50 protein-coding genes, 5 tRNA genes and 3 pseudogenes (1 of these 58 running past the window's edge) are annotated in these 57347 nt (G+C 48.6%); 35 read left to right on the top strand and 23 right to left on the bottom strand.

Annotated elements, in window-relative coordinates; genetic code table 11:
• From ACO6VE_RS05565 to ACO6VE_RS05530, 8 genes are all read left to right on the top strand, one after another.
• A protein-coding gene (locus tag ACO6VE_RS05565; RefSeq protein ID WP_422460147.1) for a glycosyltransferase family 4 protein crosses the window boundary here: on the top strand, positions 1 to 185 show its 3' portion. 1000 nt of this gene lie to the left of the window's left edge; the window shows 185 of its 1185 coding nt (coding positions 1001–1185); the start codon falls outside the window, past its left edge; its stop codon occupies positions 183 to 185.
• Complete coding sequence (locus ACO6VE_RS05560; protein ID WP_422460145.1) at positions 172 to 1206, top strand: polysaccharide biosynthesis protein; 1035 nt, start codon at positions 172 to 174, stop codon at positions 1204 to 1206. The genes ACO6VE_RS05565 and ACO6VE_RS05560 overlap by 14 nt, the downstream gene beginning before the upstream one ends.
• A 1-nt stretch (position 1207) precedes the next feature.
• The gene (wbjC, locus tag ACO6VE_RS05555) at positions 1208 to 2311 is read left to right on the top strand and encodes a UDP-2-acetamido-2,6-beta-L-arabino-hexul-4-ose reductase (RefSeq protein ID WP_422460143.1); all 1104 of its coding nucleotides are present in this window, start codon (positions 1208 to 1210) and stop codon (positions 2309 to 2311) included.
• The gene (wecB, locus tag ACO6VE_RS05550; RefSeq protein ID WP_422460141.1) at positions 2311 to 3441 is read left to right on the top strand and encodes a non-hydrolyzing UDP-N-acetylglucosamine 2-epimerase; all 1131 of its coding nucleotides are present in this window, start codon (positions 2311 to 2313) and stop codon (positions 3439 to 3441) included. The genes wbjC and wecB overlap by 1 nt, the downstream gene beginning before the upstream one ends.
• A 2-nt stretch (positions 3442 to 3443) precedes the next feature.
• Entirely contained in the window at positions 3444 to 4685 is a 1242-nt protein-coding gene (locus tag ACO6VE_RS05545; protein ID WP_422460140.1) for a glycosyltransferase family 4 protein, read from the top strand.
• Complete coding sequence (locus tag ACO6VE_RS05540) at positions 4682 to 5593, top strand: NAD-dependent epimerase/dehydratase family protein (protein WP_422460138.1); 912 nt, start codon at positions 4682 to 4684, stop codon at positions 5591 to 5593. Before ACO6VE_RS05545 ends, ACO6VE_RS05540 begins: the two co-directional genes overlap by 4 nt.
• A 5-nt stretch (positions 5594 to 5598) precedes the next feature.
• Entirely contained in the window at positions 5599 to 6147 is a 549-nt protein-coding gene (locus ACO6VE_RS05535) for a sugar transferase (protein ID WP_422460136.1), read from the top strand.
• 192 nt (positions 6148 to 6339) lie between these two features.
• The gene (locus tag ACO6VE_RS05530) at positions 6340 to 8367 is read left to right on the top strand and encodes a polysaccharide biosynthesis protein (protein ID WP_422460134.1); all 2028 of its coding nucleotides are present in this window, start codon (positions 6340 to 6342) and stop codon (positions 8365 to 8367) included.
• 77 nt (positions 8368 to 8444) lie between these two features.
• Here the strand turns inward: ACO6VE_RS05530 and ACO6VE_RS05525 are convergent, their stop codons facing one another.
• Both ACO6VE_RS05525 and ACO6VE_RS05520 read right to left on the bottom strand, forming a co-directional pair.
• On the bottom strand, positions 8445 to 8921 hold the full coding sequence (locus ACO6VE_RS05525) for a helix-turn-helix domain-containing protein (protein ID WP_422460132.1): 477 nt from the start codon (positions 8919 to 8921) through the stop codon (positions 8445 to 8447).
• Entirely contained in the window at positions 8918 to 9232 is a 315-nt protein-coding gene (locus ACO6VE_RS05520; protein ID WP_422460130.1) for a type II toxin-antitoxin system HigB family toxin, read from the bottom strand. The genes ACO6VE_RS05525 and ACO6VE_RS05520 overlap by 4 nt, the downstream gene beginning before the upstream one ends.
• Before the next feature lie 264 nt (positions 9233 to 9496).
• Here ACO6VE_RS05520 and ACO6VE_RS05515 point away from each other — a divergent pair.
• From ACO6VE_RS05515 to ACO6VE_RS05505, 3 pseudogenes are all read left to right on the top strand, one after another.
• Positions 9497 to 9619 (top strand): annotated as a pseudogene (locus ACO6VE_RS05515) (DegT/DnrJ/EryC1/StrS family aminotransferase); the annotation flags it as partial.
• A gap of 21 nt (positions 9620 to 9640) precedes the next feature.
• Positions 9641 to 10174, top strand: a pseudogene (locus ACO6VE_RS05510) (polysaccharide biosynthesis protein); the annotation flags it as partial.
• A 167-nt stretch (positions 10175 to 10341) separates the two neighbouring features.
• Positions 10342 to 11351: pseudogene (locus ACO6VE_RS05505) on the top strand (ISAs1 family transposase).
• 180 nt (positions 11352 to 11531) lie between these two features.
• Here ACO6VE_RS05505 and ACO6VE_RS05500 read toward each other — a convergent pair.
• Both ACO6VE_RS05500 and ACO6VE_RS05495 read right to left on the bottom strand, forming a co-directional pair.
• Positions 11532 to 11951: a type II toxin-antitoxin system VapC family toxin gene (locus ACO6VE_RS05500; RefSeq protein WP_422445156.1), complete on the bottom strand. Its 420-nt coding sequence runs from the start codon at positions 11949 to 11951 to the stop codon at positions 11532 to 11534.
• Positions 11951 to 12208 (bottom strand): type II toxin-antitoxin system Phd/YefM family antitoxin, encoded by a 258-nt coding sequence (locus tag ACO6VE_RS05495; protein WP_422445154.1) that lies wholly within the window; start codon positions 12206 to 12208, stop codon positions 11951 to 11953. The genes ACO6VE_RS05500 and ACO6VE_RS05495 overlap by 1 nt, the downstream gene beginning before the upstream one ends.
• A gap of 123 nt (positions 12209 to 12331) precedes the next feature.
• Here ACO6VE_RS05495 and ACO6VE_RS05490 point away from each other — a divergent pair, with 123 nt between their 5' ends.
• Entirely contained in the window at positions 12332 to 13816 is a 1485-nt protein-coding gene (locus ACO6VE_RS05490; protein ID WP_422460128.1) for a mannose-1-phosphate guanylyltransferase/mannose-6-phosphate isomerase, read from the top strand.
• Positions 13817 to 13995: 179 nt separating this feature from the next.
• Here the strand turns inward: ACO6VE_RS05490 and ACO6VE_RS05485 are convergent, their stop codons facing one another.
• The gene (locus ACO6VE_RS05485) at positions 13996 to 14430 is read right to left on the bottom strand and encodes a DUF29 domain-containing protein (RefSeq protein ID WP_422460126.1); all 435 of its coding nucleotides are present in this window, start codon (positions 14428 to 14430) and stop codon (positions 13996 to 13998) included.
• A gap of 469 nt (positions 14431 to 14899) precedes the next feature.
• Here ACO6VE_RS05485 and ACO6VE_RS05480 point away from each other — a divergent pair, with 469 nt between their 5' ends.
• Positions 14900 to 15394, top strand: coding sequence for a CvpA family protein (locus ACO6VE_RS05480; RefSeq protein WP_422445150.1), 495 nt, complete (start codon positions 14900 to 14902; stop codon positions 15392 to 15394).
• Here the strand turns inward: ACO6VE_RS05480 and ACO6VE_RS05475 are convergent, their stop codons facing one another.
• Together ACO6VE_RS05475 and ACO6VE_RS05470 are read right to left on the bottom strand one after the other, a co-directional pair.
• Positions 15395 to 15793, bottom strand: coding sequence for a type II toxin-antitoxin system VapC family toxin (locus ACO6VE_RS05475; RefSeq protein ID WP_422445148.1), 399 nt, complete (start codon positions 15791 to 15793; stop codon positions 15395 to 15397). It lies immediately after the preceding gene.
• Positions 15790 to 16161 carry a type II toxin-antitoxin system Phd/YefM family antitoxin gene (locus ACO6VE_RS05470; protein WP_422460124.1) on the bottom strand — a complete coding sequence of 124 codons (372 nt, stop codon included), beginning with the start codon at positions 16159 to 16161 and terminating at the stop codon, positions 15790 to 15792. The genes ACO6VE_RS05475 and ACO6VE_RS05470 overlap by 4 nt, the downstream gene beginning before the upstream one ends.
• Before the next feature lie 239 nt (positions 16162 to 16400).
• On the opposite strand from ACO6VE_RS05470, the gene purF reads away from it, so the two are divergent.
• Positions 16401 to 17903: an amidophosphoribosyltransferase gene (gene purF, locus ACO6VE_RS05465; RefSeq protein WP_422460122.1), complete on the top strand. Its 1503-nt coding sequence runs from the start codon at positions 16401 to 16403 to the stop codon at positions 17901 to 17903.
• Between the two features lie 141 nt (positions 17904 to 18044).
• Here purF and ACO6VE_RS05460 read toward each other — a convergent pair whose 3' ends face one another.
• From ACO6VE_RS05460 to ACO6VE_RS05445, 4 genes are all read right to left on the bottom strand, one after another.
• Complete coding sequence (locus ACO6VE_RS05460) at positions 18045 to 18440, bottom strand: hypothetical protein (RefSeq protein ID WP_422445142.1); 396 nt, start codon at positions 18438 to 18440, stop codon at positions 18045 to 18047.
• Between the two features lie 804 nt (positions 18441 to 19244).
• Positions 19245 to 19463 carry a hypothetical protein gene (locus ACO6VE_RS05455; RefSeq protein WP_422445140.1) on the bottom strand — a complete coding sequence of 73 codons (219 nt, stop codon included), beginning with the start codon at positions 19461 to 19463 and terminating at the stop codon, positions 19245 to 19247.
• A 160-nt stretch (positions 19464 to 19623) separates the two neighbouring features.
• Positions 19624 to 20352, bottom strand: a complete 729-nt coding sequence (locus ACO6VE_RS05450; RefSeq protein WP_422445138.1) for a hypothetical protein — start codon at positions 20350 to 20352, stop codon at positions 19624 to 19626.
• Between the two features lie 441 nt (positions 20353 to 20793).
• On the bottom strand, positions 20794 to 21495 hold the full coding sequence (locus tag ACO6VE_RS05445) for a hypothetical protein (RefSeq protein WP_422460120.1): 702 nt from the start codon (positions 21493 to 21495) through the stop codon (positions 20794 to 20796).
• A gap of 749 nt (positions 21496 to 22244) precedes the next feature.
• Here ACO6VE_RS05445 and ACO6VE_RS05440 point away from each other — a divergent pair.
• Positions 22245 to 22529 carry a hypothetical protein gene (locus ACO6VE_RS05440; RefSeq protein ID WP_422460118.1) on the top strand — a complete coding sequence of 95 codons (285 nt, stop codon included), beginning with the start codon at positions 22245 to 22247 and terminating at the stop codon, positions 22527 to 22529.
• Between the two features lie 363 nt (positions 22530 to 22892).
• Here ACO6VE_RS05440 and ACO6VE_RS05435 read toward each other — a convergent pair whose 3' ends face one another.
• Positions 22893 to 23696: a 5'-3' exonuclease H3TH domain-containing protein gene (locus tag ACO6VE_RS05435; protein WP_422460116.1), complete on the bottom strand. Its 804-nt coding sequence runs from the start codon at positions 23694 to 23696 to the stop codon at positions 22893 to 22895.
• Positions 23697 to 23851: 155 nt separating this feature from the next.
• Between ACO6VE_RS05435 and ACO6VE_RS05430 the strand changes: the two genes are divergently transcribed.
• From ACO6VE_RS05430 to ACO6VE_RS05415, 4 genes are read left to right on the top strand one after another with little or no spacing between them, the layout of a single operon-like run.
• The gene (locus ACO6VE_RS05430) at positions 23852 to 25060 is read left to right on the top strand and encodes an O-succinylhomoserine sulfhydrylase (RefSeq protein WP_422445128.1); all 1209 of its coding nucleotides are present in this window, start codon (positions 23852 to 23854) and stop codon (positions 25058 to 25060) included.
• 57 nt (positions 25061 to 25117) lie between these two features.
• On the top strand, positions 25118 to 26020 hold the full coding sequence (locus ACO6VE_RS05425) for an AAA family ATPase (protein ID WP_422460114.1): 903 nt from the start codon (positions 25118 to 25120) through the stop codon (positions 26018 to 26020).
• A gap of 11 nt (positions 26021 to 26031) precedes the next feature.
• Positions 26032 to 27024 (top strand): DUF58 domain-containing protein, encoded by a 993-nt coding sequence (locus ACO6VE_RS05420; RefSeq protein ID WP_422460112.1) that lies wholly within the window; start codon positions 26032 to 26034, stop codon positions 27022 to 27024.
• Positions 27017 to 29050 (top strand): transglutaminase TgpA family protein, encoded by a 2034-nt coding sequence (locus tag ACO6VE_RS05415; protein WP_422445122.1) that lies wholly within the window; start codon positions 27017 to 27019, stop codon positions 29048 to 29050. The genes ACO6VE_RS05420 and ACO6VE_RS05415 overlap by 8 nt, the downstream gene beginning before the upstream one ends.
• 1 nt (position 29051) lies before the next feature.
• On the opposite strand, the gene ACO6VE_RS05410 is transcribed toward ACO6VE_RS05415, so the two are convergent.
• From ACO6VE_RS05410 to ppnN, 3 genes are all read right to left on the bottom strand, one after another.
• Entirely contained in the window at positions 29052 to 29528 is a 477-nt protein-coding gene (locus ACO6VE_RS05410; protein ID WP_422460110.1) for a YiiD C-terminal domain-containing protein, read from the bottom strand.
• A gap of 108 nt (positions 29529 to 29636) precedes the next feature.
• On the bottom strand, positions 29637 to 32228 hold the full coding sequence (acnB, locus tag ACO6VE_RS05405; protein ID WP_422460296.1) for a bifunctional aconitate hydratase 2/2-methylisocitrate dehydratase: 2592 nt from the start codon (positions 32226 to 32228) through the stop codon (positions 29637 to 29639).
• 265 nt (positions 32229 to 32493) lie between these two features.
• Entirely contained in the window at positions 32494 to 33870 is a 1377-nt protein-coding gene (ppnN, locus tag ACO6VE_RS05400; protein WP_422460108.1) for a nucleotide 5'-monophosphate nucleosidase PpnN, read from the bottom strand.
• Positions 33871 to 34243: 373 nt separating this feature from the next.
• Between ppnN and yfcD the strand changes: the two genes are divergently transcribed.
• Positions 34244 to 34771, top strand: a complete 528-nt coding sequence (yfcD, locus tag ACO6VE_RS05395) for an NUDIX hydrolase YfcD (RefSeq protein ID WP_101748594.1) — start codon at positions 34244 to 34246, stop codon at positions 34769 to 34771.
• A 35-nt stretch (positions 34772 to 34806) separates the two neighbouring features.
• Positions 34807 to 35421 (top strand): riboflavin synthase subunit alpha, encoded by a 615-nt coding sequence (locus tag ACO6VE_RS05390; RefSeq protein WP_422445116.1) that lies wholly within the window; start codon positions 34807 to 34809, stop codon positions 35419 to 35421.
• A 304-nt stretch (positions 35422 to 35725) separates the two neighbouring features.
• On the opposite strand, the gene lon is transcribed toward ACO6VE_RS05390, so the two are convergent.
• Positions 35726 to 38152 carry an endopeptidase La gene (gene lon / locus ACO6VE_RS05385; protein WP_422460106.1) on the bottom strand — a complete coding sequence of 809 codons (2427 nt, stop codon included), beginning with the start codon at positions 38150 to 38152 and terminating at the stop codon, positions 35726 to 35728.
• A gap of 488 nt (positions 38153 to 38640) precedes the next feature.
• On the opposite strand from lon, the gene ACO6VE_RS05380 reads away from it, so the two are divergent.
• From ACO6VE_RS05380 to rarD, 3 genes are all read left to right on the top strand, one after another.
• Positions 38641 to 39246 (top strand): chalcone isomerase family protein, encoded by a 606-nt coding sequence (locus tag ACO6VE_RS05380; RefSeq protein WP_422445112.1) that lies wholly within the window; start codon positions 38641 to 38643, stop codon positions 39244 to 39246.
• 152 nt (positions 39247 to 39398) lie between these two features.
• Positions 39399 to 39683: a ComEA family DNA-binding protein gene (locus ACO6VE_RS05375; protein ID WP_269674461.1), complete on the top strand. Its 285-nt coding sequence runs from the start codon at positions 39399 to 39401 to the stop codon at positions 39681 to 39683.
• Between the two features lie 146 nt (positions 39684 to 39829).
• Positions 39830 to 40744 (top strand): EamA family transporter RarD, encoded by a 915-nt coding sequence (rarD, locus tag ACO6VE_RS05370; RefSeq protein WP_422460104.1) that lies wholly within the window; start codon positions 39830 to 39832, stop codon positions 40742 to 40744.
• Positions 40745 to 40751: 7 nt separating this feature from the next.
• Here rarD and ACO6VE_RS05365 read toward each other — a convergent pair whose 3' ends face one another.
• Complete coding sequence (locus tag ACO6VE_RS05365) at positions 40752 to 40967, bottom strand: hypothetical protein (RefSeq protein WP_146000056.1); 216 nt, start codon at positions 40965 to 40967, stop codon at positions 40752 to 40754.
• A gap of 479 nt (positions 40968 to 41446) precedes the next feature.
• Between ACO6VE_RS05365 and ACO6VE_RS05360 the strand changes: the two genes are divergently transcribed.
• Positions 41447 to 43537 (top strand): Sip1-related alpha-galactosidase, encoded by a 2091-nt coding sequence (locus tag ACO6VE_RS05360; protein WP_422460101.1) that lies wholly within the window; start codon positions 41447 to 41449, stop codon positions 43535 to 43537.
• Between the two features lie 54 nt (positions 43538 to 43591).
• Here the strand turns inward: ACO6VE_RS05360 and folD are convergent, their stop codons facing one another.
• A complete protein-coding gene (folD, locus tag ACO6VE_RS05355; protein ID WP_422445105.1) occupies positions 43592 to 44446 on the bottom strand; it encodes a bifunctional methylenetetrahydrofolate dehydrogenase/methenyltetrahydrofolate cyclohydrolase FolD in 855 nt (284 codons plus the stop codon).
• A 340-nt stretch (positions 44447 to 44786) separates the two neighbouring features.
• On the opposite strand from folD, the gene ACO6VE_RS05350 reads away from it, so the two are divergent.
• From ACO6VE_RS05350 to clpX, 7 genes are all read left to right on the top strand, one after another.
• Positions 44787 to 44863 (top strand) — tRNA-Pro (locus ACO6VE_RS05350).
• A gap of 17 nt (positions 44864 to 44880) precedes the next feature.
• A tRNA-Arg gene (locus tag ACO6VE_RS05345) sits at positions 44881 to 44957 on the top strand.
• Between the two features lie 76 nt (positions 44958 to 45033).
• A tRNA-His gene (locus ACO6VE_RS05340) sits at positions 45034 to 45109 on the top strand.
• 74 nt (positions 45110 to 45183) lie between these two features.
• Positions 45184 to 45268 (top strand) — tRNA-Leu (locus ACO6VE_RS05335).
• A gap of 393 nt (positions 45269 to 45661) precedes the next feature.
• Complete coding sequence (gene tig / locus ACO6VE_RS05330; protein ID WP_422445103.1) at positions 45662 to 47005, top strand: trigger factor; 1344 nt, start codon at positions 45662 to 45664, stop codon at positions 47003 to 47005.
• 192 nt (positions 47006 to 47197) lie between these two features.
• Positions 47198 to 47848, top strand: coding sequence for an ATP-dependent Clp endopeptidase proteolytic subunit ClpP (gene clpP, locus ACO6VE_RS05325; RefSeq protein WP_101747729.1), 651 nt, complete (start codon positions 47198 to 47200; stop codon positions 47846 to 47848).
• 406 nt (positions 47849 to 48254) lie between these two features.
• A complete protein-coding gene (gene clpX / locus ACO6VE_RS05320; RefSeq protein WP_422445101.1) occupies positions 48255 to 49553 on the top strand; it encodes an ATP-dependent Clp protease ATP-binding subunit ClpX in 1299 nt (432 codons plus the stop codon).
• Between the two features lie 334 nt (positions 49554 to 49887).
• Here clpX and ACO6VE_RS05315 read toward each other — a convergent pair.
• A tRNA-Pro gene (locus ACO6VE_RS05315) sits at positions 49888 to 49964 on the bottom strand.
• A 245-nt stretch (positions 49965 to 50209) separates the two neighbouring features.
• Here ACO6VE_RS05315 and ACO6VE_RS05310 point away from each other — a divergent pair.
• From ACO6VE_RS05310 to ACO6VE_RS05300, 3 genes are all read left to right on the top strand, one after another.
• On the top strand, positions 50210 to 50818 hold the full coding sequence (locus ACO6VE_RS05310) for a peptidylprolyl isomerase (RefSeq protein ID WP_422445099.1): 609 nt from the start codon (positions 50210 to 50212) through the stop codon (positions 50816 to 50818).
• Between the two features lie 5 nt (positions 50819 to 50823).
• Positions 50824 to 53013 carry a tRNA(Met) cytidine acetyltransferase TmcA gene (locus tag ACO6VE_RS05305; RefSeq protein ID WP_422460100.1) on the top strand — a complete coding sequence of 730 codons (2190 nt, stop codon included), beginning with the start codon at positions 50824 to 50826 and terminating at the stop codon, positions 53011 to 53013.
• A gap of 74 nt (positions 53014 to 53087) precedes the next feature.
• The gene (locus ACO6VE_RS05300; protein WP_422445095.1) at positions 53088 to 53330 is read left to right on the top strand and encodes a GrxA family glutaredoxin; all 243 of its coding nucleotides are present in this window, start codon (positions 53088 to 53090) and stop codon (positions 53328 to 53330) included.
• Between the two features lie 174 nt (positions 53331 to 53504).
• On the opposite strand, the gene ACO6VE_RS05295 is transcribed toward ACO6VE_RS05300, so the two are convergent.
• The 4 genes from ACO6VE_RS05295 to ACO6VE_RS05280 form a co-directional block, all read right to left on the bottom strand.
• Positions 53505 to 54401 carry a DNA replication terminus site-binding protein gene (locus ACO6VE_RS05295; protein ID WP_422460098.1) on the bottom strand — a complete coding sequence of 299 codons (897 nt, stop codon included), beginning with the start codon at positions 54399 to 54401 and terminating at the stop codon, positions 53505 to 53507.
• Between the two features lie 28 nt (positions 54402 to 54429).
• Entirely contained in the window at positions 54430 to 55077 is a 648-nt protein-coding gene (gene pdxH, locus ACO6VE_RS05290) for a pyridoxamine 5'-phosphate oxidase (RefSeq protein ID WP_101745930.1), read from the bottom strand.
• 76 nt (positions 55078 to 55153) lie between these two features.
• The gene (locus ACO6VE_RS05285; protein WP_422460096.1) at positions 55154 to 55711 is read right to left on the bottom strand and encodes a hypothetical protein; all 558 of its coding nucleotides are present in this window, start codon (positions 55709 to 55711) and stop codon (positions 55154 to 55156) included.
• Positions 55712 to 55825: 114 nt separating this feature from the next.
• Complete coding sequence (locus ACO6VE_RS05280) at positions 55826 to 57226, bottom strand: inosine/guanosine kinase (RefSeq protein WP_422445089.1); 1401 nt, start codon at positions 57224 to 57226, stop codon at positions 55826 to 55828.
• Positions 57227 to 57347: the final 121 nt, after the last annotated feature.

The following is a 57347-nucleotide window of genomic DNA, read 5'->3' as shown; positions in this document are numbered from 1 at the left end:
ATGGGCTTGGTATTTCTTGTTTGGCAGGAGATGTTAAGAGTTTGGCTGATAATATATTAAAGTTGGCTGGTGATTATGACCTGCGTTGTAAGTTAGGCCGACGAGCTAACACTTTCCTCAAAGAAAAGCACTCAGTCAGTAAGATTGCCCAACAGATTTTGGAAAAAGTTAATGTTCAAAAATAATGTATTGTTAATCACTGGCGGCACCGGTTCATTCGGTAATGCCGTACTAAATCGCTTTCTTGAAACAGATATCAAAGAAATCCGTATCTTCAGCCGGGATGAAAAAAAACAGGATGATATGCGGAAAAAATTCGCTCATCCAAAGCTGAAGTTTTATATCGGTGATGTTCGGGATTACCAGAGCATCCTTAATGCCACGCGAGGTGTCGATTTTATTTTTCATGCAGCTGCTTTAAAGCAGGTACCGTCCTGTGAGTTTCACCCCATGGAGGCGGTCAAAACCAATGTGTTGGGTACGGAAAATGTTTTGGAGGCAGCCATAGAAAATGAGGTTTCTCGTGTCGTCTGTTTGAGTACTGATAAAGCCGTTTATCCAATCAATGCCATGGGGATTTCCAAGGCAATGATGGAAAAGGTGATGGTGGCAAAATCACGGAATGTTAACAGTGAAAAAACCGTGATCTGTGGTACGCGCTATGGCAATGTAATGGCTTCCCGTGGTTCGGTGATACCCCTGTTTGTTGATCTTATTAAAGCCAAAAAACCGATTACCATTACCGACCCCAATATGACCCGGTTTATGATGACGTTGGAGGATGCTGTTGACCTGGTACTGTATGCTTTTGAGCATGGTACCAATGGCGATATCTTTGTACAAAAAGCTCCCGCTGCCACGATAGAAACGCTGGCTCATGCGCTGCATGAGTTGCTGGATATCCAGGATTATCCCATCGATATCATCGGCACTCGCCATGGCGAAAAACTGTATGAAGCGCTGTTAAGCCGTGAAGAGATGGTAGCAGCGACGGATATGGGGAATTACTACCGGATCCCACCGGACCTTCGGGACCTGAACTACAGCAAGTTTGTCGAAGATGGCGATATTCGTATCTCGGAAGTGGAAGATTATAACTCTCATAATACCCAGCGGCTGGATGTTGAGGGTATGAAAAACCTGCTGTTAAAACTGCCGTTTGTTCGCGCCCTGTGTGCCGGTGAAACTTATGAGCTGGATGCCTGATATGAAGATTGTGGTAACTGGGGCCAATGGTTTTATCGGTAAAAACCTGTGTACCATGCTGGCGGAGCACGGCTATAACGATATTGTAAAGGTTGATCGAGAAACCACACTTGCGGAGTTAGCCGCCAGTTTACAGGTTGCGGATTTTGTTTTTCATCTGGCCGGTGTTAACCGGCCTCAGAATGATATTGAGTTTAAAGAAGGGAATACCGATTTAACGGCCTTTATTATTGAGGTGTTGGAAACAGCTGGTAAAAAAACACCGCTGATGCTCAGTTCATCGACTCAGGCAGAGCGTGACAATGCATACGGAATCAGTAAGGGAAAAGCAGAGCAACTGGTTAAAACCTACGGTGAGGCAACCGGTGCAAACTACTTTATCTACCGTTTTCCCAATGTATTCGGTAAGTGGTGTCGGCCCAATTACAACTCCTTTGTTGCAACGTTCTGCCACAATATTGTCCATGATATTGAGCTGACCATTCATGACCCGTCGGCGGCCGTGACGCTGGTGTATATTGACGATGTCTGCAATGAGCTGATCGGGCTATTAAAAGCGGGGCAGTCATCCGGCTATCGGCAAGTTAGCCCGGAATACCCGACCACGGTGGGTGGGGTTGCTGATCAGCTGCAAGCTTTTAAACTGAGCCGTGATTCACTGATTACCGAGAATGTCGGGACCGGCCTAACCCGTGCGCTTTACTCGACCTATCTCAGCCATTTTACGCCACAACAGTTCAGTTATACCGTGCCCGCTTATGGCGATGACCGGGGGGTTTTCTGTGAGATGCTGAAAACCCGCCAGGCAGGGCAGTTCTCCTTTTTTACGGCCCATCCTGGTATTACCCGGGGTGGTCACTATCACCATTCCAAGAATGAAAAGTTTCTGGTGATTAAGGGCAAGGCGCTGTTCAAATTTGAACAGATTAGTACTAGAGAAAGATATGAACTCACTGTTACCGGTGAGCAGTTCCAGGTAGTCGAAACTGTACCCGGATGGTCTCATGACATTACCAATATCGGTGATGATGAGTTGGTAGTCATGTTGTGGGCTAACGAAATTTTTGATCGAGAAGCCCCCGATACTTTTGCGAGTCCGCTTTGATGAAAAAACTTAAAGTCATGACCGTGGTTGGAACCCGGCCTGAAATAATCCGGCTATCCCGTGTTTTAGCCAAACTGGATGAACATTGTGAACATATATTGGTTCATACCGGCCAGAATTATGACTACGAATTGTATGAAGTCTTTTTTAATGACCTCTCAGTAAGAAAACCGGACTATTTTCTGAATGCTGCAGGTAAGAATGCCGCAGAAACCATTGGGCAGGTGATTATCAAAGTCGATCAGGTGTTGGAGGAGGTTCAGCCCGAAGCCATGCTGGTTCTTGGGGATACCAATTCCTGTATTTCAGCACTACCTGCCAAACGCCGAAAAATACCCATATTTCACATGGAAGCGGGTAATCGCTGTTTTGACCAGCGTGTGCCAGAAGAAACCAACCGGCGTATTGTCGATCATACCGCTGATATCAATTTAACTTACAGCACCATTGCTCGCGATTATCTTCTAGCTGAAGGCATACCTGCAGATCGTGTGATTAAAACCGGTAGCCCAATGTTTGAGGTATTGCATCATTACATGCCTCAAATAGATGCCTCCGATGTTTTGACCAGACTGAATCTTCAGGCAGGTAATTACTTTGTGGTTAGTGCACACCGGGAAGAAAATGTTGATTCACCAAAGCAGTTGATAAAATTGCAGGAGGTGTTGAACCGTGTTTCAGAACACTACAACTTTCCTGTGATTGTTTCCACTCACCCACGTACGCGAAACCGCATTGAAGCAGAAGGTCTGAATTTTCATGCCAATATTCAGTTGCTGAAACCAATGGGTTTCCACGATTACAACCACCTGCAAAAACATGCAAAAGCTGTGTTGTCTGATAGTGGTACGATTACTGAAGAATCTTCCATTATGAACTTTCCGGCACTGAATATTCGTGAAGCGCATGAAAGACCAGAAGGCATGGAAGAGGCTGCCGTGATGATGGTTGGCTTAAGTGCAGATCGGGTTATGCAGGCTTTGGATATTCTGGAAAAACAACCTCGGGGAGAAGATCGCCTGCTACAGCTGGTGAGTGATTACAGCATGCCGAACGTTTCCGAAAAGGTGGTGCGTATTATTCATTCTTATACCGACTATGTGATGCGTACGATCTGGAAACAGTACTGAATATGAGAATATTGGTCGTATCACAATATTTTTGGCCGGAAAATTTTCGAATAAATGATTTAACTGCATCGTTACGGAAAAAGGGGCATGAAGTCACTGTCCTGACCGGTGAGCCTAATTATCCTGACGGCGATAAATTTGATTTTTATCTCGAAGATCCTGATCTGTACAGTTATTTTCATGGATGTAATATTGTCAGAGTACCAATTATTCCTAGAGGAAAAGGGAAGCTTGGTCTTATTTTAAATTATCTTAGTTACTTTATCAGTGCTTCTACAATTGGTTTATGGAAGTTGCGTAAGGAAAGTTTTGATGTTGTTTTTGTGTGTCAACTTTCACCAGTGACTGTTGCTTTACCAGCTATTTTGTATAAGAAAATTTATAAAAAACCCATCGTGATGTGGGTGTTGGATTTGTGGCCAGAATCCCTGAGTTCAGTGGGGTTTGTCAATTCTGAAAAGATTCTTAATATTACTGGGAGGCTGGTTTCATACATCTACAACCAATGTGATCAAATATTAGCTCAGTCCAAAAGTTTTATGGCCGCTATAAAAAGCTCAAGCAAGCCTGATGCTAATATCCTATATTTCCCAAGTTGGGCAGAATCTGTATTTGATAGTGAGAACCACCCTGTTAATGAAGAAACATTTGATAAGCAATCTTTCAATATACTGTTCGCAGGGAATATAGGTGAGGCTCAGGACTTTCCATCAATCCTCAATGCTATGGAGTTATTAAAAGATAAAAATATTAATATTACCTTAAACATTGTTGGTGATGGTCGTAAACTATCGTGGGTAAAGGAAGAGGTTTATCATAGACGCCTTGGTGATTTTATTAAATTCTTCGGTCGATTCCCTCTGGAGAGTATGCCTTCATTTTATATACAAGCTGATGCATTTTTGGTGGCGCTCAAAGATACACCTATTTTCTCAATGACCATTCCTGGAAAAGTTCAGTCTTACATGGCATCAGGGAAGCCTGTTTTGACAATGTTAGGAGGTGAGACAGCCAATGTTATAAAAGAAGCTAATTGTGGGTTAGCGGCTCCTTCTGGTGATTTTCATGCGCTGGCAAAAAACATTGAAAAGATGTTTATGATGCCTGAGGAAGAGCGCATTGCCCTTGGTATTAATGGAAAAAATTACTCCGAGAAAGCATTTAATCGAGATATACAGATTTCTTTCTTGGAAAAAATCTTGTCCAATGTGAAAATTTCTAAGCAAATCAAAAGCAGATTATGATTCTTCTAACAGGTGTTACGGGGTTTATAGGCAGTAAGTTATTGAGTCGCTTGCCTGCCCAAGATGTCGTTGCTGCTTGCCGAAATCCTGAAAGATTTTGTGCATATAAAAAATCTCTATATTTCAATTTAGATACAGATTCTTACGGTGATTTTGACTTTAATGGTATAAAAACGATAATTCATCTGGCGGCAATTGCTCACTCTTCTGCTGGTTCTGAGATGGAATTTAACCAAAGAAATCACCTTTCTGTGTTGCGATTTGCACAAGCCGCAGCAGATGCCGGTGTTAGGCGGTTTATTTTTTTGAGCTCTATTGGTGTAAATGGAGGTAGTAGCAGTAAACCATTCGCTCATGATGATACACCTAATCCCCATGATATATATTCCACTTCAAAGTATAATGCTGAGTTAGCTTTGAAAGAGATATCCATTAAAACAGGGCTTGAAGTCGTTATTATTCGTCCTCCGCTGGTATATGGAAAAGGAGCCCCAGGCAGTTTTGGAAATTTACTCAAGTTAGCAAAGACAAACCTGCCTCTGCCATTAGGTGCAATTCACAATAAGCGTAGTTTTATCAGCATTGATAATCTGATTGATTTTATTGTCACTTGTATAGAGCACCCTCTGGCAGAAGGCAAAACCTTTCTTGTCAGTGATGATGATGATGTTTCTACCACAGTATTTATCAAAAACCTGATTGAAGCCTCTGGTAAAACACCGTATCTGATACCTGTAAATATCTCATTATTACGTTTTGTAGCTGGATTAGCAGGTAAATCTTCGATGATTGATAAGCTCGCCTATGACCTTCAAATTGATTTGAGTTATGCAAAAGATACTCTTGGATGGAAACCACCAGTCAGCCTTCAAGAAGGTATTCGCCGCTGCTTTACGGATGATGAATAAGTAAAATGTTACGTATATTTGATTTTTGCTTTGCTTTGTTGGGTTTGGTTTGTGGTGCCCCTATATTATCGGTAATTTATATTATTGGTCTGTTTGACACAGGCTCACCTCTCTTTACGCAAGAGCGTGTAGGTCGAAACAAAAAAACTTTTACACTGGTTAAGTTCCGAACCATGAGGGTAGATACTGCTTCCGTAGCCAGCCACTTAGCCTCTTCATCATCCATCACTTCGTTGGGGCGATTTCTGAGAAAGACGAAACTGGATGAGTTACCCCAGTTAATTAATGTACTGAAAGGTGAGATGAGCCTGGTAGGCCCACGCCCCAATCTTTTCAATCAGGAAGAGTTGATTGCCGCCAGAGACAAACTGGGTGTTTATGATGTACTGCCTGGTATTACGGGTTTAGCCCAGGTTAACCATATCGATATGTCTACCCCTGAGCTGCTTGCTGAAACTGATCGCCAGATGATTAAAACCTTAACTGTTCGGAATTATTTTAAATATATTTTCATGACGGTAACGGGAAGTGGGCAGGGAGATCGAGTGCGTTGAGCATCGATTCCCGTTACCCGACCCCGCAGCCCATAAAAGCGTTACTCATATCTTGCGGATAACGTGCTGCTCAGCCGAAGATTGTTTTATTCCGCATCTGTAACTTAGACAAACTTTCACACCCCGCTTCCTGAAGCTTGTCTTTTTCGGACAACAGGTACGGACAACGGAAAACGCAGCCAAAGGCTGAATATGAGAGAAAAACTACTTAAATTATCCAGAAAACAGAAAACCCTCACCATGCTGGCCATAGACTTGCTTATAGTCTGGCTAGCCCTGTTCGGTGCCTTCTATTTGCGCCTGGGTTATGAGGATTTTGTGCCCAGCTATCTCAATTCCTTTTATATCTCCGGACTGCTGGCCTCGGTCATTTCTTTGCCGGTCTTCTACTGCCTGGGCTTGTATCGTGCACTGCTGCGCTATATGGGGCAGCATGTGTCGTTTATTATCCTGAGGGCCAGTTTCCTTTCTTTTCTGATGCTGACTGTGGCCATTACTTTGCTTGGGGTTCCTGTACCTCGCAGTGTACCGGTGTTGTACTGGCTGCTGTCGGCCCTGCTTCTGGGGGTAAGTCGATACGGGGTTCGCTTTTGGCTACGGGGCTTCCGGTTCCGGGATATTCTTTTTGCCCCCATTAAGTTGCCCCAAGCCAGGAGTCATGAGCTGAGTGGTCAGCCTGTGGCGGTTTATGGTGCAGGGGAGGCCGGTAATCAGCTGGTTGAAGCACTGGAGCATTCCAGGGAGTTTCGTCCGGTGGCTTTTATTGACGACGATATTCGCCTACGGGGGCGAACCATCGCGGGTTGTCGTGTATTTGCCCCGGATGCACTGGATCGTCTGATTCTGCAAACCGGTGCCCAGGAAGTGCTGCTGGCCGTTCCATCGGCCAGTCGTCAGCGGCGGCGGGAGATTGTTCGGCATCTGGAAACCTATGGCCTGCCCATTAAAACCATGCCTGGTATTCAGGACCTGGCCAGTGGTCGGGCGCGGGTGCAGGAGATTATGGAAGTGGATATTGGCGATGTGCTGAGCCGGGATGAAGTGGCTCCCATTGCCGAACTGGTGGAGCAGGATATTGTTGACCAGGTGGTGATGGTCACCGGTGCCGGTGGTTCCATTGGCTCCGAGATGGCCCGGCAGGCACTGGTCAGAAAGCCGAAAATGCTGGTGCTGTTGGAGCACTCGGAGTTTAACCTTTATACCATTGATCAGGAACTGCAGGGTACCATCCGCACGCTGGGGCTGAATATTCCGGTGATTTCGGTGCTGGGGTCGATTAATGACCCGGTGCGTTTGCTGGATGTGATGAATTCCTATCAGGTCGAGACCCTCTACCATGCCGCTGCCTACAAGCATGTGCCGCTGGTTCAGTATAACGTCTCCCAGGGGTTGCGGAATAATGTGATGGGGACGCTTTATACTGCCCAGGCCGCCATTTTGGCGGGAGTAAAGCAATTTGTGCTGATCTCCACCGATAAGGCGGTGCGGCCCACCAATGTGATGGGTGCCTCCAAGCGCCTGGCGGAAATGGTGTTGCAGGCCTTGAGTAATGAGCAAGAGATCCGGCTGTTTCAGCCGGAGCTGTTCGGGTCCACGCCGGGCACGGTGATTCCCAATAATACCCGTTTTACCATGGTGCGGTTTGGTAATGTGCTGGGTTCCAGCGGTTCGGTGATTCCCCTGTTCCGGGAGCAGATCCGTACCGGCGGGCCGGTTACGGTGACTCATCCGGAAATTAACCGCTATTTTATGACCATTCCGGAAGCCGCCCAGCTGGTGATTCAGGCCGGTGCCATGGGGCAGGGGGGCGATGTGTTTGTGCTGGATATGGGTGAGCCGGTGAAAATTATCGATCTGGCAAAACGGATGATCTCCCTTTCCGGCTTGTCTTTAAAGGATGAATTACACCCGGACGGGGATATTGAAATCCGTTTTTCCGGCCTTCGCCCCGGCGAGAAGTTGTATGAAGAGCTGTTGATCGGCGATAACGTCGAGGACACTATTCACCCCCGTATCAGCCGGGCCTTTGAGGAGTTGCTGGCCTGGGAGCAGCTGAAAGTTGTGCTGTCTGAGATGATCGAGAGCCTGAAAGAACACCGCTATAGCATTACCCGGGAGTTGTTGTTGCGCTATGTGAATGGTTATGCACCCAGCAGTAAGGTGGTGGATTGGCTTTATCGGCATCCGGGGCATTGGGCGGTTGAGGATGAAGTTTCTTGAAAGATCGTTCCTGTTGCCCGTAAAAGATCGTCCCCGTTGCCCGTACCCGTTGCCCGTAAAAGTTTTAGTCGTTTCTTTTACGGGAAACGGGTAACGGCAATCACCCCCCCCTTATGCTCCATAAAAAGAGTCACCGGCAAATCAAACCGTTCAGCCAGGCTTTGTATCTGCCGCAGGTTCAGCGGTCGCTTGCCGTTTAATACTTCCGAAACAACACCCTGACTGCCGATCTCAGGTAGTTCGGCCTGAGTCAGGCCATGCTGGCGCATTAATATTTTGATCAGGGCAATTGCACCATCCTGTTGGTCCCACTGGGAAAGCACCGGGTCTGTCTGGTATTCATAGCGTTCTATTTTCTGGGCGATCATGTCCAGAAGGAGATTTCTGGGATCATTCGGGTTATCGCCGATGGTTCTGTACAGCAGTTCCGTGGCATCGAGGGCCTGTTGATATTCGTTTTCGTTATTGATGCCTTCCAGAAAGGGGACAGCTTCCAGTAAATGGTGAAAACGCCGGGTTAATTCGGCCATGCCTTTTGAATTGTTCAGGTTCACAGACTTCCTCCTTTCCGACAGCGTTTGGTGATTTCATCATACCCCTTGTGGTCAACAATGTGCTTTACAAAGAGCTTCTGATTCATAAAGTAAATAATGCCAATCAGCCGGATGTGGTTACCGGCAATATCGATGACATAGGCATCTTTGTCATAACGAAAACGCTCTGCCGTTTTGAAGACCTGTTTTAAGGAATGAATATCCACAAAGCTGCTTTTATTCAATACCTGGTAGGTTTCCATAATGGCTACGGCGTGCTGCGGGTACTTTCTTGCCGCTTCAGAGAACTTTCGCTTTGCAATTATATGCATTGTTAACCTTATATCTCAATTTGAGATTTTGCAATTATTACCGCAATTCTATTGGTATTTCATAGTAGTTCAGTAAAAGCCGCTGTTCGTTACCCGTTACCCGTTGCCCGTAATCCTTTAAGCCTTTTTTTCTTATCTTTTTCGGATAACGGATTACAGGAAGTGGGTGGGGAGTTTTGCCATTAATTTAATTGCTCAGTTTGCCCCCCCTTTCCCCCCTGTCCGTCCTACACCCGGGAAGAGGCCGATGCGGTCAGCCGTGTAGTGTTGTCCAATAAAGTCAAATACTGGTCCGGCACTGTAAGCCGTGAGTTCGAACGTGAATTTTCGGAATACTGTGGAACCAATTATGACATTGCTCTGGCTAACGGAACTCTGGCATTGGACCCGGCGCTTCATGCACTGAAGATTGGTGGCCCTGTGACGGTTACCCACCCGGAAATCACCCGTTATTTTATGACGATTCCTGAAGCCGCTCAGTTAGTTATTCAAGCTGGATCTATGGGAGGCGGTGGTGATGTTTTTCTGTTGGATATGGGCGAACCCGTTAGGATTGCCGATTTGGCAAGACATATGATTCGACTGTCTGGTTTTGTTGAAAAGAATGATGACAATCCAGAGGGCGATATTGAAATTCAATACACTGGTTTGCGCCCTGGTGAAAAGCTTTATGAAGAGCTTTTGATTGGCGACAATGTCAGTGAGACCCATCATCCCTTGATATACCGAGCGATGGAAGAGAGTTCTGACTGGGGGATCCTGACTCAGGGTATTGAAAGGATACTGCTCTCCATAGAGCATCATGACTATGATAGAGCAAGAGGCATTATGGTTGATTTCGTTTCGGGCTTTACTCCGGACAGTATCCTGGTTGACTGGTTGTGTCAGCCCTCTGCTAAAAAAGTAGGTGACAAGAAATCTCACCAGCTTGAGACTGCTTAACAGTAGCTGCTGTGTTTTGGTTTTATTTCATCTTTATTTAACCAAGCGAGCTAGGGAAAAATCATGAAAGCCCCCGAAGCCATTGGGCTCAATGGCTATAAGGACATCCCCTTATAGAGCAAAATATACATCCAGTGTCTTATAAAAAAGATTTGGATGTTCTGGAAATGAATGCATTTGATTTAATGAATAGGCTATCTGTCATTTATGACGCACGTCAACAATGGAAAGTAGACCATAAACTTGCTGATATTCTGCTCTTAGTCATTTGTGCAGTCATTGCGGGTTGCGAAGGCTGGGAAGAAATTGAAGACTTCGGCAATGAGCGACTGGATGGGTTAAAAAAATATGGTGAATTTGAATACGGCATTCCTTCCCATCATACAATTTCCAGGGTAGTTGCTGCCATTAACCCAAAGCAATTCCAGAAATGCTTTATTGAGTGGATGCAAGCCTGCAACCGGGCAACCAATGGTGAGATCATTGCAATTGATGGAAAAACAGCAAGAGGATCTTACGACAAGGGTAAGGATAAAGGAGCAATTCACATGGTGAGTGCGTTTGCTACTGCAAACGAATTGGTTCTTGGTCAAATTAAAATGAATGATAAAAGTAACGAGATTACCGCCATACCTGCATTACTTGAACTCCTTGCAATTCGTGGATGCCTCGTAACCATAGACGCCATGGGGTGTCAGAGGGATATTGCCAAGAAAATCGTCGATAAAGGCGCTGATTATTTGCTAGCGGTAAAAGGTAACCAGGGTAAGCTTCATGAAGCATTTGAGAATCATTTTTCTGTTGAAAAAGTGAATCAATGGAAGGGTGATACTTTCAGAACCGAAGAGAAAAGCCATGGTAGAATGGAAACACGTCTTCATATAGTCAGTGATATCTTTGATGAATTCGTTAATCTTTCTTTTGATTGGAAAGGAATGAAAACGCTCGGGATTATTTTGTCTGCCAGAATGGAAAATGGATGTTGCAATGAGAGAAGATGATTGTCGAATCAGAAGAGGCAATGCAGCTGAAATGCTCACTGGTTTTCGACATATGGCAGTTAAATATGTTGAACAATACCAAAACCTTTAAAGCTGGTCTGAAGCGGAAGCAGAAAAAGGCCGCCATGAGCACTCGATATCTGTCTGAAGTCCTCGCAGGGTGCGGGGTTTCATGATTTTTACCTGGCGTATTATCGGAGGTGAGCTGGTTTTTTATCCACTTGGTACCATATTAGCGAAAGTCGATACGCTATTCAGAATGCTGTCAGGCTTAATCAGCGCCATCAAAAAAAAACAAGATAACCACTCCCGGGAAACATGACTTCCACAGAAAAAAACTATTTCCAATTCCCAGTTCAAAAGTCCCAAGGATTGAACAGTTTTGCACCTGACTGTTCAAAGTCCCTGATGTTCCTGGTAACAACGGTCATTTGATGAATGATAGCGGTGGCGGCAATCATTGCGTCCCGCTCAGACTTCGGGTTTGGGATATGCAACTGGGCGCAGTGTAGGGCAATCGGGGTATCCAGTACCAAAATGCGCCCCTCAAAGGCGGGAAGCATTCGCTGGTCCATCCACGCTCTGAGCACTTTACCCTGCTGCGGGTCTTTCCTCTCTTTTAACAGGATGCCCATTTCTATTTCCAGAACGCTGATCACCGAAAGGTAGAGTTCATTCGGTACCACGGATCCGGCCCATCGACTTACCGCAGGACTGCCTTTGCCTGTGCTGCATTTGCGTAGCTCAGAAACAACGTTGGTATCAAGCAGGTACATCAGGAAAAATCTGCCGGTTTCAGGAAGTTGTCTTTTAAAGGCTCCGCTTCCAGGTCGGTATCTTCCGTTTCGGGCATAGCCAGCAGTTCAAGAATATTGGCAGCATTGCGGGTGATCTCTTTATAGTGATCGATATTGAGCAAAACGTGCGTGACGTTCCCTCTGTCAGAAATAAATACCGGTCGCTTAAGCGCCGATCGCTTAGCCTCCGTGACATTCTGGTTAAATGTCCGTGATGAAATGGTCGTTATACTCATGCCACTAGCCCTATTAACAATTCACTGTGTAGTAATGTAGCTACATTATTTGCACTTTTCAAAATTTATATAAACTGTTTTTATTTTTGAGTCTTGTCTCATAACCCACAACCCAAAACATCTATGAACTTAATACCCATAATAATATCCGGCGGTTGTGGCAGTCGCCTCTGGCCTCAATCCAGGGCTCTGTATCCGAAGCAGTTTCTGCCACTGGTCAATGATCAGACCATGTTTCAGAATACCGTGGCCCGGCTGGATGGTCTGGATGCTGCGGGCGCTCCAGTGGTGATTGCCAATGAGGATCATCGTTTTCTGGTGGCGGAGCAGCTTCGTCAGATGGGGCGCAGTGCCGAGGCGATTATTCTGGAGCCGGTGGGCAGGAATACGGCACCTGCGGTTGCTTTGGCGGCTTTAAAAGCTTTGGAGCAAGGAGATCATCAGGAAGAGTCGGTGTTGCTGGTGCTGGCGGCGGATCATGTGATTCAGGATAAAAAGGCGTTTCATCGGGCGGTTGAGGCGGCGTTGCCGACGACAATGGAAGGTAAATTGGTGACGTTTGGTATTGTGCCTGCCCATCCGGAAACGGGGTATGGCTATATCAAGGCGGGTGACAAGTTAATTGGTAATCAGGGAGTAGCTGATAAAACGAATGAGCCTGAATCCCCGGCTCACGACACATCACTGACAACTATCTACTCTGTAACAGAGTTTGTTGAGAAGCCGGATCAGGAGACTGCTCAGGACTATCTGACTTCTGGTGATTATTACTGGAACTCCGGCATGTTTATGTTTAAAGCTTCCCGTTATCTTGAAGAACTGAAGCAGTTCCGGCCAGATATTCTGGCAGCCTGTGAAAAAGCGATGATGGTTCAGAATCCTGACCTTGATTTTATCCGGTTGGATGAAGACGCCTTCAGGGCATGCCCGGATGACTCTATCGACTATGCGGTGATGGAAAAAACGACGGATGCCGTTGTTGTTCCGTTGGATGCGGGATGGTCTGATGTTGGTTCCTGGTCTTCTCTTGCCGATATTTCTGAGCAGGATGAGCTGGGGAACTCGGTTCAGGGGGATGTTCTGCTACAGGATACTACCAATAGCTATGTACGCAGTGAGAAAAAGCTGATTGCAACGGTTGGGGTCAATGATCTTGTCGTGGTAGAAAGCGACGATGCCATTCTGGTTGCGCATAAAGATCAGGTGCAGGATGTCAAGAAGGTAGTTGAGTCGCTCAAAGCCGCAGGACGACCTGAGGTGAATCTGCATCGGAAGGTTTGTCGGCCCTGGGGAGCTTATGACGCCATTGATATGGGTGAGCGTTTTCAGGTCAAGCGCATTATGGTCAAACCAGGTGCCAGGTTGTCGTTGCAGAAGCATTATCATCGTGCTGAGCACTGGATTGTGGTGAAGGGCACAGCACTGGTGGAAATTGATGGGAAAGAGGTTTTGTTAACCGAAAATCAGTCCACTTATATTCCTATTGGAGCGGTGCATCGGCTGGAGAACCCGGGGAAGTTTGACCTTGAATTGATCGAAGTTCAAAGTGGCGGGTATCTTGGTGAAGATGATATTGAGCGTTTTGAGGATACCTATGGAAGAGCTTGAGGTGATTTCATGGCATGAGTAACCCTCAGCTTAGGAATTGTTTATTATTTCCGTTCACCCTGAGGCTTGTCGAAGGGGCGTGCCACCGAACTTCGACAAGCTCAGTCCGAACGGAGTCAGGGAATGAAAATAGGGAAGTCATTTTCAGACAACTCATTAGTCATTGTCCTTAATGGTGGTCAGGGTTTGAAATTGGCATCGACCACCTCTTCAAACCGCCATGGGCACAGGTTCGGAAATGATGAGGTGGGTATCCCGGTTTCATCATGAGCATCTTCCACTGCATCTCCGTAGGCGAGAGGCAACATTTCAGGAATTTTTGACTTCAGGTCGGCGTTAGCCCTTAACAGTCGGCGTATCTGTTTTCTCTGTTCTTTGATGGTGCTTTCCCAGCTATGGCCGGTGAGTTGTTTGTCTGGTTGGTATTGCCATTTCAGCAGGTGCATCAGCAGTACTGTCAGACGGGATTGCAGTGCCCGGTAGTCACTTCGGCCCATGCCCTCGATTTCCTCAAGAAGGTTATGAAGATCCAGTTCGGCTATCCGGCCACTGCGTATCAGTTCTGCCTGTTGCTGAGTCCAGCTGTAAAAGTCTGTCTGGTATAAATCCTTCATGGGGAGGGCTCCATTATTTCAGTCAGTGCAGAAAAGCTTTAATACCCGTGCACCCTGTTCATCCTGAGGGCCAGTCGAAGGGCGGAAACGCCGGACTCTGATAGATCGTGCCAAGCACCCTTCGACTCCGCTCAGGGTGAACGGAGATTCGACTCCGCTCAGGGTGAACGGAGATTCGACTCCGCTCAGGGTGAACGGAGATTCGACTCCGCTCAGGGTGAACGGAGATTCGACTTCGCTCAGGGTGAGCGGAGATTCGACTTCGCTCAGGGTGAGCGGAGATTCGACTTCGCTCAGGGCGAACGGAGATTGTACACGTCAAACTCATTGAAACCATGTACTAGCTGCTGCGCTATCTTACTGTCGTTAAAGAGAGTGTTTGCTGTATTATTGATCAGCCACAGAGTTATCGTGTATTTAGACAGCTTCCAGCATAGCTTGGTTCCATTGTTTGTTAAGGAGTTAGGTATTGACTTTCACCTGGATCGACTGGCTGATCGCCGGTATTGTTATCATCTCCGCGCTTATCAGTTTAAAGCGCGGTTTTTTTAAAGAGGTTCTCTCCCTGTTGACCTGGCTGGCCGCTATTTTTGTTGCCTGGTCGTTTGGTGGTGCCCTGTCAGAGCGATTGACTGATTACATAGCCACTCCATCTGTTCGGGTAATGGCCGCCTGTGCCTTGCTGTTTGTGGCAACGCTGATGGTCGGTGCGCTGGTTAATCGTATTATTGCTGAACTGGTTCAGGCGACGGGGTTGTCGGGTACTGACCGTATTCTGGGCATGGCGTTTGGTGGTTTGCGAGGCTGTTTACTGGTGACGATTCTCGTTGGCCTGATGACGCTGGCTCCCCTGGAGCAGGATCAGGCCTGGCAGCAGTCGGTGCTTTTACCCCATTTTATGCTGCTGGCTGACTGGTCCAAGCAGACGGTTGTTGATGTTATGGGGCCGTTGATGCAAAGCTGACTAACTGATGGTTTTTACATGAGAATAAGTCAGTATCTTCTCATCGGCAGTTACCAGTGGTGCGGCTAATGATCTGGATAGCGCGACAATAATCCGGTCTGCCGGGTCTTTATGGAACTGGCCAGGTAATCGGGTGGATTCAATGGCCACTTTGTTGCTTAAGGGTTCGAAATGCAGTGAATCCACCTGCTGCGCCAATCCCAGCCAGGAGTCCAGATCCATGGTCAGATTCAGTCGACCTCTGTTGACCAGCATGGCGATCTCCCAGCTGGTGATGGTGGATACTATCAGGCAACCGTTGTTTTTCTGTTCCTGTTCAATGGCATTACGTGCGGCTGTACTAAGTTTATGACAGCCGGACAGCCACCAGATCAGGATATGGGTATCAAGGACGATCAATGGTTGGCCTCCCAGTCTTCATCGGCAACGGGGGTGGTTGGGTCATCATAGGAAAGTACCGATCCCCGCAGGGTTTCCATGGGTGTTTTTGATGCCCTGTGGCATGGCTCTGAGATTCCTGAATAAGAGCTGTCATTCACCTCGACCGACGTATCGGTAATGCTCTTATCGTAAGCAACCTTCCCCTTTAATAATCCATGCCCCCTGTTATCTGCGGCTGTTGTATATGGCACCAGCCGCATGACCGGTTTTTTACGCTGGGTGATGATAATGTCGGCATTTTCTTCCAGAGCCAGGCGCACTAATTCCGAGAGCCTGGTTTTCGCTTCATGCATACCAACGGTTATCTGGGTTGATTCTTTTGTCATGGCGGGTATTTCTAGCTAATTGAACTAGTTTAAACATAGTTACTTGACCCGTATTGTGCAAAAACTTTTTCGCAGTTTGCTGATCTTAAGGGAAGTTGTGGTTTTCGTAATCCTCTGATTTAGCGTATTATCTCAGGCTCTCCGTTATCAGGGATAAACGGGTTTAAAGTGATTGAACAGGCAATTTTAATCATTAGTTCCGATAACGATATTAGCTGATCAATCCTGAGGATGAGTGCATGTGTGGAATTGTCGGTATTTCGGCAACGGTGAATGTTAACCAGCTGTTGTTCGATGCGCTGACTGTGCTGCAACACAGGGGGCAGGACGCTGCGGGGATGGTGACTCTTGATGAAGGTCGCTTTTTCCTGCGTAAAGATAACGGGCTGGTGAAGGATGTCTTTCGTACCCGTCATATGAAGCGGCTTAATGGCTGCTCCGGCCTTGGGCATGTTCGATACCCGACGGCGGGTACTTCCAGTTCAGCAGAAGCCCAGCCATTCTATGTTAACTCGCCTTATGGCATCGCTTTAGCCCATAACGGCAACCTGACCAATGCGGATGATATCAAACAGTCGTTGTTTGTCAGTGACCTCCGCCACATTAATACCCACTCCGACTCTGAAATCCTGCTGAATGTTTTTGCCCATGAATTGGCCAAAGAGGGTAAGCATAAACCGCTGGCAGAAGATATTTTCAACGCAGTAACCGGTGTTTACCAGCGCTGTGAAGGTGGCTTTGCGGTGGTGGCCCTGATTAATGGTCATGGCATGGTTGGTTTCCGGGATCCCCATGGTATTCGGCCGCTGGTATACGGTAAGCGGGAGACTGAGAACGGTGCTGAGTATATGCTGGCCTCAGAATCAGTGGCCCTTGATGCCCTCGACTTTGAGCTGGTGGGTGATGTTGCTCCGGGGGAAGCCATTTATATTGATGAGCAGCGTCAGCTCCATACTTTCCAGTGTGTGCCCGGTAAACTGACTCCCTGCATGTTTGAGTACGTGTATCTGGCCCGCCCGGATTCCAGCCTGGATGGTATTTTTATCTATCAGTCCCGTCTGCGTATGGGGCAGACGCTGGCCAATAAAATCCTCCGGGAATGGCCTGATCATGATATTGATGTGGTGATGCCCATTCCGGATACCAGCCGAAACTCTGCCCTGGAGATGGCAACCCGCCTGGGTCTGCCTTATCGGGAAGGTTTTGTTAAGAATCGTTATATTGGCCGGACCTTTATCATGCCCGGTCAGGCCATTCGCAAGAAGTCTGTACGGCAGAAGCTGAATGCCATTCATCAGGAGTTTGCCGGTAAGAATGTGCTGCTGGTGGATGACTCCATTGTCCGTGGCACCACCTGTGAGCAGATTATTGAGATGGCCAGGGATGCCGGGGCCGAAAAGGTGTATTTCTGTTCAGCGGCTCCTGCCATTCGTTATCCCAATGTATACGGCATTGATATGCCAACCCGGGAAGAACTGATTGCCCATGGTCGTACGGATCAGGAGGTTTGTGAACAGATCGGTGCCGATAAACTGATTTTTCAGGATCTGGATGATCTTAAGAAAGCGGTTTCTTCTCTTAATCAGGCCATTGACGATTTCGATTGCTCCGTGTTTGATGGTTGTTATGTAGCCGGTAATATTGATGCTCATTATCTGGAGCAGCTGGCTTCCAGCCGGAACGATGATAGTCGTCAGGCGGAGAGTGATATTATTGATCTTCATAACGAAGGGGATCTCTGACTTGTTTTGCTTAATGGAGATTTATTGGTACATGCTGGTGATCTGAAGGGATCGCATGTCAAACGAAAACCGCCACTGGCGGTTTCTCCGTTTGGCCAGCTCGTCTAATATGGGTTGTTGTTCGAGTTACAACATATCGGATTAACCCGGTCTAGAGGTTGGGGATTCGGTGGTCGAGTCTTTGGTGGGCGAGTCTTCGGTTGTCGGGGTTTTGGTGGTCGAGTCTTCGATGGTTGAGTCTTTGGTGGTCGAGTCTTTGGTTGTCGGGGTTTTGGTGGTCGAGTCTTCGGTTGTCGGAGTTTTGGTGGTCGAGTCTTTGGTTGTCGGGGTTTTGGTGGTCGAGTCTTCGGTTGTCGGGGTTTTGTTGGTCGAGTCTTCGATGGTTGAGTCTTTGGTGGTCGAGTCTTTGGTTGTCGGGGTTTTGGTGATCGAGGCTCCGATGGTCGAGGATTCGGTGGCCGGGGTTTTAGTGGTCAGGGCTTCGGTGGTCGTGGTTTTGGAGATCGGTCTTTTGTTGGTTGTATGTCGACCAGACAAAGCCGTTGTAACAGGCGCTGCTGCAACTGTATAATTAGCGCTGCCCCACTTTTTGTCTTGACAAAAAGCATCCATCGAATTGTGATATACGCCGAAAGAATATTTGTCACTTGGGATTGTGAGTAAACCAGATTTATTGGTGCATTGTGATGAATTTTGATAGCACGTTATAGAACGATCAGCGGGAACTACTCCGTCTGGATTGCTTTTCCAAGTTGCGACACGCACTCGGCGTAGTGGGAGAAGTTCATTACAACATAACGGATTAACCTTATCATTTCCTGTACATGTAACGCATACTGCTGTACAGGTCGGTTCTTCGGTAGTCGGTTCTTCTGTAGACGTTAGTCTGGTAGTCGGTACTTTGGTGGTCGTGGTGTTGTAAGTTTTATTTTGGCCAGACAACGCCGTTACATCAGGAACTACTGCACCTGGAAGGGTTACATTTCGGGCAGACAACGCCGTTGCAACAGGAGCTGCTGCACCTAAAAGGGTTAAGGCATAAATACCACCTGAAGTGGCCCCAAGCAACCCAATGGCTGTAGCTGCTGCCAGAAAAGGGTGATTGGCAACCCATTTAATCGCCCTGGTTCCAAAACTTCGTTTATCCTGACTCGCACCCGATTCGGCATCGCTTTGTGGAACCTGACCGTAATTCTTAAGCTCAATAAGATTTGAATAACCTGCTCGATCCATAATAATGCTCCTGACTTTAAGACTTGGTAGATGGCGTCATGCCCTATTGTAGATCGGTGAATCAGTAAAAAGTTCACGCAGGAGCGACCTTTTGGCCGGTTAATATCGTTAATTCTTCGACTCACCCATTCGACCTGAATGCAGCAGCTGCCGGTAATCCTTATTCGTTGACAGAATCACCGTTTTGACATTGGCGGCATTGGCATTGTGGGTAATGGCACCAATCACGTCGTCTTCTTCTATGCCGTTATGACGAATCTTCATTCGTCCCATCTGGTGGAAAGCATTATTGAATTCAACCAGCTTCTGGCGAAAGACCATCGGCATCGGCTTACGCTACGCTTCAGGCTTTTTCTCTTCGGTGATGCAATGTTCTTTACAGCTTATCGACATGAGGATGTTAATGTTTGCCTCTGATTTTTCGGTTGGAAACCGAACCCGCCGGATTCGGCACACTGGCTGCCTTGGCAACCAGGGCATACGGGTATTAGCGGATTCTATAAATGGCGTTGCCCGAACCAAGGTGTTGACAATAACGATCAGTTGAATCAAGTCTATTTAAAATATTATTGTAGCTATAGAATAATGGAGAATGATTGGTACATAGTTCTGATTTACCATTGTCGCAGCTAAGAGGTGTAATCTTACCGTTACTGACAATGTAGTCTCGTCCGAGAAACCCGGTCTTCCAATATGGGGTGGGTGCGTCACAACATATCGTTTTAATCCGGTGATTTTCTGAACAAGTAGCGTTTATTGCATAATAAGTGCAATCGTGCCTCCTGCAGAGGGCGTTCAATTTTTCCTCATCATATGATCTAAAAAAGCTCGGGGCTTGAGTGGTCGAGGTTTGAGTGGTCGAGGCTTGAGTGGTCGAGGCTTGAGTGGTCGAGGTTTGAGTGGTCGAGGCTTGAGTGGTCGAGGCTTGAGTGGTCGAGGCATTGGTGGCCAGGGCTTTGGCGGTTACATTTCGGGAAGACAACGCTGATGCAACAGGTGCTGCTGCGCCCAACAGGGTTAAGCCATAAATGCCAGCAGACGCAACCCCAACTACCCCAATGATTGCAGTTGCTGTCAGAAAAGGGTGACGGACAATCCATTTAAACGCCCGGGTCCCACAACTTCGATCATCCTGCCTTACACCCGATTCAGTATCGTTTTGTGGAGCTTGTGCGTAATTATGAAGCTCGAAATTTGAACAACTTGCTGGATCCATAATAACACTCCTGATTTAAAAATTTGGTAGATGGCGTCATGCGCATTTGTAGATTCGTGGTTCAGTAAAAAGTTCACGTAGAAGCGACATTTGGCCGGGTACTGTTGGTAATCCTTCATCCAGCAGGAGGCTGTTCAAGAATAGCGCCCGTCTGGGCGACCCCGTAGCGAGGACGACAGAAAATTGAGGATAAAAATTTGGTTTTGTGAGGTGAATGGCTGAGCTATTTGCCGAACATAAAAGGATGCTGAGTCGAGCATCGGCCACTTGCTGCAGCCAGCGGGCTTTTCGTCTTTTGACCTGCGCACATCAACGGTGGTGGCCTCCAGCACGGCCTGTTTTTTTTTCTTTTCGCTGATGCATCACCCTTTGAAGCACATCGACATGTGGATGTTAATGTTTGCCTCTGGTTTTTCGGCTGGCAACCAAGGCTTACGGGTATTAGGGGATTCTGTAAATAGCTTTACCCCACCCATTTTGTTGACAAAAATCCTTCATTGAATGAAAGAAACCTTTTTCACCACTCAATGATGGAGATTGATTGGTACATGCTTGTGATTTTGTTGTGCAATTGACGGGTTGTCCGTTTGGCTGACTCATCCAATATGAGGAGTTGAGGGATCCTAGACAACATGACGGATTAACCCGGGGATTTCCTGTGCATTCAGCGCTTTTTGCATTAAAAGCGCAGGGAGCCTTGCATTCAGAGTTCAAATATTTCTCATCTTCTGATCTAAAGATCGGGGCTTTGGTGGTCAGGGCTTCGGTGGTCGGGGCTTTGGTGGTCAGGGCTTCGGTGGTCGGGGCTTCGGTGGTCGGGGCTTTGGTGGTCAGGGCTTTGGTGGTCAGGGCTTCGGTGGTTGAGATATTGGTGGCCAGGGTTTCGGTGGTTACATTTCGGGAAGACAGCGCCTTTGCAACAGGAGCTGCTGCACCCAACAGGGTTAAGCCATAAATGCCAGCAGACGCAGCCCCAAGCAACCCTATGGTTGCAACTGCTGCCAGAAAAGGGTGACTGACAATCCATTTAAACACCTTGGTCCCACAACTCCGACCATCCCGCCTTACACCCGATTCAGTATCGTTTCGTGGAGCTTGTGCGTAATTATGAAGCGCAATATCTGAACAACTTGCTCGATCCATAATAACACTCCTGATTTAAAACTTTGTTGGTAGCTGGCATCACGCAGATTTGTAGACCCGTGGATCAGTAAAAAGTTCACGTAGTAGAAGTGACATTATGGCCATGGCCGGTTACTGTTGGTAATCCTTTAGTAGTGGGAAATCATGAAAGTCCGCAGAACTGTTAGGCTCAATGGTAATAAAAACATACCCTTACAGAGCAAAATACAAATCCAGTGTTTTATACAAAAAAGATGCTGAGTCGAGCATAGGCCACTTGCAGCAGCCAGCGGGCTTTTCGTCTTTTGTCGTGAGTACAGTAATGGTGGCCTCCAGCACGGACCTGTCTTTTTTCTTTTCACTTTTAGCGGGTTCGAAGGGGGCAGCCTCGCCAGGGGCTTGTGGAAAAATCGAAGTTGGGGATGATAATGTTTACCTATGTTTCGGCTGGAAAACGAACTTGCCGGATTCGGCACGGTGGTTGCCCTGACAATCAGGGCGTACGGGTATCAGGGATTCTGTAAATAGCTTTACCCCATCCTTCGGATTGGCAAAGTTTATCTACTGTATCATAGCGAAATCCACTACTATCTTTGCCAACACGATCTGCGCTAATGAATAATGAAGAATTATTGGTACATTCTGATGATGAGGCGCATTTCAAATATGTAACGTCAGGTTTACTCCAATCTCCGGTTCGTCCGTTTGCCCAGCTGAGCCAATGTGGGTTGAATTTGTTACAACATATCGGTCTAACATGGAAATTTTTTGTGCATTCAGCGCTTACTGCTTTAAAAGCGCAGTTGGGAGCCTTGCAAAGGGAGTTCAAGTCTTTCTCATCTTCTGATCCAAAGATCGGGGCTTCGGTGGTCGAGGCTTCGGTTGTCGGGGCTTCGGAGGTCGAGGCTTCGGATGTCGGGGCTTCGGTGGTCGAGGCTTCGGTTGTCGGGGTTTTGGTGGTCGAGGTATTGGTTGCCGGGTCTTTGGCGGTTACATTTCGGGCAGACAATGCCGTTGCCACAGGTGCTGCTGCACCCAACAGCGTTAAGCCATAAATGCCAGCAGACGCAGCCCCAAGCAGCCCTATGGTTGCAACTGCTGTCAGAAAAGGGTGACGGACAATCCATTTAAACGCCCTGGTCCCACAACTTCGATCATCCTGCCTCACAACCGATTCAGAATTGTTTTGTGGAGCCTGTCGATAACTCCGAAGCTCAATGCATGAACCTGCTCGATCCATAATAACACTCCTGACTTTAAACTTTGGTAGATGCGACATGCTATAGATCAGCAGACTTGTAGATCGGTAAAAAGTTCATGTAGAAGCGATATTATGACCGGTTACTGCCGGTAACCCTTCGTCTCTCAAATTTCGTGTTTTCGGGCTTCGTGACAGCGTCGGGACCCGGTGTGGTCGCCTAACCCTGAGTTATCTCCTGGTATCGAAGGTCTTTTAAGCTCAACCCCAACTCCACATCATGCTGTAACGTTGCCAAACGTACCGATAACTCGGCTTGTTCTCTTTGCTCCAGTACCTTTTTCAGCGCACCTTTCACCTTTTCCCCATGTGCCACTTCAGGCTCGAATATCCCATGCAAACTGCCAAACCGGTTAAGTAGCTCAGTCGCGCCTTTCTTTCCTACGCCTTCAACACCGGGAACATCGCCAACACCCGCCATACCCCAGTAGTCCAGTAACTTTTCAGGGGGCATTCCATACTCTGTGCACACAGAGGCACTGTCAAAATTCACTTTCTGGAAATGATCCCGCTGTATGACCAGGGGCGAATGCAACAGCTGCCGGTATGTCTTATCCGTTGACAGAATCACCGTTTTGACATTGACGGCAATGGCCTTGTGGGTAATGGCACCAATCACGTCGTCAGCTTCTATGCCGTTACGACGAAATGTCATTAATCCCATCTCGCGGAAAGCATTATTGAATTCAACCAGTCTCTGTCGTAAGACTATCGGCATCGGCTTGCGCTGTGCTTTATATCCTGGCAGAAGCTGGTGTCGCCAGGTAGGAGGGTCGCCATCAAAGACCATCAGAATATGGCTTGGGTTACACTCTTTGATGGCTCTTTGCACGGATGCCAGTGTTGCAGATAATGCCCCATCCACCTGTTGGTTGTCATCGGCCTGGGGCTCCCTTAAGGGAATGGCCGCATGGATGCGACGTATCAGGTTCAGAGCATCAATTAGAAGCAGTGTTGGTGCCATATTATCGGTTGATTCCAGCGGTGAGTATTTTCGTTTGACAATGATAACGGAAATTTGCTCAAAGCAGGCTGTGGATTTGTTCTGTGTTCTGGTATGTTAACGGACTGGCATAGGTATAAATTACAAAAAAAATACGCGGTAATTCAGGAAGTTCCATGAATGATCATGATTTGACTGAGACTTTGGCATTTGCAACTCAGTCCATCCGGGCAGGTTCGTTTCGCAGTGATCAGCGTGAGCACAGTGAAGCCATTTATCTGAGTTCAAGTTTTGTTTATGACAGTGCTGCCCATGCTCAGGCAGTTTTTGCCGGGGATGAACCGGGTAACGTCTATTCCCGTTATACCAACCCTTCAGTCCAGATGCTGGAAGCGCGCATGGCGGTGCTGGAAGGCAGTGAGATTAAAGACGACATTACCGCCTGTGCCACGGCTTCTGGTATGGCCGCTATCCTTGGCACCTGTATGTCGCTGCTGAAAAGTGGTGATCATGTCGTTTGTTCCCGCAATGTATTTGGCACAACATTCACTGTCTTTGCCCGGTATTTTGCTAAGTTCGGTGTGCAAACCACATTTGTTGATCTGGTGGACTATCAACGGTGGCAAGAGGCGATGACACCACAAACCCGTCTTCTATTTCTGGAAACCCCTTCTAATCCATTGAGTGATGTGGCTGATCTTGAACGGCTGGCGGATATTGCTCACAGTCACGACGCCTTGCTTATGGTGGATAACTGCTTCTGTACTCCGGCCCTGCAACGTCCACTCTCTTTTGGTGCGGATCTGGTGGTGCATTCGGCCACAAAATACATTGATGGTCAGGGACGTTGCCTTGGAGGCATGGTGGTTGGCAGAAAACAGCTCGTGGATGAAGTCCACTTATGGCAGCGGTCTGCGGGTGCAACCATGAGTCCGTTCAATGCCTGGGTGTTTTATAAAGGGTTGGAGACGCTCTCTGTGCGTATGGACGCGCACTGTCGAAACGCTTCGGAATTGGCACTCTGGCTTAGTCAGCATCCGGCTGTGGAACGCGTTCATTATTCCGGGTTGAACTCCCATCCGGGCCATGAGCTGGCGAAAAAACAGCAGCAGGGTTTTGGTGGCGTGTTGGCCTTTGAAGTGAGCGGTGGTCGGGAGTCCGCCTGGAAAGTGATTGACAGTGTTCAGATTATGTCCCGTACTGCCAATTTGGGGGATACCCGGACCACCATCACCCATCCGGCAACAACAACACATTGTCGTTTATCCGATGAAGACAAAATAAAGTCAGGCATTACAGAAAGTCTGGTTCGTATTGCCGTTGGTCTTGAGAATATTGATGACCTGAAAGCCGATCTGGAAAAGGGACTCAGGCAGTTGTTGTAAGCCCAGTGCTGCCCGGGGATGGCGCTTTTAATAAGAACAAAGCTGGAATCATGATTTATGAACTCAACGCTGCAGAACTCTCTGGACGCGCTGTCTGGTGTTATTCGGGGTAAAGACCGGGAACTTCGGTTGGCATTGTGCTGTATGTTAGCCCGGGGCCATCTGTTAATCGAAGATCTGCCTGGTATGGGGAAAACAGCACTGGCACTGTCACTCGCCCGATTGCTGGGGTTGGAATATCAACGAATCCAGTTTACCAGTGACCTGTTGCCGGCCGATATTCTGGGCGTTTCCATTTTTGATCGGGCATCATCTGAATTCCAGTTCAAGCCGGGTCCTGTGTTTTCCCAGCTGCTGCTGGCGGATGAAATTAACCGCGCTTCACCGCGAACCCAGAGTGCACTTCTGGAAGCCATGGAAGAACGACAGGTGACCATAGAAGGGCAGGGCAGATCGCTGCCTGAGCCGTTTGTGGTGATTGCCACCCAGAATCCGTTGACACAACAGGGAACATTTCCACTGCCAGAATCGCAGATGGACCGCTTTTTGATGTGTATTCCCATGGGATACCCGGATACCGACTCAGAAAAAGCCATTCTCCGGGGTGAGGCCGGGCGATTTCTGGTCAGCCAGCTGGGGCAGTCAGTGACACCAGAGGCGTTTCTGTTGATGCAGCAGGAAGTCGATAACGTCCACGCCAGTGATCTCTTGCTGGATTATGTGCTGCGATTACTGAAGGCCACCCGTGAAGAGGGTTATTTTGCCGTTGGTTTATCCCCAAGGGCGGGTTTGGCATTGTTACAGGCAGCCAGGGCCTGGGCCTATATAGACGGCAGGGACTACCTGATTCCGGAAGATATTCAGGCCGTGTTTGTCCCGGTTGCCACGCACCGGCTGACCATGCAGAAACAGGGTATATCGCCCGGTGAACTCCTTGCCCGTATTAATGCCATGGCTTGAGTGGTTCATCAATGAAAGACTCACTTGTTACTGCATCCCGGCGTCGGCTGAACCAGCGTTTTCAGCAGTGGGCTGATCAGCGCACACCCAGAGCAACTCGAATTCAGCTTAACCAGCGTCGTATTTATATTGTACCGACAGGCTCGGGATTTTTCTGGCTTTCCCTGGTGCTGGTGATTTTTCTGGTGGCGGTTAATTACCGTAATTCACTGGCTTATGGTCTCTGCTTCTTTATGCTGAGCCTGTTTTTATTAGCCATTATTCATACGTGGCGTAATCTGGCCGGCATTACCCTGGTGGCCAAGAGGGCAGAAGCCGGATTTGCCGGTGAGCGGATACCGGTTTCGATAGAATGTCTCAGTGAACGGCGGCCGCGTTATTCTATTGCTATTGGCTGGCCCGATACCGAATCCGTTGTCGTGAGTTTTGACAGCGATCGTGAGCAGGGCTTGCTTGCTCAGGCTGGATTGCGGGGATGGTTCCGGCCCGGGCGACTGCGTATAGAAAGTATTTACCCTTTGGAATTATGTCGGGCATGGAGCTGGGTTCGTCTGGATTTTCACTCGCTGGTTTATCCGGCTCCGGATGATCGATACCCGTTACCGGAGAATGAGACCACAGACGATGGTGAGCGGTCATTGACGACATCAGGTTCTGAAGAGTTTGCCGGATTCAGAACTTATCAGCAGACAGATACCCCTTCCCATGTCTTCTGGAAAGGCTATGCCCGAACAGAAGAGCTGTTGACCAAGCAGTTTGATCAGCCATCAGGCCGTGAACTCTGGTTTTCCCTGGATCAGGTGCCGGAAGGAGATCTTGAGCAAAAGCTTTCGGTTCTGACCGCCTGGTGTTTGCAGTGTGATAAGCAACAATATGCCTATGGTCTGGCACTGGCAGGGCAGCAACTGGCACCATCAACCGGTGAGGTACATTTAAAGCAGTGCCTGGAGATGCTGGCGTTGTATGAGCTGGATCAGGGTATGGCTGGAGGAATAAATGGATAGCCCGGCTGTTTCCCGTTATGCCACGCTCTGGCTTCTGGTGGCACAGGTTATGGTGGCATTGCCGGTGCTTGAGGTCCTGCCCATTGCGGTGCTTCCTCTACTGGTGCTTACCCTGATGTGGCGTGCACTGATCTGGTTTGGCAGGGGCTCCTGGCCATCAGATCTGTTAAGACGTCTTTTGGTTGCCCTTTCCCTGGTCATCATCATTACGTCCTCGGGTTGGCAGTTTTCACTGGAATTGGCTGTGACCTTCCTGGTGACGGGTTACGCGTTGAAAATGCTGGAGATGAAGATCCGCAGAGATGCGTTGGTGATCGCCTATATCGGCTTTTTTGTGGTGGGGGCCGGGGTGATTTATTCCCAGTCCCTGATGCAGGCGCTATACCAGTTATTGTGCCTGGGTGTGTTAGTCGCAGCGATTCATGCGATGTATTTGCCAACATCCAGTGCTTCCGCCAGTTTCTCCATAAAAGGCAGTCTTCGTTTTTCCGGCCTTATTCTGCTGCAAGCCCTGCCTTTAACGTTGGCTCTGTTTATTTTTGTTCCCCGTCTTGGTCCATTATGGGCAGTGCCCTGGCCTGAAGGAGAAGCTAAAACCGGGCTGTCTGACGCGATGCAGCCAGGTGATGTGGCAAGACTCAGCCAGTCTTATGAGTTGGCTTTTCGGGCTCAGTTTACGGGTTCTGTACCACCGGCCGGGGAACGTTATTGGAGAACGCTGGTTCTTGATCAGTACGATGGTGAGCGGTGGTGGCAAAGTGACCTGATACGTTTATTAAATCAGTTCCCGGGAGAAATCGATGATGAGCGAGACTGGCGGGGTAGATTGCCAGTGAATGATGGCTGGTGGCAGGTTCAGCCAGGGCAGTATAACTATGAGGTGTTATTGGAGCCCAATGGTCGACAGTGGCTTCCCGTTCTCGGGATGGCTGCAGTAGCGGTTCCGGAAACAACAGTTTTGAGAACCTTACGACTGGAAGCAGATAAGCCTGTTTTTGAACGACGCTTGTATCAGCCTGCGCAACAGAGCGTGGTTGCGAAGACGATGACTATGCCTTCCTGGTTACTGGCTCTTAATAAGTCTTTGCCTGACAATGGTAACGCCCAGAGTCGTATGTTGGCGCAACAGTTGTTTGCCCAGTCTGGCCGGGATCCGGTTACCATGGGACGACGGGTAATGGACTATTTCAATCAGGAGCCTTTTTACTACACACTGTCGCCACCGTTGATGGAGCAGAATGAGGTCGATCAATTCCTGTTTGTCCATCGCAGAGGGTTTTGCGAGCACTATGCCAGCAGCTTTGTGTTTATGATGCGCTCGGTGGGGATACCAGCACGCATCGTGACCGGTTATCTCGGAGGGGAGTACTTACCCGAAGAAAAGGTGGTCAGAGTACTTCAGCGAGATGCCCACGCCTGGGCGGAGATTTGGGTTGAAGGGCAGGGGTGGATTCGATTTGACCCCACCGCAGCGGTAGCACCGGAACGTATTGAGCTTGGCATTGATGACATGATTGATCAGGGTGGATTGTTGCAGGGGCAGATTCCTCTGGCTTATCGTTTGGGTCAAACCGGCTTTTTCAAGTCGGTTCGACAGGGTTGGGAGCGACTTGAGTACCGCTGGCAGAAGTCTGTGGTGCAGTACCAGCAGGAAAAGCAGCAGTCTTTTATGAAGGAGTTGTTTGGTACTTCGTCTTTTTACTGGCAGCAGGTCGGTGTGCTCGGTGCATTATTAGCGCTGTTTCTGCTGCTTTTTGGGGTCTTTGCTCTCTTTCAAAGGCCTGCGCTCAATCCTTATCAAAAGCTCTGGTTACGACTGGAACGCAAGCTGGTTGCCAGGGGTTTTGAACGCCAGACAGGGGAAGGGCCTAAAGATTTCGCATTGCGAGTAAACGCTGAAAATGACGCGTTGGGTGCGCAACTATTATCGATTGTGGATCTCTATATTCAGTCGGCCTACTCGGGACGGGTGAAATTGGATAAACCGTTGCTTGATCAGTTGAGCAAGATGATCAAGCAACTGTAAGTTACTCAGGCATCGCCACATAAATGCCTTTGTAGGTTGCGATGTTTATGGATGACTGTTCTTCTTTTTCCGTTGAATATAATTCAACCGTTAATTCCAGTTTGGCATTGCGGCGCTCATTCAAACGATCAAAAAACCTGTCGGGAACCACGGCACTGCAATGGGCTGATATGCGGCCTTTGCCGGGAGCATGGTAGGTCAGTTGGGAATCGGCAATAACGGCAGCGCAGTCCTTTACATGTGTTCTGGCGTGAAGGGTGGTAAACAGCCAGCCACAGATGGTGGCCAGCGCGGCAATACTACCACCAAAAGCGGTTCCTTTATCGTTGATATTGGGTGCCAGTGGGCAGCTGATTACTAATTCTCCATCCTTGAACTGATCAAAACTGACTTCCATATTATTCAGTAGCGGGATGTTGTCTTTTATCCACGCGATCAGTTCTGGTGTGAAATGGGATTCTGGTGTTGCCGTGTCCATATTGCAGGCCATCACTCATCTGGTATCTAAATAACTATGATAAAAATAAAAAGCCCCTGATAACAGGGGCTTTTTCGTCGATTAACGCAGCAATGTATCAGCTGGGTATCAGCTGGCTTTAGCGATGATATCGTCAGCAGCCTTCTGATAAGACTCTACCTGGTCAAAGTTGAGGTAGCGATAGACGTCACCCGCCATGGCATCCAGGTTGCTGGCGTATGCCATATACTCTGCCACGGTTGGTATTTTGCCAAGAATGGCACCGACAGATGCCAGCTCAGCAGAACAGAGGTATACATTAGCGCCATCCCCCAGACGGTTGGGGAAGTTACGGGTAGAGGTAGAAAGTACGGTTGCGCCTGGCTCTACACGTGCCTGGTTACCCATGCAGAGTGAACAGCCGGGGATTTCGGTCCGTACACCGTTGTCGTTGTAGATGTTGTAATAGCCTTCTTCTTCCAGCTGAGCCTTGTCCATTTTGGTGGGAGGCGACATCCAGAAGCGGGTCTTCAGTGGATCATGGTTCTGTTCCAGCAGTTTTCCGGCCGCACGGAAGTGGCCGATATTGGTCATGCAGGAGCCCAGGAACACTTCATCGACCTTGTCACCGGCAACATCCGACAGTGTACGGGCATCGTCCGGGTCGTTTGGCGCACAGAGAATGGGCTCCTTGATGTCTGCCAGATCGATTTCGATCACCTCAGCGTATTCCGCATCGGCATCCGCACGCATCATGGTTGGGTTGGCCAGCCACTCTTCCATCTTACGGGCACGACGTTCCAGAGTGCGGGCATCGCCATAACCTTCACTGATCATCCAGCGCAGCATGGTGATGTTGGACTTCAGATATTCAGTGATGGACTCTTCAGACAGGGTGATGGTACAGCCGGCAGCAGAGCGCTCAGCAGAAGCATCGGAGAGCTCAAAGGCCTGTTCAACGGTGAGGTTTTCCAGGCCTTCAATTTCCAGTACGCGGCCGGAGAAGGCATTCTTTTTACCTTTCTTCTCGACGGTCAGCAGGCCTTGCTTGATGCCGTAGAGTGGAATGGCGTGTACCAGATCACGGAGAGTAATGCCCGGCTGCATTTCACCTTTGAAGCGAACCAGAACAGACTCTGGCATATCCAATGGCATAACACCGGTTGCCGCAGCAAATGCCACAAGGCCTGAGCCCGCAGGGAAAGAGATGCCCAGCGGGAAACGGGTGTGGGAGTCGCCACCGGTACCCACGGTATCTGGCAACAGCATGCGGTTCAGCCAGCTATGGATGATGCCGTCACCGGGACGCAGGGCGACACCGCCTCGGTTCATGATGAAGTCCGGCAGCGTGTGGTGAGTTTCCACATCTACTGGCTTTGGATAGGCGGCAGTGTGACAGAAAGACTGCATAACCAGGTCAGAAGAGAAGCCCAGACAGGCCAGATCTTTCAATTCATCACGGGTCATTGGTCCGGTGGTGTCCTGAGAACCGACAGTGGTCATTTTGGGCTCACAGTACTGACCAGGACGGACGCCGGGCACACCGCAGGCTTTGCCGACCATTTTCTGGGCCAGCGTGAAACCATGGGTTGATTCTTTAGGGGGCTGCGGGCGGCGGAATATGTCGGAATGACCCAGATCCAGCGCCTCACGGGCCTTGTCAGTCAGTCCACGGCCAATGATCAGGTTGATACGGCCGCCGGCCTGTACTTCGTCAAGAATAACGTCGGATTTGAAGGTGAACTCAGACAGAACTTCCCCGGACTCAGAGAGGATCTTGCCATCGTATGGGCGAATTTCGATAACATCACCCATGTTTAACTGATCCACCGGGGCTTCAAACACCAGGGCACCGGCATCTTCCATGGTGTTGAAGAAAATAGGGGCTACCTTGCTGCCTATACAGATACCGCCAGCACGCTTGTTGGGCACACCGGGGATATCATCACCAAAGAACCAGAGCACCGAGTTGGTGGCAGACTTACGGGAAGAGCCGGTACCGACAACGTCACCCACGAAAGCAACCGGCAGGCCTTTGCTCTTGATGGCTTCAATTTGCTCAAGCGGGCCGGTAACGCCATGTTCTTCAGGCTCAAGACCATCTCGGGTCATCTTATACGCAGCACGAGCGTGCAGAGGAATATCCGGGCGAGACCAGGCATCAGGGGCAGGGGACAGATCGTCCGTATTGGTTTCACCGGTCACCTTGAATACCGCGACCCTGATGCTTTCAGGCACGGCATCACGCCCGGTGAACCATTCTGCTTCAGCCCAGGATTTCAGAACGGCCTGGGCATTGGCATTGCCATCTTTGGCTTTTTCTTCCACATCGTGGAAAGAGTCGAACACCAGCAGGGTTTTTTTCAGCTGTTCAGCGGCAAGTTCACCCAGCTCGGTGCTGTCCAGAAGGGCTATCAGCGTTTCGATATTGTAACCACCCAGCATCATGCCCAGCAGCTCAACGGCTTTCTTGCTGTCAACCAGTGGGGATTCAGCTTCGCCCTTGACGAGGGCGGAGAGGAATCCGGCTTTTACATAGGCGGCTTCATCAACACCGGGAGGAATACGATTTTCAAGGAGGTCCAGAATATATTGTTCTTCACCGGCTGGTGGATTTTTCAGCAGTTCAATCAGGCCTGACACCTGTTCTGCATTCAGCGGCTTTGGTGGGACACCTTCTTGGGCACGTTCTTCGACGTGTTTTCTGTAGGCTTCTAACACGAGTTCTACCCTCATCATCTGTGGCAGGCTCTTGGGCGATCCTTCGACAAACCTTTATGATCTTGAGGGTCCGTCAGACGTTCCAAGGAAATCTTTACCAGTAGCACTGGTGGCGCGGGCAGTATAGCGAAAGGTGCCTGTCAAGTTAAGTAAAGACCGTAATAGCCACTATTTTTTCTGTGAATGGCTGTTTCGGTATTTGTGATTTACGCAGGCAGCGTCTGAAGAAGCCGAAGCGGCCTCTTCAGGTGGAATTGACAAAAAGTCAGGATTCAATGATTTCGTAGCAGGGTTGGTAGTGGCTTCCGGGCAGTTTCATCCGGTGCTGATCAACAAACGATTGCAGAAGGGTGTCCATCTGTTTCATCAGGCCCGGTTCACCACTGAGCTTATAAGGGCCATGCTCACGGATCAGGTTAACACCGTCTTCCTTGATATTCCCGGCAACAATGCCCGACATAACACGACGGAGGTTGGCTGCCAGCTGGTGGGCCGGGAGATTGCTGTGCAGTTCCTGGCTGGCCATGTTTTCATGGGTGGGCTCGAAAGGCTGCTGGAACTCCTGGTCAATCTTTAGCAGCCAGTTAAAGTAGTAGGCATCCCCAAGTCGACGACGGAAGCGGGTTACTTTTTCCAGGCCACGGGCCATGATTGTGGCAACCCTGGCTGGATCATTGACGATGATCTGGTACTTTTCCTGCGCCTCTTTGCCCAGTGTATTGCCAATGAAGTTGTCAATCTGTTCAAAGTAAGCTTCTGACCCGGCGGGCCCTGTCAGGATCATGGTCAGGGGAATGTCTTTATTGTCCGGGTGCAGGAGAATACCGATCAGGTAAAGAATCTCTTCACAGGTTCCCGGTCCACCCGGAAATACAATGATGCCATGCCCCAGACGGACAAAGGCTTCCAGACGTTTTTCGATATCGGGCAGGATAACCAGCTCATTGACAATCGGGTTAGGAGACTCGGCAGCAATAATGCCAGGCTCGGTCAGCCCAATAAAACGACCATGACTGATCCGCTGCTTGGCATGGCCAATGTAGGCACCTTTCATCGGCCCCTTCATCGCACCGGGACCGCAGCCGGTGCAGATATTCATTCTTCTGAGGCCCAGTTGATAACCGACCAGTTTCGTGTATTCATATTCATCACGGCCAATGGAGTGTCCACCCCAGCAGACCACGATATTGGGCGTCTGTTTGGTGATAAAGGCGTTGGCATTTCTGAGCACCTCAAACACCAGGTGTGTGATGTCGGATGAACTTCCGTGATCGAAACGCTTGTCGCTGGTGATCAGGGACGAAACATAGAGAATATCCCTGAGTACGGAAAACAGGTTTTCCCTGACACCCCGGATCAGTTTTTTATCAACAAATGCAGACGCCGGTGCATTGATCAGTTCTAGTTTCAGTCCACGGTGTTCCTGAACAATGCGGATATCAAATTCGGAGTAGGTTTGTAACAGCTCTTCTGCGCTGTCACCTTCCATCTCATCACTTAACACAGCCAGGGCGCACTGGCGGAACAGGCGATGCAGGCCAGCTTTGGTATTATCCTGAAGAATATTGACTTCCCGGCTGGACAGTACTCGCATGGAGCCAACCGGGTTAACAATGGCGGAGACTACATTAGGTTTACTCATTATGCCCCCTTAAAGGATGGTGTTCGGTGTCTGACAGCACGGTTTCGGTGGTTATGGCAGTAATGGGTGCTGGTCAGGACAAAATTATATTTAACTAACTATCGGATCCTGTGGGTTGAAATCGAGTGAAAATTACCGTTTTTACTGATTGGGAAAATTAAAATTCCTATTGCAATAAGCAAATTATACCGGTTTTGGTCGCTTATGATCAGTCTTGACGGAATGATGCCGCTCTGACAAATTGGCAGAGATGTCACAAACGCCTTTGCCTTTTTGTTGAATGTTGACTGGTATTTTCTGTTTTCGATTACCAATAGCTTGATATAAGATGTTGCCACAATAATAAATGAATGACAGATAACAGGAGATCTCGATGCCTGGCCAGCAAGAGGTGGAAGCGTCTGTGGAAAGTGTGGTGGTGGTTGATGACCATAATTTTGTTCTCGGGTCCGTTCCCAGGGGGAAGATGCGAGAAGAAGCACTCTGCCACAGGGCAACCTATATTTTTGTCTTCAATTCAGCAGGGCAGCTGTATGTTCAGGAGAGGACCCTGAATAAGGATATTTATCCGGGCTACTTTGATCCCGCTACAGGGGGCGTGGTTACCGAAGGGGAAAGCTACGATCAGGCGGCTGAACGGGAGCTGGCTGAGGAGCTTGGTATCGAGAATGTGCCCATCACTTCGCATTTTCACTTTTTTTTCCATAATGATGATTGTCAGGTCTGGGGCAGGGTCTACAGCTGTTATTATGATGGTCCTTTGACCCTCCAGGAAGAAGAGGTTGCCAGTGTGGTGCTGGAATCACCGGACGAGGTGCTGGCGAACCACAACCACCGAAATTATACGCCAGACAGTCTGGTTGCTCTTGAGAGACTGGTTCACTGTCTCAAAACATTCTGATGTAGGCCAACGTGTTTGGCGACGATAGGTAGTGTATGTTTACAGGTATTGTGAAGGGATTTTTTCCGGTTGGTCGAATTGAAAAATTCAACGAACTGAATCGTATTACTGTGCTGTTGCCGTCCACATTGCTGGAAGGCTTGGAAACCGGAGCCAGTATTGCAGTGAATGGATGCTGTTTGACAGTTACTGCTTTTGACCGGGAAAGTGCCACTTTCGATGTGATGAAAGAGACCCTGAGGGTTACTAACCTGGGGGCGTTGGGAGAAGGTGATAAAGTCAATATTGAAAGAGCTGCACGCTTTGGTGACGAAATTGGCGGGCATCTTCTCTCTGGTCATATTCACGATACGGTTGAGATTTGTGACATTAAGCAGGAAGAAAACAATGTGACAGTATTCTTTCAATTTGCTTCTGAATGGCAAGACTATATTCTGCCTAAAGGCTATGTGTCTCTGAATGGCTGTAGTTTGACTATTGGTGAGAAGGTTGAGGGAGGGCGCTTTTGTATCCATCTTATTCCGGAAACCTTAAGAATGACGTCATTTGGTACAGCGGAAGTTGGCGATAGAGTTAACCTGGAAATAGACAGCCAGACTCAGGCGATTGTCACTACGGTGAAAAGTTATCTGGAATCAACCAGGTTATGATATGTGTGGTGATATAGTTCTCTGAACCTTTTTATGCTTTCGCAGGGTTGCAAATTCTTGAGCTACAACCCTGTGTCGTTCCGGTATCTGTTTCCTCATTGTTTTTCTGCTATTTTAAAAAACTTTAATATGCTTATTACGTCTTATATATCATTTGAAAAATTTTGCCGCACGGCCCACAATAAAAGTGCTCACTAGCGTGTCCAAACGGGATTAGATCCCGCTGCTATTGTAAGAGTGATTAAGAAAGCGCCACCTGATCGGGTGGCGTTTTTTATTTACAGCAGAGTACGGTTGGCTCTACTTACTTTTTTCCTTTGCTTTTGCTGACCGCTGGAAATGCAATTCTATAGACGTCCTCGTATTGGCTGGCAAAATGCACAGAGATGCCTTCACGGATGTAATCCGGTAGCTCATCAAAGTCTCTGCGGTTATCTTCCGGAAGAACCAGGTTCATAATTCCCTGCCGTCGGGCAGCAATTACCTTTTCTCTGATACCGCCCACAGCCAATACTTTGCCTGTCAGGGTCAGCTCTCCGGTCATCGCCAGATTTTTCAGGGGTTTAATGCCTTTGGCCAGAGAGATTAAAGCGGTTGTCATGGTGACACCGGCACTGGGGCCATCTTTCGGGGTGGCACCTTCCGGAACATGGAGGTGTATAAATGCAGTTTTCAGAAAGTCTTCCTGAATACCCAGCTTTTTGGCGTGACTGGTAGTATAGCTGTAGGAGATTTCAGCCGACTCTTTCATCACCTCACCCAGCTTGCCAGTCAGTTTAAAACCGGCTCTTTGCTGATGTATCAGGCAGGCTTCAACAGGGAGTGTGGCACCCCCCATTGCGGTCCAGGCAAGACCGGTAACTATGCCAAGACCTTCCATGGTTTTTTCTTTACGAAAGTAGGGGGCTCCGAGAAAGTCTTCCAGATTTTTAGCCGAAACCGTCAGCTTGTGTTCATCATTTTCCAGGAATTTGACGACAACTTTGCGAATGATTTTTTGCAATAATTTCTCAAAGTGACGAACCCCTGCTTCCCGGGCATAACCATCAATAATTTTACGGAAGGTTGTATCTGAGATTCTAAGCTGGCTCTTTTTCAGTCCTGCTTTGTTCAGTTGTTTGGGCCATAAGTGATTCTTGGCAATCGCTACCTTCTCTTCGGTGATATAGCCGGACAGCCTGATTACATCCATTCGATCAAGCAGTGGTCCCGGGATAGTATCCAACTGATTGGCTGTGCAAATGAACAGGACTTTTGACAGATCAATTCTCATGTCCAGATAGTGGTCAAGAAACTCGCTGTTCTGCTCAGGATCCAATACCTCCAGCAGTGCCGATGCGGGATCACCACGGAAGGACGCACCAATTTTATCAATCTCATCAAGCATGATGACCGGATTGGAGACTTCTACTTCCTTCAGTGCCTGAATCAGCTTTCCGGGCATCGCTCCAATATAAGTACGACGATGTCCTTTAATCTCAGCTTCATCTCTCATGCCGCCCAAACTGAAACGGTAAAATTTTCGGTCCAGAGCTTTGGCGACGGACTTGCCAATAGAGGTTTTGCCCACACCCGGAGGGCCTACCAGCAACATAATGGAGCCGGATACTTCTTTCCGGTAAGCACCCACTGCCAGAAACTCAACAATGCGCTCTTTAACATCCTCAAGACCATCATGGTCGGAACTGAGTACGTTTCTTGCGTGATGAAGATCGAGGTTATCTTCAGAGTACAGGCCAAAAGGGACAGATGTCGCCCAATCGAGATAATTTCTGCAAACAGCGTATTCCGGGGAGCCGGTTTCCAGAATAGACAGCTTTTTCAGCTCATCATCGATTTTGCTCCTGGCACTTTCAGGGACGATCAGCTTTGCCAGTCTCTGCTCGAACTGTTCAATCTCAGCAGTTCGGTCATCTTTCGATATGCCCAGCTCTTTTTGAATGACTTTAAGCTGTTCCTTCAAGAAGAACTCGCGCTGATGATTACTGATTTTCCGGTTAACTTCCGCATTGATTTCACTCTGAAGGCGGGCGACCTCCTGCTCTTTGCGAATCAACACCAGTACCTTTTCCATCCTGCGTTGAACAGGGATGGTTTCCAGTACTTCCTGCAGCTCCTGTCCGGGAGCGGTGGTAATAGCCGCTGCAAAATCTGCCAGGGGGGAGGGGTCTTTGGGACTGAAGCGGTTCAGATAATTTTTCAGCTCCTCGCTGTACAGAGGATTCAGCGGGATAAGCTCTTTGATCGCCTGGATCAGTGCCAGTGCATAGGCTTTTACTTCATCACTGTCGTCTTCAGGGGTATCGATATAGTCGACCTGAACCAGGTAAGGAGGCCGGCGACGTAACCATTGTCGTATTCTGAAACGTTGCATTCCCAGGGCAATAAACTGAACCTGGTCATTGTCTGACACAATATTATGGATTTTGACAACGCAACCTACCTGGGGAAAATCTTCCGGCGCAACGTCTATGCCGGGCATTCGGCCAACAAAGCTGAGACCAACCGCTTTATGAGGGCTCTGGCCAACACGTTGCAGTGTTTCTCCCCACTCCTCATTGCTGAATACTAACGGTTGTACCTGTGCAGGAAAGAAAGGGCGGTTCGAAACGGGGATTAGATAGAGTTTGTCTGGTAGTGACTGGTGTGGAAGTACAAGTCCGGTACTGGTTTTTTGACTGTCTTCGTCCCCATCGAGCACTTCGGGGTTGTTTGGATCCTGATCTGTCATAGTCTGTCTGCAAAAGCTGGTTTAACAGGAAAGTCTGGTTGATATTCTGTTGCAAAGGTATGGTGTAGCGGGCTTTAAGGAAGCTTGGGCTAACCCATTACTCAGTGCTTCAACCTTGTGTTCTGGATAGTCTATTTTGAGGCTTATCCAGTAATTTCAATAGTCAGTGCACTTAAGTATGGTTTAGATAGTCAGGATTGGTAACGGGAATATTGGGCTGCTGACCAGTGGTAATGGAGAGGGTTTTATCCACTGCTCATGAAAGTTATGGCTGATGAAATGGTGACAATTTAATGACGGCAATCAGCCTCTGGAGTGACAATACAGGTAAAGATCATGGCAGCTTAAACCCTGTGCATAGTATGATTGCCTGACCTGCTGCGCTGGCGGCCAGGCTATGAAATGTCGAAGTGGTTACAGCTCAGTAGGCTGGAAGCTGCCAATTAAGTGGGATAGTATTTCCTGACAATAATAATAAGGTGTGTAGTATGCAAAACTATGACTCTTTTTATCGTATTCCTCTTTTAACTGCCTTGCTTATGTTGCTGTCATTGCCTGTTAATGCACTTGTCATTAATAAGTACGACCTGCCAGACACTATTGCGGCGGAGGGTGATAAGCCAGAGCTTAAATTGCAGGGTGCGGCAGTCAGGTCATGGTATCTGATGGTTAAAGGGTATATCGGTGCTCTTTATCTGGAAGAGCCGACCAGTAGCCCTGAAGAGATTTATGCCTCTGACACGCATCAACGAATGGCATTTGTTATGCTGGTGTCAAAAATGAGCGCCCGACGGATAGCCAATGCCTTTTATGAATCCATCCAATTGAACAGCCCACCCGATGAGCAGGAAGCGGTGAAAGAGGACCTTGAGAAAATCTTTACACTGGTTGATGGCTCAATGAAAAAAGGTGAACAGGCTGTGTTTGAGTACCTTCCGGGTAAAGGGTTGCGGATTGAAATTGCCGGTGATGAGAAAGGTATCGTTCCTGCCAGTAAAGAGTTGTTCAATCTGTTCCTGCGAGTGTGGATTGGTGAGACACCACCCAGTAAGCCTTTTAAAGAGCAGGTTTTGGGGGTTGCTCCGGCTGCGTGATAATTTGATCCGCTTATCTGCCCGGGATTTTTTGTCTTGCAGTTATCCCAGGCATTGCCTTGAATGTTCTTAAGGATGGTTTATTCAACAAAGCTGTTTTATAGACAATCTATCAATAGCGGATTAGTTATCAATTTTAAGGAGTCATTGATATGGATATCAAAACCCTCGTCTTTTTAGGTGCATCTTTTTTCAGTATCTCTGTCTTTGGGGCTGACCAGAAAGCCCGGTCTGGTGATCAGAAAGTTAATGTGAATCAGGCAAACATGGAGCAGCTGGACAAAGGACTTCTCGGGGTTGGACCCCGCATCGCAATGGAAATTGTCAAGCATCGTGATCAGCATGGCCCTTATCAGAGCTTTGATGATTTGGATAAGGTTAAATATGTTGGCAGCAGAATGCTGGATAAAAATAAAAATCGTATAGTTTTTGACTGATCTGTCTCGCCAGGAGCCTGGATGAGTTCAGGCTTCTTCAGTTAATGTTTTATCTAGGGTTTCGTTGTTTCTACAATGCAAAATCTGAATGGGCTGTTATTTTTCCTGGCATCCCGAGGATGCTATGGGTCTGATGTGGGGGATTTGTGAGAGACGCAGGAGTACAGTCTGGCCTGACGTTTGCCGTCGGGGCATTTGCTTTGTGGGGGCTGATCCCCATCTATTTCAAGATTGTTGAACAGGTGTCTCCTTTGGAGGTGCTTGCTCATCGGGTTTTCTGGTCATCACTTTTGCTGGTTTGCTTTTTATCTTTTCGCCGTAAACTGAAAAGGATCCTTGAGATAATAAAGTCACCCCGGATACTGGGGTGGTTGGTTTTGTCGTCGCTGTTTATTGCTGGAAACTGGCTCTGTTTTATCTGGGGAGTGACCAATGACAGGATTCTGGAAACCAGCCTCGGTTATTACATCAACCCGCTGATCAGCGTTTTTTTTGGCTACTGTTTTCTGGGGGAACGTCTGACCCGATACCAGATGCTGGCGGTGTTTATAGCAGCAGCGGCGGTATCAATTCAGATGTTTTTGCTGGGTAAACTGCCCTGGGTCGCTTTTGTACTGGCCTTGTGTTTCGGGTTCTATGGCTTGATCCGGAAAAGGATTAATGTCGATGCGACCTCTGGACTGGCTATTGAGACATTGCTGTTGATGCCTCCCGCCGCTTTCTATTTCCTGTGGTTGATGGGTAATGATTTGCATGCTTTTCGCTTTTCTGATCCGGATACCAGTCTTCTCCTTGCCCTGTCCGGGTTTGTGACCACCATACCTCTGGTGTTGTTCAATATGGCGGCTCAAAAGTTGCCGTTGACTGTGTTGGGAATCATGCAGTATCTGGCACCATCCATTTCATTTCTGGTGGGTGTGACAATTTATAATGAGCCGCTGGGTGTGGTGCAGATGGCTACTTTCGCTTTGATATGGCTCGCACTGGTCATTTTTACGCTGGATGGCCTGTTTCGACATAAGCGACAGCGTGAACGATTGGAAGTCCCTCACGCTGAGTAGGTCTGGTTTACTGTCTGTCAGGGGTGTCTTTTTCTTTACTTTTCTTGATAGAGGTTTTTGAGCGGGCTTTCCTGACTGGGAGTGATAAAGCCTGCTCTCTGGGCAGCACCCGGTAAATCTGTCGGTAGTACTCTTTTTCAAGGTCGCCAGGGGTTTCGGGAAGGGGCACCATACCCATCTGTCTGAGATAGGCTTCCATGCTACTGAGTGATGGTTTGTTCATTGAAGAGTCCTGGATGATTCTGACAAAAGTAACGAAGACAAAAGATGTCGGCAGCAGGGCTTATTCCATTAAACCGGGTGCTGACATGGAACGCTAAATGGTATGCATACTGCATGCCATTTTTTTGACGGCGTGGTTTTCTACTTTGTTCCACATGCCTGATGTAGTGTACTTTCGCTGTTTGTGCTTCAGTTGTTCAGGGTTGAATGACTTAGGCGCTCTTCGCTCTAAAGCTCTGTTTGTGATTTTTGGCGTGTGTTGTTGGTAAAAGGTGTTACCTTTCCGTTGGTTTTCCTTGCGTGGGTAACATTTTCAGCGGTTTTCATCTTGCAAAATTTCCGTGCTAATCAGCTTATCGGGCTGTCGTTTTATATCACGGATAAGCAATTTATTAGATTTTCACTGCCGTATATCCGATTTTGAGAAATACTGTAGGCAAAGGATGACATTGTTCTTTCCAAGATGCAGTTGAGGCAGTTATGTATTCTCTTCGTGAAAAAGACCAGCTGGTAAATCTGTGTTATGACCAGGCAGCAGTATGTCAGGGGATCACTGTTTATGTCCGTTTGGATAATGGTGAGGAATATGCTCTGCCATGGTCAGAGCAGTCGGGGATATTTGTTCACGATGACTGGCTGTCTGTCAGGTTGTCTCTGGAGACCAAAGGAAGACAGCTGTTGTTATCTCTGAATGCTGAGATTAGCAAGGGAGTTAGTTGGCCGGGGCGCAGTTGGCATCCCCGTTGCGCCGTCAGAATCAATATCGCCTCTCTGGGTGATATTTCCGGTTTGTGTGCCCATTATCTTTATAACAGTTGGTGGACGCGGCCGCATTTTGATTGCGCCCTTAACAATCTGCCAGAGAAAACACAGTCTTTGCTGTACGGTCTGGGGGAAGAGTATCACCATCTGTTGGCCGTATGTGATGAGCAGGTTCGCTGTGAATTTCAGGGTGGGGACGTCGCTGGCATTGAGTTGGTGGCGGGTCCTTCAAAGTCGGGTGTTAGAGATTTTTCGGGCCTGATTGCCATTTATGGTGTCAGTACAGATCCATTTTCACTGATCAATAACAATGTGCAGTTGGGGCGTCACCATCTATCGTACTATTCCAGACCAAGAGAGCAGCGTACCTTGCCTGAGGTGTTTAACTATCTCGGCTGGTGCAGTTGGGATGCCTGTTATCTTGATGTGACTGAGGAGGCTGTTGCTGCAAAAGCTCAGGAGTTTTACTCCAAAAGGGTTCCGGTAAAATGGATGCTGGTGGATGATGGCTGGTCGGAAGAGAAAGATCGTCGGCTGTTGTCCTGGAAGGAAGATCGGAAGAAGTTTCCGGCTGGACTTACCGGTTTAAAGCAGACTCTTCAGGATGACTACGGTATTCCCTGGATGGGGGTGTGGCATGCTCTGACCGGGCAGTGGGAAGGGATCGATGCCGAAGCCAGCTTTCCTGTCCCTTTGGATGAACTGGATTCATCAAGAAGGTTACCCCCAACCTCAGAAGGGGATGCATTTCGCTTCTGGCACGGCTGGCACGACTATCTGGCCCGGCAGGGCGTTGATTTCATTAAAGTCGATGTTCAGAGCAATCTTGCCAACCACTATAGATACCGGGATTTTCCCGGAAGAGTATCCCGGGTAGCGCATCAGGCCCTTGAAGCGTCAACGGGGCTGCATTTTAACGGACAACTGATCAACTGCATGGGGATGGCCAGCGATCAGCTGTGGAACCGACCGTCATCAGCTCTTGCGCGTAATAGTGATGATTTTTTCCCAAAGAAAAGCGGTAATCTCCAGGAGCATGCACTGCAGAATGCCTATAACGCGGTGTTTCATGATGCCTTTTTTATAGGTGACTGGGATATGTGGTGGACCATTCACGAAGACTCTGATGCCCATGCGCTGCTCAGGGCGGTGAGTGGCGGACCCATTTATACCAGCGATCCGGTTGGGCAGACTGATGCAGAGCAACTGATGAAGCTGGTGTTTAATAATGGTCGGGTGGTTCGCTGTGACCAGCAGGGAAAGGTGGCTCGGGAACAGCTATTTGAAAACCCTCTCTATTCCGGGAAGTTACTCAAAGTGACCAATCGGATTGGGGCAGTGGGAGTCCTTGCCTTATTCAATATTGCCGAAGATCACCAACCGATTACTGAGCGTATCACTGCGTCACCCCTGGAAAATGACAGTGGTGAATGGTTGGTATACTGGCCGACCCGACGGCAATGTTTCAGCCATTCTGAGCTGCCGGAAATACGGCTTGGGCAGAATGGGGCAGATCTGCTGCTGTTTTATCCTGAAGAGTCATTGGTCTGTCTTGGGCTGGAAGATAAGATTCTGCCAGCCTGTGCCATAGTTGATCAGGTGGTGTGCTGGAAAGATAGCGGTGTTCGCCTTGAAAGCCGACTCAGGCAGGGAGGCAGGCTGTTAATTTACAGTGAGCACCCGATTCTGGAGGTTCGAATCAACGGGCAGGATTATGAGTGGGAGGAGTCGGGTAATATGTACCTTATTGATTGCTCTGAGTGGGAAGATGAAATCTTTCTGGAATGTCTGGCCAGTCTGAAGTCCTAAGATGGATCCGGCAGTGAAGCTGCCGGTCTTAATCTTGAACGCTCTTTTCTCGGCTCAGTAATGCAGATGATCTGCTGCATACAGTGTGTTTTCCAAGAGTGTCGCCACGGTCATCGGGCCAACACCGCCGGGAACCGGGGTAATCCATGAGGCTCTTTCTCTGGCAACATCAAACTCCACATCACCCACCAGTCGGCCATCATCCATACGGTTGATGCCAATATCAATCACCACGGCACCGGGCTTTACCCAGGCACCTTTAACCAGTCCGGGCTTGCCTGCGCCAACCACCAGAATGTCTGCCCGGGCTACTTCAGCGGCCAGGTCCTCGGTAAAGCGATGCGTGGTGGTTGTAGTGCAGCCGGCCAGTAACAGTTCCATGGTCATTGGTCGACCGACAATATTGGAGGCACCGACAATAACGGCGTTCTTGCCACGAATGGGCTGGCCTGTGCTTTCCAGCAGTGTCATCACACCTTTTGGTGTGCAGGGGCGCAACAGTGGAATGCGCTGAACCAGCCTGCCAATGTTGTAAGGATGAAAGCCATCGACGTCTTTATCCGGACGGATGCGTTCAATCACCAGTTCGCAGTTGATGTGTTCAGGCAGGGGTAATTGTACAAGAATACCATCAATGGCCGGATCATCATTGAGGCTGTCAATTAACTCCAGCAGATACTGTTCGCTGGTGGAGGCTGGCAGGTCGTGGGATATGGATTTGAAACCCACCCTTTCACAGTCCTGTCTTTTCTTGCCGACATAAACCTTGGAAGCCGGGTCATCACCAATCAGAATAACCGCCAGCCCCGGAGCCCTGAGACCCTGTGAAGTTCTTTTTTTCACCTGTTCGGCGATGGCGTCGGTCAGTTGCAGGGCAATGGCTTTGCCATCAATAATTTTTGCTGTCATATGTGCTGAAGCCTGTTGCTGACAATATTGGTTGATTGGCGAATATTGAAAATGACCGTTAGTTTAACAGTGCTCAGGCTCTGTTGACACAACAGCCTGCTGATAAAGCCACTGGTTCAACCTATATGAAGTCTGTTCGATATAAAGGGTGAGCATGGTGGTTTTTTTTTCAGACAGATTGGTATGGTCATTCAGACGAAGAAGTTTCCTGCATTATCTGAACTGCTATGTGGATCAAAAAATGCATATGGCAATTGACGAGCGCCATGCTTGTGAGTAGTATTCGTCGCCGTTGACCAGCGGAACTTTTCGGGATTTCCTGAAAGTAGCTGGAAAATTTCGGGGTATAGCGCAGTCTGGTAGCGCGCCTGCTTTGGGAGCAGGATGTCGGGAGTTCGAATCTCTCTACCCCGACCAGTCAGAAAGATGATTAAGCGCCCGTAGCTCAGTTGGATAGAGCATCCGCCTTCTAAGCGGATGGTCGCAGGTTCGAATCCTGCCGGGTGCGCCATTTTTCAGATGGCCATTTATCCTGCCTTATGCTTGATTCTTTGGTTCAATTTGAATAGTCTTTCGGTCAGTTACTGGTGGGCGTAGCTCAGTTGGCAGAGCTCCGGATTGTGATTCCGGCGGTCGAGGGTTCGAGCCCCTTCGCCCACCCCAGGTTAACGGTTGTCCGGGTGTTTTGGATGGCCTGAAAAATACAGTGTTTTGCGTGCTTCGTGGAAACATTGTGAGCGGAAGTGGTGAAATTGGTAGACACGCTGGATTTAGGTTCCAGTGCCGCAAGGTGTGAGAGTTCGAGTCTCTCCTTCCGCACCAGTCATTAACGGGGATAAGTATGCTTATCCCCGTTTTTGTATGTTTCATCCAAAGAAACTGCCCTGATGGGGGGTGTATGGACCCACTAGTCCTTAGCTTCGGGGAAACGTATATGAATAGTGCAGATAGGAAAAGCTGAGCCAGGGCTGCTGTGTTTTGGGTCTTTTAAATACGCTTTTCAGGTAAAGTCTGCTTTGTTCGTTGGTTTTTACCGTTGAGAAGTGAGAGTGGTGCAAATCCTGTAGGGAACGGGAATGTTTTAATAAAAAGTGTTCCTTTACCTTGCCCGGATCCAGTGTGACAGAACGTGTTTGTGCATTTTCCGGAAGCATTTGCTAGTCTATTCGCCTTTTGGCCCATTGTTTACACAGGTTTTGGTGTTGAGGAACAAAAATGCAAGTCTCCCTTGAAATGACTTCCGGTATTGAGCGCAAGCTGACTATCACTATCCCGTTTGCTGATATTGATGGTGAAGTGAATAAGCGTCTGCAGGACCTGTCCCGACGTGTTCGTCTGGATGGCTTCCGCCCCGGCAAGGTTCCAATGAAAGTGGTCAAGCGTCGTTACGGTGCCGGTGCCAGACAGGAAGTGCTCGGCGAGATGATGCAGTCTTCCTTCATTGAGGCTATTCAGGAGCAGGATCTGAACCCTGCCGGTGCACCATCTGTTGAAGCCCTGTCTGATAACGACGAAGGATTTACCTTTGTTGCTACCTTTGAAGTCTACCCTGAAATTGCTCTGAATGATTTCAGCGGCATTGTTGTTGAGCGTCCGATTGCTGAGGTTCAGGAGTCTGATGTAGACGAAATGATCGAAACCCTGCGCAAGCAGAGCACAACGTTTGCTGACGTTGAGCGTGCTGCTGAACTGGGCGACCGCATTACCTTTGACTATGTTGGCACCAAAGACGGAGAAGCTTTCGAAGGTGGCAGCGCAGAGAACTCAACTCTGGAGCTGGGCTCTGGCCGCATGATTCCGGGCTTTGAAGATGGCCTGGTGGGAGTGTCTGCCGGTGAAGAGAAAGTGCTGTCCCTGACTTTCCCTGAAGATTATCAGGCGAAAGATCTGGCAGGTCAGTCTGTTGAGTTTGCCTGCAAGGTCCACAAGGTGGCTGCACCCGCACTGCCTGAACTGAATGACGAGTTTTTTGCTCGCTTTGGCGTAAGCGAAGGTGGTCTGGAAGGTTTCCGTACGGAAGTGTCCAGAAATATGGAGCGTGAACTGCGTCAGGCAGTTAAAAACAAAGTCAAGAATCAGGTAATGGATGGCCTGTTGAAGATTCATGAGGTGGAAGTGCCTTCTGCCCTGACTTCTCAGGAAATCGACCGTATGCGCGAACAGGCGGTACAGCAGTTCGGCGGCATGAAAGGTGGTTTTGATCCAAAGCAGCTGCCAGCAGAGCTGTTTGAAGCTGATGCCAAAAAGCGTGTTGCCCTGGGTCTGTTGATTGGTGAAGTGGTTAAGCAGCGTGAAGTCAAGGTTGATGATGAGCGTGTGCGTGCCATGATTGAAGAGATGGCTTCCGCTTACCAGGAGCCTCAGCAGGTTATCGACTGGTACTACAGCAACGATGAGCAGCTGTCTCAGATCAAGTATGTTGTTCTGGAAGAGCAGGTAGTAGATACTATTCTGGAAGCGGCCCAGGTTTCAGAACTGGCATGCAGCTATCAGGACGCTATCAAGCCTGCTGAGCGTGCAGCTGAAACTGAAGAGGCAGAGCAGGAAGAGTCCGCCTGATACCGCTTGTAGAAGAGCATTTTATGAAGAGCGAGGGGAGTTGCTGGTTGATTGGCCAGTTCCCCTGACAAGCAGCTAAGGTTTTACCGGCTCTGGTCGTTTTAATCTGGTATGCAAGCGACTAATCTTTCAGTTTATATGACTGACAGGTCAGTCGCTTTTCTTCGACTTGGCAAGGAGTTAAGACAGGATATGTCCAATCTGATAGACCCGCACGCCGTTGCGATCACCAACTCAGGACTGGTACCTATTGTTGTTGAACAATCAGCCAGAGGTGAGCGCTCTTACGATATCTATTCCCGCCTCCTTAAAGAGCGAGTGATCTTCCTGGTGGGCCAGGTTGAAGATCACATGGCAAATCTGGTGGTTGCTCAGCTGCTGTTCCTTGAATCGGAAAATCCGGACAAGGATATTCACCTGTACATTAATTCACCGGGTGGATCGGTAACTGCCGGGATGTCTATTTATGACACCATGCAGTTTATCAAGCCGGATGTATCCACCATGTGTATTGGTCAGGCTGCGAGCATGGGTGCTTTGTTGCTGGCTGGTGGTGCTGCTGGTAAACGTTATTGTCTGCCACACTCCAGGGTAATGATTCACCAGCCGCTGGGAGGATTCCAGGGCCAGGCGTCAGATATCGAAATTCATGCCCGTGAGATTCTGAGCATTCGCAGTAAGCTGAACCATGTTCTGGCTCACCATACCGGCCAGCCTCTTGAAGTCATTGAGCGTGATACTGACCGTGACAACTTTATGAATGGCGATGAGGCAGTTGAGTATGGCCTGATCGACCAGGTCATGAATCGTCGTGGTGAAGACGGCAATAAAGACAAAAAATAAGCTGGGCGATTGAGCTGATGGCTCTTTTGTGATCTCCGGCGATATGCTCCGCAATCAATGAAAATAGCCTCTGTAAAGTGTGCTATTTTCATTATTTATAGCGCATGCAGGTTGATTTTTATCCAAAGTCGTTGAACACTAACTCATTGGATGGGTTCTCTTGGTATGGAGGACTCTATCAAAATAGCTTTCCAGAAACATGCATGGTCCCGGATGGTCAGGGCATGAATTCTGGTATCAAGCGGATCAAGCACTTGAAAACATGCCTCGATGCCTGCATCTTATCAGGCATGTAATTGTGAATCATGAAATGGGCTTTGATCAGTTTGACTGACAGGTCTATTTTCATTGTCTATTTTCACTGGAGAGTGCAGGGCAGGCATTGTCCGTATAACAGGGTAATCGAATGACCGACGAAACAAGCGGCAAGGGTGAAGACAGCAAGTTGTTGTACTGCTCTTTCTGCGGAAAGAGTCAGCATGAAGTGCGCAAGCTGATTGCCGGCCCTTCCGTATTCATATGTGATGAATGTGTTGATCTATGCAACGACATCATCCGTGAAGAAATTCAGGACAGCAGTGGCGAAGAGTCTTCAGATAAGCTGCCAATCCCTCGCGAGATCAAGGAAACTCTCGACGAGTACGTAATTGGCCAGCCCCGGGCCAAGAAAGTCTTATCCGTAGCGGTGTACAACCACTATAAGCGTCTGCGTTTTGGCGATGCCAAGGGCGACAAAAAGAAAGATGAAGTCGAGCTGGGTAAAAGTAATATCCTGCTGATTGGTCCCACCGGAAGTGGTAAGACGTTGCTTGCTGAAACGCTGGCGCGTATGCTCAACGTACCATTCACCATTGCTGACGCCACGACCCTGACGGAAGCAGGTTATGTTGGTGAAGACGTTGAAAATATCATTCAGAAACTGCTGCAGAAGTGCGATTACGATGTAGAAAAAGCCCAGATGGGTATTGTCTACATTGATGAAATTGACAAGATTTCCCGTAAGTCTGATAACCCGTCCATTACCCGTGACGTTTCCGGTGAGGGTGTTCAGCAGGCTCTGCTCAAGTTGATTGAGGGTACGGTTGCATCGGTACCGCCTCAGGGTGGGCGCAAGCATCCGCAGCAGGAGTTTCTGCAGGTTGATACTTCCAATATTCTCTTTATCTGTGGCGGTGCTTTCGCCGGTTTGGATAAAGTGATTCGTGGTCGTACTGACAAGTCTGGTATTGGCTTCTCTGCACAAGTCAGCAGTAAGGATGACAAAAAGGATCTGGGTGAAACCTTTAAAGAAGTTGAGCCGGAAGATCTGGTGAAATTCGGCCTTATCCCTGAGTTTGTTGGCCGTCTGCCTGTTATTGCAACGCTTGAAGAGCTGGATGAAGAAGCGCTGGTGCGCATCCTTGTTGAGCCCAAGAATGCACTGACCAAGCAGTACAGCAAGCTCTTCGATATGGAAGAGGTGGAAGTGGATTTCAGACAGGAAGCTCTGCGTGCGGTTGCCAAAAAAGCCATGGAGCGCAAAACCGGTGCTCGGGGCTTGCGCTCGATACTGGAGGCGGTACTGCTTGACTCAATGTATGAAATACCTTCCGACAAGAGCATTTCCAAGGTGGTGATTGATGCTTCGGTTATCAATGGTGACTCTGAGCCGCTGTTGATTTACGAAAATTCTGAAACACCGAAGGCAGCACTTTCCGATAAGTGATTTGCTATTGCTTGCAATAAAAACCCTTCCTGGCACAAATGCCACTCGTTGCTAGACGAGTGGCATTATTCAAACTCTACCGCTTCTCTCTTCGATTGATTAAGCACGACCAATCCAAGTCTGTTAAATCCTTTTATTCAAAGTGCGGCATGATCGATTGGGGGTGTTCGTTTAATCCTTCAGGTTGATCCTGAAGATTTATTTGATGAAGAACTTTGATGGTATGAAAGGGTAGAAACCGGATTTTCTGATTTAAGTTTGCTTGTTGGCTAATCGTGAAAACCGATGGAATGGGTTTTCAAAGAGGGTTAGAAAATTGAGGTAAAAAAGTGTCTGGTCGGAGCGAGAGGATTTGAACCTCCGACCCCCACAACCCCATTGTGGTGCGCTACCAGGCTGCGCTACGCTCCGACACAAGAAGGGTGAAATGCCCCTTCAGGCGCTGGGTATATTACCCTAAAAAACACTATTTGCAAGCCCTCGCGCATTTCTTTTGCTTTTTTCTCTGTCGAAAATACTATGATGCTGAATAGGCTTTTTTTCTTCCTTCAGAGTCTTTACTGTCTATCCGTTTGTATTGCATAAAGTGGTTTTAACTTTTTCTGCTTTGGAGAGAATAGATGCGTTTGATGCGAAACTGGCTGCTGGGAAGCACCATGCTTTTTTTGACTACCCTGGCGTATGGTGCAGCGACAGAGTCAGCTGAAGCCGCAGAGAAGAAGATCGAAGCGTTTCAGGTGGTTCTGGAAACCAGCAAAGGAGATATTGTTTTGATGTTGGCACCCGAAGAGGCACCCGTCACTGTCAACAACTTTATCGAGTATGTTGAAAGTGGCTTTTACAATGGTCTGGTATTCCACCGGGTGATTAATAACTTCATGATTCAGGGGGGAGGCTTTGCCGCGGATATGAGTCAGCGGGCCACCCGCGCTCCGATCAAAAATGAGTCTCTGCTGAATCAGCGTCTGGAAAACAGTCGTGGCTCTATTGCCATGGCCAGAACCCAGATCGCTGATAGTGCGACCTCCCAGTTTTTCATTAATCTCAAAGACAATGAATTTCTCAATGGTAAGCCTTATAAGCCGGGTTATGCCGTTTTTGGCCATGTCATCAAAGGCATGGATGTGGTAGACAGTATTGCCAGAGTGAAGACGGGTTATCGTGGCCCACACGGTGATGTACCCGTTGACTCCGTTATTATCAACAAAGCGTATGTTGTGAAAGAGGGTGGCATGTCGGTGAAAACCGGGTCTGAGGCTTCCTGATATCCATGAGTAAACAGACCATTTCTACCGCTGGTGAACTTGTTCTATCACTAAAATCAGCCGCCAGGTTGTTCGGTCACCGGCGTTTGCTGGTATGTGCAGGCGATGCGGACTGGTGTAAGGGTCAAGTGGTGGAGATGGTTCCAGCCCTGGCGGAGTCTGTTCTTCTGATTGGAGCAGGTTTCCCAGAGCTTGCAGCCTCAAATTCAGAAGTTATTGCGGCAAAACAGTGTCTGTCCCGGTTAGGCAGGGAGCATCAGAACATTATTTTTAATGCCCATGCAGGCTTTGATGTCGATGCGTTTGGTGCCATCAGTGGAACCTTAAGTGCCGGTGGTATTCTGGTACTGTTAATACCGTCATTGGACCAATGGCAATTTTTCCACGACCCTGAACATCGCCGGATGCAGGTTTACCCTCAACAATTTGAGGATATCTCCGGACGATATTTGCAGCGCTTGTCGCAAATGATTAAAGCCTCCAATCAGTTATCTCTCTTGACTCAGGGTGGGGGATTACGGATTCAGGAGGCTGAAAATAATCCTGATAAAAAAACACCGGGTGACATGGACGAGAGGGTCACCGCCCCCTGTAAAACCCGTTCACAAATGCGGGCGGTCCGGGGAATACACAAGGTGTTTCGTGGGCACCGTCGTCGCCCGCTGGTTCTGACGGCCGATCGGGGCAGAGGAAAAAGTGCATCTCTGGGCATCGCAGCAGCACAGTTGTTGCTGGAAGGTGTTGAGCAGATAATCATAACCGCACCCTCAAGAGGTACCGCAGAGGTATTCTTTCACCATGCCGGGAAAGTGCTGGGTGAGGCTCATGCCGGTCTTTCAGGCAGACTTCAGTTTATCCCTCCGGACGATCTGGTTCAGACACTGCCCGCAACCCAGTTATTGCTGGTTGATGAGGCCGCTGCCATTCCCACGCCCTTGCTGGAAAAAATGCTGACTCACTACAGTCGGATTGTCTATGCTACAACCATTCACGGTTACGAAGGAACCGGACGGGGTTTTGCCATACGCTTCAGGAAAGTTCTGGATAGCAAAACACCACAGTGGCACGAGCTGAGAATGGCCGAGCCGATTCGCTGGCAGCTGGATGATCCCCTGGAAGAGTTTGTCTTCAGGGCGCTGCTGCTCAATGCAGTGCCCGCTGCCATTGATAAGCCGGACAGTATCCATTCGCAGCAGTGCACTTTCAGGCAAATATCATCTGAAGAATTACTGCTCAATGAAGACTTGTTAACTCAGCTGTTTGGTTTGCTGGTTCTCGCTCATTATCAGACCCGGCCATTTGACCTTCGCCATCTGCTGGATGGTGGGAACATGGAGGTCTACGGTCTTTTTGATCGACGGCAACGGTTGATCGCCGTGCTTCTGGCAGCCAGAGAAGGGGGGATTGACCCGGCACTGGCCGATGATATCTGGCTGGGCAGGCGCAGGGTTCGCGGGCATTTGCTGCCGCAATCGCTGAGTAATCACCTGGGCTTACCGGAAGCTATCTTCCTGAAAGGACTCCGGGTCATCAGAATAGCGGTTCATCCTGATTGCCAGAGAACAGGGCTGGGCAAAATGCTGCTGGATAAACTCCAACAGGATGCTGCAAACAAGCATATTGATTACCTGGGCACCCTGTTTGGTGCCACCGATGACCTTCTGAAGTTCTGGGGCGACTCTTGCTATGTGCCCGTGCGGGTTGGTTTGTCCAGAGACGCCGCCAGTGGTACCCATTCTGCCATGATGCTCAAGCCATTATCGCGCACAGCGCAACGCCTGGTTGATCAGGCCCATAAGAAATGCCTGGCTCAGCTGCGGTGGTTATTGATGGATGAACTTAAAGGGCTTGATTTTGAGGTGGTTGCCACCATCTTTGCCATGATGGCACTGATAATCAGGGGCAGTGATGAATATGCTTTGTCCGGCGATAATCAGCGTGAGCTGGTTTCCTTTACAGAGGGGCAGAGACAATATGAGAATTGCATTGATGTCATCAAAAGAGTGACCTTTCGAATACTTGGTACGGGTGATATAGATGCTGCGGATGCAAGGCTGCTGGTCACTCGAGTGATCCAGAATCAACCCTGGCATCAGGTGGTTGCAGCCTGCAATTTTTCCGGAGAAAAGCAGGCCCGGAAACGTCTGAGAGAGGTAATTTCTGTGCACAGCAGGCTGCATTTATCAGCCGAATAGCATTTTTAGTGCCTGCTTCAATACTTATCTGCACCAACTGGGTGCTTTCCTATGAACCTGATGGAGCATAAATAATGGATCGGTTTACTGTGTTTGGGCGTCCTGGCTGTGGATTCTGTGTACGAGCCAAGCAGCTGCTGGAGATGAAAGGTTTGCCTTTCAAATACGTTGATATCTACGAAGAGGGGATCAGTAAGGCTGACCTGTCCAAGACCGTCGGCAAGGAAGTGGAAACGGTACCCCAGATTTTTCATGGTCAGGAGTACGTTGGCGGTTATACGGACCTGGAAGCTTATCTCAGGGAACAAGATGGCTAGGAGCCTGTCGGACTTAAGCGTCCGTCTAGGCGACCCCGTAGCGAGGATTGCGAGAAATTGAGGATAAAAATTTCTGCTTCTGAGGAGAATAGCGGGGCTATTTGACGAAGAAGCAGGAATTTTTAGACCAATTTATCGCAACCGCAGTAGGACAGTCTTAAGTCCGACAGGCTCCTAAGCATAACGGTAAATTCTTGAATGAGGATTGTCGTTAATTTTAACCAGACGGGCATCACTGCGTTGGAGTCTTTCCTGTCTGGCAGAGGGGTCATAGGGGCGAATCCGGTTAAACTCCGGTAACGGCTCTCCCGGCTTCAGCTGAATGAACAGGGGGAGGGGCGAGTTAATCTGTGCCGGATACTGTTTTTTCAGTGCCGGATCCGCCTGCCTGAGCGCCTGAATATCCTTTGACCAGGTAATATTAGCCCTCAGGTGGGGAGCCAGTATACGCTTGATCACCACCACTTCTTTGGCGGGCATTTTTTCCAGTAGGCCAATGTCTTCATTAACGGCGACGGAGGCTATGTATTTCTTTCTGAAATGGACAATCGCTTCTTCGGCGGTCAGCCTGACCGTGCCACTGTGACTTGCAGCCCAACTGAAACCAACCCGCCTCGGGGCCTCTGGAAAGAGCTTGAGTTGCCGGTAACATTGCACAAAGTGCAGGTGTTTGACCTGCAGCCCTCCCAGTAAACCATCCCGCAAATCATCGGATGCCTGTTCAATGGCCTCGATGCTGTCGCCAAACAGCTTGCGAAAGTCGGCAATCGCCGTTTTAAACTGATCACGACAGAGGTTCAGTTCTTCGCCCAGTTGTAAGGTCTGCTCAGAAACGCCGACCAGTCCGGTTAAGCGGGCGGTCTCCTGCTTGTTCTGCTCTTCGATATAGGTCAGTCGGGTGGCAATACCCGCTGCCAGAGCACGCTGGTTTGTGGATTCGGACTCCGTCTCCATGGTCCAGATGGGTAAGCCATGGTCTGATTCAATGGCTTCCCGGAATAAGCGATTCAGTTCAACCAGTTGAATAAGCGCATCCCTTACGGCGATTCGTGCAGCGGTTTCTTTACTCATAACGTGCCCATAAAATACTGACGGAGGTTTAGGGAGAAAGGCGGTCGACTTGCCAGTCACAGCCCTTCTCTGCGGACAACCGGGTGTATTGAAAGCGATCGTGCAGGCGGTTTGGGCGACCTTGCCAGAATTCCATATTCTCAGGCACGACGCGATAGCCACCCCAGAAATCGGGCAGAGGCACTTTTCCTTCCCTGAATTTGCGTTTCATCTCTTCCAGTTTCAATTCCAGAACCTTACGTCCGGTAATGACCGAGCTTTGCTGTGATACCCAGGCACCGAGCTGACTGCCATGAGGGCGGCTGGTAAAGTAACGCAGTGATTCAGCCGTGGAAATTTTTTCTGCCTTGCCCTGGATGACCACCTGTCGTTCAAGGGCTACCCAGGGAAACATAATGGCAACGTGGGGATTGCTGGTAATATCCCTGGCTTTATTACTGCTGTAGTTGGTGAAAAAGACAAAGCCGGACTGGTCGAAATACTTGAGGAGTACCGTTCTCAGGGATGGCATGCCTGATGCGGAAACGGTGGCAAGGCTCATGGCATTGGGTTCGGCCAGCTGAGCGTGCTGAGCCTGCTTGAACCAGAGCTCAAACTGGTCAAAGGGGCTGGTTTTCAGGTTGTCCCGACTGAGCCCGGCCTGAGTGTACTCTTCTCTTAAATGGCTGATATCCATGGCGGCACTGTACTGTTAAATGATTTTTTATTTTAACCGCGTCACAGCATTCTTTACAGTGTTCCTGGATTCTCTGCTACTCCCCGGGGTTTATATTGAAATGCCGGTCACTGGCTTTTATGAATTCAAGTAACCGTTGCTCAAACCCGTCACTATATTTGCCAATCGTCAGGGAGTTCAGCGGATAGCCACACACGGTGGATGATATTCGGGTGTTTTCTGAAAAACAAAAGCACTTTTTACCCAGTGTCAGAGCGGTTGCCAGTTCGAAGCCCGCACCTGTGGAGGGGTAAGTCAAATCCCAGAGGCAGAATCGGGCGTTTCTCAAACTGTCCAGTCCCCAGTAGTAGCAGGCCAGCTCTTTATGCAGCTCATTGGGATCAGACGCACGAAAAGGGTATAGCTTATTGACCTGTTCTTCGGTACTGAGCTTGAGAAACTTTTCAGGGATATTGGTTATGGACGCTGCTGATCGACTGTGCAGCTTGTCATCCAGAACAACATCGGCATGGCAATGATAACCATAGTTTTTGAGCAACTCACAGATATGTATCGCACGGTCAATAATTTCCCGGGCCTGAGTTTTTGACCGACTGGTTACACTGGCACCATAAAAGACGACACAATCCTTCATTGCGGTTTCTCTGGCATAAGGTGATCGAACAACTATAGCAGCTGACAGTTGACAGCCGGGTAGAATAACGATGCCGTTGATCCTGGCATCGTTAAAAAGGGATGATATCGACGTTTATTGGTCCCAGTAACTGTCTTCCAGGCTCATCTCCCGTTCCGGCAATGCCCTGGACAGGCGGGGAGAGCTTTGTGCCAGCACTTCAAAACTGACCCGGTTGGCGTACTTGCAAACCTGGGCAAAGGATGAGTAGGTAACCCAGGGCTTATTGTGTTTGCTTGAGGTTGGTAATACCTGGCGGTGATAGTAGTTGGCAGCCATATCGTGAATAAGTGCTGCCAATGCACCGTCGCCTGCACCGTTGGTGTTTTTTATGTTTTTGGGGCCGCCAAGATAGGGGCTGATGTGTGAGTATACTTTCAGTGGTTCTTCACAGTGAGCGCGCAGCAGAGGGCGGCTGAACTCATACCTGTTAAAATCACTGATCGCTCCGGAACGGATAGGGTTGTCAGTTTCCCTGGCCAGCGCTTTTTCAGTATAACCACTTAAATAAAGACCTTCGGCACCAGCCGTCAGTAACACCATATCAACCCATTGCAGCATATGCGCAGAAGATGACAGCGGGTCCGGCTCTCCAGTCAATTCCTCGGCTTCTTCTTCGTTCATGGCGGCAATGGTGACATATTCGTTAAGAAACTCGATCAGTGGTTGCTTGATGGCATTGACCAGTCCACGGGTGCCCAGTGTCAAAATGACCGGAACTTGATGTTTTTTTGCCAGCTGTGCTGCTTTTACCATGGCGTGATAAATTGGCAGATCAGGATTTGCCAGCGTATAAGCGCTTAGCGCCAGGCCTGAAGATTCGGCGATGATTGTTTCATCGATAAACTCGGGGCTGAGCTGGTTCATAAAACCGGGACTGATACCGAAGGTACGCTCACCATCTTCCGTAATCAGCGCAAAGCAACGGCCAATAGGGCCATCAACCGGCTGAAGCCAGGTAAGATCGACTTTACTGCTGGTATTACAGAGGTAGCGATACGCGTAGTCACCCACCTGGATGTTCTTACTCATAACGCCAAATTGAACGGAGCGATCATCTGCCAGCACGGAATAATTATGAAGCGTGTTACCGATGGTGCCGCCGGCAAACTGGTCTTCAATAAGCTGCTGCTCGTTCAGAAAACAGTACAGACGATTGGCCTGGTCGTTATCTATCCATTGAGAGGCACCTTTATCGAGGCCATAATCCCGTAGTACTGAGTCATCGACTCGGGCAGTAATATCCACCAGGTTCTGATCAATACCACAGATATAGGTGTTGGCCTGGCCAAACACTGAGCTTTCCATATCAAAGCGATTGTGGGTATTGACCGGGAAGTAATGCTTGATCTTTCGTCGGCCGGGGAATTTCATGAAAGCAAAAAAATGAAGTATCAGGAAGGGATGCAGATTATTCATGAAAAACCGATGGAAAACCAGTGCATTGCTGTTGTAGTCCACACGAAGATGCGCCATGCTGACATTCAGTGCATTGATTCAGTGATGCTAGGAGCCTGTCGGACTTAAGACTGTCCTACTGCGGTTGCGATAAATTGGTCTAAAAATTCCTGCTTCTTCGTCAAATAGCCCCGCTATT

Source organism: Endozoicomonas sp. ALB115, assembly GCF_049310245.1.
Taxonomy (GTDB): Bacteria; Pseudomonadota; Gammaproteobacteria; order Pseudomonadales; family Endozoicomonadaceae; genus Endozoicomonas.
Note: the sequence above shows the minus strand (reverse complement) of the source record. Positions and strands in the feature narration are given on the sequence as shown.

Excerpts from the sequence above, each read along its gene's own strand:
- ACO6VE_RS05560 (WP_422460145.1), top strand. The coding sequence starts at position 172 with ATGTTCAAAAATAATGTATTGTTAATCACTGGCGGCACCGGTTCATTC.
- wbjC (WP_422460143.1), top strand. The coding sequence starts at position 1,208 with ATGAAGATTGTGGTAACTGGGGCCAATGGTTTTATCGGTAAAAACCTG.
- wecB (WP_422460141.1), top strand. The coding sequence starts at position 2,311 with ATGAAAAAACTTAAAGTCATGACCGTGGTTGGAACCCGGCCTGAAATA.
- ACO6VE_RS05545 (WP_422460140.1), top strand. The coding sequence starts at position 3,444 with ATGAGAATATTGGTCGTATCACAATATTTTTGGCCGGAAAATTTTCGA.
- ACO6VE_RS05540 (WP_422460138.1), top strand. The coding sequence starts at position 4,682 with ATGATTCTTCTAACAGGTGTTACGGGGTTTATAGGCAGTAAGTTATTG.
- ACO6VE_RS05535 (WP_422460136.1), top strand. The coding sequence starts at position 5,599 with ATGTTACGTATATTTGATTTTTGCTTTGCTTTGTTGGGTTTGGTTTGT.
- ACO6VE_RS05530 (WP_422460134.1), top strand. The coding sequence starts at position 6,340 with ATGAGAGAAAAACTACTTAAATTATCCAGAAAACAGAAAACCCTCACC.
- ACO6VE_RS05520 (WP_422460130.1), bottom strand. The coding sequence starts at position 9,232 with ATGCATATAATTGCAAAGCGAAAGTTCTCTGAAGCGGCAAGAAAGTAC.
- ACO6VE_RS05500 (WP_422445156.1), bottom strand. The coding sequence starts at position 11,951 with ATGTACCTGCTTGATACCAACGTTGTTTCTGAGCTACGCAAATGCAGC.
- ACO6VE_RS05495 (WP_422445154.1), bottom strand. The coding sequence starts at position 12,208 with ATGAGTATAACGACCATTTCATCACGGACATTTAACCAGAATGTCACG.
- ACO6VE_RS05490 (WP_422460128.1), top strand. The coding sequence starts at position 12,332 with ATGAACTTAATACCCATAATAATATCCGGCGGTTGTGGCAGTCGCCTC.
- ACO6VE_RS05485 (WP_422460126.1), bottom strand. The coding sequence starts at position 14,430 with ATGAAGGATTTATACCAGACAGACTTTTACAGCTGGACTCAGCAACAG.
- ACO6VE_RS05470 (WP_422460124.1), bottom strand. The coding sequence starts at position 16,161 with ATGACAAAAGAATCAACCCAGATAACCGTTGGTATGCATGAAGCGAAA.
- purF (WP_422460122.1), top strand. The coding sequence starts at position 16,401 with ATGTGTGGAATTGTCGGTATTTCGGCAACGGTGAATGTTAACCAGCTG.
- ACO6VE_RS05455 (WP_422445140.1), bottom strand. The coding sequence starts at position 19,463 with ATGCCGATGGTCTTTCGCCAGAAGCTGGTTGAATTCAATAATGCTTTC.
- ACO6VE_RS05450 (WP_422445138.1), bottom strand. The coding sequence starts at position 20,352 with ATGGATCCAGCAAGTTGTTCAAATTTCGAGCTTCATAATTACGCACAA.
- ACO6VE_RS05445 (WP_422460120.1), bottom strand. The coding sequence starts at position 21,495 with ATGGATCGAGCAAGTTGTTCAGATATTGCGCTTCATAATTACGCACAA.
- ACO6VE_RS05435 (WP_422460116.1), bottom strand. The coding sequence starts at position 23,696 with ATGGCACCAACACTGCTTCTAATTGATGCTCTGAACCTGATACGTCGC.
- ACO6VE_RS05430 (WP_422445128.1), top strand. The coding sequence starts at position 23,852 with ATGAATGATCATGATTTGACTGAGACTTTGGCATTTGCAACTCAGTCC.
- ACO6VE_RS05425 (WP_422460114.1), top strand. The coding sequence starts at position 25,118 with ATGAACTCAACGCTGCAGAACTCTCTGGACGCGCTGTCTGGTGTTATT.
- ACO6VE_RS05420 (WP_422460112.1), top strand. The coding sequence starts at position 26,032 with ATGAAAGACTCACTTGTTACTGCATCCCGGCGTCGGCTGAACCAGCGT.
- ACO6VE_RS05415 (WP_422445122.1), top strand. The coding sequence starts at position 27,017 with ATGGATAGCCCGGCTGTTTCCCGTTATGCCACGCTCTGGCTTCTGGTG.
- ACO6VE_RS05410 (WP_422460110.1), bottom strand. The coding sequence starts at position 29,528 with ATGGACACGGCAACACCAGAATCCCATTTCACACCAGAACTGATCGCG.
- ppnN (WP_422460108.1), bottom strand. The coding sequence starts at position 33,870 with ATGAGTAAACCTAATGTAGTCTCCGCCATTGTTAACCCGGTTGGCTCC.
- yfcD (WP_101748594.1), top strand. The coding sequence starts at position 34,244 with ATGCCTGGCCAGCAAGAGGTGGAAGCGTCTGTGGAAAGTGTGGTGGTG.
- ACO6VE_RS05390 (WP_422445116.1), top strand. The coding sequence starts at position 34,807 with ATGTTTACAGGTATTGTGAAGGGATTTTTTCCGGTTGGTCGAATTGAA.
- lon (WP_422460106.1), bottom strand. The coding sequence starts at position 38,152 with ATGACAGATCAGGATCCAAACAACCCCGAAGTGCTCGATGGGGACGAA.
- ACO6VE_RS05380 (WP_422445112.1), top strand. The coding sequence starts at position 38,641 with ATGCAAAACTATGACTCTTTTTATCGTATTCCTCTTTTAACTGCCTTG.
- ACO6VE_RS05375 (WP_269674461.1), top strand. The coding sequence starts at position 39,399 with ATGGATATCAAAACCCTCGTCTTTTTAGGTGCATCTTTTTTCAGTATC.
- ACO6VE_RS05365 (WP_146000056.1), bottom strand. The coding sequence starts at position 40,967 with ATGAACAAACCATCACTCAGTAGCATGGAAGCCTATCTCAGACAGATG.
- ACO6VE_RS05360 (WP_422460101.1), top strand. The coding sequence starts at position 41,447 with ATGTATTCTCTTCGTGAAAAAGACCAGCTGGTAAATCTGTGTTATGAC.
- folD (WP_422445105.1), bottom strand. The coding sequence starts at position 44,446 with ATGACAGCAAAAATTATTGATGGCAAAGCCATTGCCCTGCAACTGACC.
- tig (WP_422445103.1), top strand. The coding sequence starts at position 45,662 with ATGCAAGTCTCCCTTGAAATGACTTCCGGTATTGAGCGCAAGCTGACT.
- clpP (WP_101747729.1), top strand. The coding sequence starts at position 47,198 with ATGTCCAATCTGATAGACCCGCACGCCGTTGCGATCACCAACTCAGGA.
- clpX (WP_422445101.1), top strand. The coding sequence starts at position 48,255 with ATGACCGACGAAACAAGCGGCAAGGGTGAAGACAGCAAGTTGTTGTAC.
- ACO6VE_RS05310 (WP_422445099.1), top strand. The coding sequence starts at position 50,210 with ATGCTTTTTTTGACTACCCTGGCGTATGGTGCAGCGACAGAGTCAGCT.
- ACO6VE_RS05305 (WP_422460100.1), top strand. The coding sequence starts at position 50,824 with ATGAGTAAACAGACCATTTCTACCGCTGGTGAACTTGTTCTATCACTA.
- ACO6VE_RS05300 (WP_422445095.1), top strand. The coding sequence starts at position 53,088 with ATGGATCGGTTTACTGTGTTTGGGCGTCCTGGCTGTGGATTCTGTGTA.
- ACO6VE_RS05295 (WP_422460098.1), bottom strand. The coding sequence starts at position 54,401 with ATGAGTAAAGAAACCGCTGCACGAATCGCCGTAAGGGATGCGCTTATT.
- pdxH (WP_101745930.1), bottom strand. The coding sequence starts at position 55,077 with ATGGATATCAGCCATTTAAGAGAAGAGTACACTCAGGCCGGGCTCAGT.
- ACO6VE_RS05285 (WP_422460096.1), bottom strand. The coding sequence starts at position 55,711 with ATGAAGGATTGTGTCGTCTTTTATGGTGCCAGTGTAACCAGTCGGTCA.
- ACO6VE_RS05280 (WP_422445089.1), bottom strand. The coding sequence starts at position 57,226 with ATGGCGCATCTTCGTGTGGACTACAACAGCAATGCACTGGTTTTCCAT.